This is a genomic window from Secundilactobacillus paracollinoides DSM 15502 = JCM 11969 (assembly GCF_001311135.1).
Taxonomy (GTDB): domain Bacteria; phylum Bacillota; class Bacilli; order Lactobacillales; family Lactobacillaceae; genus Secundilactobacillus; species Secundilactobacillus paracollinoides.
In genome coordinates, this window is record NZ_BBAG01000009.1 from 1 (window position 1) to 57,671 (window position 57,671).

The 57,671-nt window shown below is 46.7% G+C and carries 57 protein-coding genes and 12 pseudogenes (1 of these 69 running past the window's edge); 6 read left to right on the forward strand and 63 right to left on the reverse strand.

Annotated elements, in window-relative coordinates; translation table 11 throughout:
* Window positions 1-1,106, reverse strand: a 1,106-nt coding sequence (locus tag JCM11969_RS05070) for a KxYKxGKxW signal peptide domain-containing protein (RefSeq protein ID WP_156319259.1), incomplete at its 3' end; no start/stop codon positions are given.
* A gap of 952 nt (window positions 1,107-2,058) precedes the next feature.
* Here JCM11969_RS05070 and JCM11969_RS05075 point away from each other — a divergent pair.
* A complete protein-coding gene (locus JCM11969_RS05075) occupies window positions 2,059-3,597 on the forward strand; it encodes an AMP-binding protein (RefSeq protein WP_054709031.1) in 1,539 nt (512 codons plus the stop codon).
* A gap of 125 nt (window positions 3,598-3,722) precedes the next feature.
* On the forward strand, window positions 3,723-4,634 hold the full coding sequence (locus tag JCM11969_RS05080) for a LysR family transcriptional regulator (protein WP_054709034.1): 912 nt from the start codon (window positions 3,723-3,725) through the stop codon (window positions 4,632-4,634).
* Window positions 4,635-5,281: 647 nt separating this feature from the next.
* Here JCM11969_RS05080 and JCM11969_RS05085 read toward each other — a convergent pair.
* From JCM11969_RS05085 to JCM11969_RS19725, 6 genes are all read right to left on the reverse strand, one after another.
* Complete coding sequence (locus JCM11969_RS05085) at window positions 5,282-5,788, reverse strand: ABC transporter ATP-binding protein (protein WP_263850011.1); 507 nt, start codon at window positions 5,786-5,788, stop codon at window positions 5,282-5,284.
* Between the two features lie 8 nt (window positions 5,789-5,796).
* Window positions 5,797-5,931, reverse strand: a complete 135-nt coding sequence (locus JCM11969_RS20320; RefSeq protein WP_369523197.1) for an ATP-binding cassette domain-containing protein — start codon at window positions 5,929-5,931, stop codon at window positions 5,797-5,799.
* 153 nt (window positions 5,932-6,084) lie between these two features.
* Window positions 6,085-7,119 (reverse strand): taurine ABC transporter substrate-binding protein, encoded by a 1,035-nt coding sequence (locus JCM11969_RS05090; protein WP_054709037.1) that lies wholly within the window; start codon window positions 7,117-7,119, stop codon window positions 6,085-6,087.
* Window positions 7,120-7,395: 276 nt separating this feature from the next.
* The gene (locus tag JCM11969_RS05095; RefSeq protein WP_225353148.1) at window positions 7,396-7,923 is read right to left on the reverse strand and encodes an ABC transporter permease; all 528 of its coding nucleotides are present in this window, start codon (window positions 7,921-7,923) and stop codon (window positions 7,396-7,398) included.
* Between the two features lie 221 nt (window positions 7,924-8,144).
* Complete coding sequence (locus JCM11969_RS19720; protein ID WP_054709043.1) at window positions 8,145-8,468, reverse strand: LysR substrate-binding domain-containing protein; 324 nt, start codon at window positions 8,466-8,468, stop codon at window positions 8,145-8,147.
* Window positions 8,465-8,998 carry a LysR family transcriptional regulator gene (locus tag JCM11969_RS19725; RefSeq protein WP_082409186.1) on the reverse strand — a complete coding sequence of 178 codons (534 nt, stop codon included), beginning with the start codon at window positions 8,996-8,998 and terminating at the stop codon, window positions 8,465-8,467. The genes JCM11969_RS19720 and JCM11969_RS19725 overlap by 4 nt, the downstream gene beginning before the upstream one ends.
* Window positions 8,999-9,703: 705 nt before the next feature.
* Between JCM11969_RS19725 and JCM11969_RS05110 the strand changes: the two genes are divergently transcribed.
* The gene (locus JCM11969_RS05110) at window positions 9,704-11,770 is read left to right on the forward strand and encodes an alkaline phosphatase family protein (protein ID WP_054709046.1); all 2,067 of its coding nucleotides are present in this window, start codon (window positions 9,704-9,706) and stop codon (window positions 11,768-11,770) included.
* Window positions 11,771-14,622: 2,852 nt separating this feature from the next.
* Here the strand turns inward: JCM11969_RS05110 and ilvD are convergent.
* A pseudogene (gene ilvD, locus JCM11969_RS05115) lies at window positions 14,623-16,325 on the reverse strand (dihydroxy-acid dehydratase).
* Window positions 16,326-16,523: 198 nt separating this feature from the next.
* Between ilvD and JCM11969_RS05120 the strand changes: the two are divergent.
* Window positions 16,524-16,865, forward strand: coding sequence for a metal-sulfur cluster assembly factor (locus JCM11969_RS05120; protein ID WP_054709047.1), 342 nt, complete (start codon window positions 16,524-16,526; stop codon window positions 16,863-16,865).
* Between the two features lie 59 nt (window positions 16,866-16,924).
* On the opposite strand, the pseudogene JCM11969_RS05125 reads toward JCM11969_RS05120, so the two are convergent.
* From JCM11969_RS05125 to JCM11969_RS05160, 8 genes and pseudogenes are all read right to left on the reverse strand, one after another.
* Window positions 16,925-18,255 (reverse strand): annotated as a pseudogene (locus JCM11969_RS05125) (MATE family efflux transporter).
* An 805-nt stretch (window positions 18,256-19,060) separates the two neighbouring features.
* Entirely contained in the window at window positions 19,061-19,795 is a 735-nt protein-coding gene (locus tag JCM11969_RS05130) for a C40 family peptidase (RefSeq protein WP_054709048.1), read from the reverse strand.
* Between the two features lie 252 nt (window positions 19,796-20,047).
* Window positions 20,048-20,374 carry an LPXTG cell wall anchor domain-containing protein gene (locus JCM11969_RS05135; RefSeq protein ID WP_054709049.1) on the reverse strand — a complete coding sequence of 109 codons (327 nt, stop codon included), beginning with the start codon at window positions 20,372-20,374 and terminating at the stop codon, window positions 20,048-20,050.
* Window positions 20,371-20,940: a hypothetical protein gene (locus tag JCM11969_RS05140; protein ID WP_054709052.1), complete on the reverse strand. Its 570-nt coding sequence runs from the start codon at window positions 20,938-20,940 to the stop codon at window positions 20,371-20,373. The genes JCM11969_RS05135 and JCM11969_RS05140 overlap by 4 nt, the downstream gene beginning before the upstream one ends.
* Window positions 20,934-22,412 carry a hypothetical protein gene (locus JCM11969_RS05145; RefSeq protein ID WP_054709056.1) on the reverse strand — a complete coding sequence of 493 codons (1,479 nt, stop codon included), beginning with the start codon at window positions 22,410-22,412 and terminating at the stop codon, window positions 20,934-20,936. Before JCM11969_RS05145 ends, JCM11969_RS05140 begins: the two co-directional genes overlap by 7 nt.
* A complete protein-coding gene (locus JCM11969_RS05150) occupies window positions 22,412-23,269 on the reverse strand; it encodes a KxYKxGKxW signal peptide domain-containing protein (protein ID WP_054709059.1) in 858 nt (285 codons plus the stop codon). Before JCM11969_RS05150 ends, JCM11969_RS05145 begins: the two co-directional genes overlap by 1 nt.
* Before the next feature lie 663 nt (window positions 23,270-23,932).
* Window positions 23,933-24,112: a TetR family transcriptional regulator C-terminal domain-containing protein gene (locus tag JCM11969_RS05155; RefSeq protein ID WP_054709062.1), complete on the reverse strand. Its 180-nt coding sequence runs from the start codon at window positions 24,110-24,112 to the stop codon at window positions 23,933-23,935.
* 43 nt (window positions 24,113-24,155) lie between these two features.
* A complete protein-coding gene (locus tag JCM11969_RS05160) occupies window positions 24,156-24,542 on the reverse strand; it encodes a TetR/AcrR family transcriptional regulator (protein ID WP_054709065.1) in 387 nt (128 codons plus the stop codon).
* A 108-nt stretch (window positions 24,543-24,650) separates the two neighbouring features.
* On the opposite strand from JCM11969_RS05160, the pseudogene JCM11969_RS05165 reads away from it, so the two are divergent.
* Window positions 24,651-25,582 (forward strand): annotated as a pseudogene (locus JCM11969_RS05165) (amidohydrolase family protein).
* A gap of 100 nt (window positions 25,583-25,682) precedes the next feature.
* Here JCM11969_RS05165 and rpsI read toward each other — a convergent pair.
* The 38 genes and pseudogenes from rpsI to rpsL all read right to left on the reverse strand — a co-directional run bounded on the left by rpsI (window position 25,683) and on the right by rpsL (window position 48,490).
* On the reverse strand, window positions 25,683-26,075 hold the full coding sequence (rpsI, locus tag JCM11969_RS05170) for a 30S ribosomal protein S9 (RefSeq protein WP_054709068.1): 393 nt from the start codon (window positions 26,073-26,075) through the stop codon (window positions 25,683-25,685).
* Window positions 26,076-26,088: 13 nt separating this feature from the next.
* Window positions 26,089-26,532, reverse strand: a complete 444-nt coding sequence (gene rplM / locus JCM11969_RS05175; protein WP_054709071.1) for a 50S ribosomal protein L13 — start codon at window positions 26,530-26,532, stop codon at window positions 26,089-26,091.
* A 139-nt stretch (window positions 26,533-26,671) separates the two neighbouring features.
* A complete protein-coding gene (gene truA / locus JCM11969_RS05180; RefSeq protein WP_054709074.1) occupies window positions 26,672-27,469 on the reverse strand; it encodes a tRNA pseudouridine(38-40) synthase TruA in 798 nt (265 codons plus the stop codon).
* 15 nt (window positions 27,470-27,484) lie between these two features.
* Window positions 27,485-28,287: pseudogene (locus JCM11969_RS05185) on the reverse strand (energy-coupling factor transporter transmembrane component T family protein).
* Window positions 28,280-29,154 (reverse strand): annotated as a pseudogene (locus tag JCM11969_RS05190) (energy-coupling factor ABC transporter ATP-binding protein). Before JCM11969_RS05190 ends, JCM11969_RS05185 begins: the two co-directional pseudogenes overlap by 8 nt.
* Window positions 29,130-29,961 (reverse strand): annotated as a pseudogene (locus JCM11969_RS05195) (energy-coupling factor ABC transporter ATP-binding protein). Before JCM11969_RS05195 ends, JCM11969_RS05190 begins: the two co-directional pseudogenes overlap by 25 nt.
* A gap of 642 nt (window positions 29,962-30,603) precedes the next feature.
* On the reverse strand, window positions 30,604-30,987 hold the full coding sequence (rplQ, locus tag JCM11969_RS05200) for a 50S ribosomal protein L17 (RefSeq protein WP_054709076.1): 384 nt from the start codon (window positions 30,985-30,987) through the stop codon (window positions 30,604-30,606).
* Window positions 30,988-31,011: 24 nt separating this feature from the next.
* Entirely contained in the window at window positions 31,012-31,959 is a 948-nt protein-coding gene (locus tag JCM11969_RS05205; protein WP_054709079.1) for a DNA-directed RNA polymerase subunit alpha, read from the reverse strand.
* A gap of 87 nt (window positions 31,960-32,046) precedes the next feature.
* Window positions 32,047-32,436 carry a 30S ribosomal protein S11 gene (gene rpsK / locus JCM11969_RS05210; protein WP_054709082.1) on the reverse strand — a complete coding sequence of 130 codons (390 nt, stop codon included), beginning with the start codon at window positions 32,434-32,436 and terminating at the stop codon, window positions 32,047-32,049.
* A 30-nt stretch (window positions 32,437-32,466) separates the two neighbouring features.
* Window positions 32,467-32,832, reverse strand: a complete 366-nt coding sequence (gene rpsM / locus JCM11969_RS05215) for a 30S ribosomal protein S13 (RefSeq protein ID WP_054709084.1) — start codon at window positions 32,830-32,832, stop codon at window positions 32,467-32,469.
* A gap of 26 nt (window positions 32,833-32,858) precedes the next feature.
* On the reverse strand, window positions 32,859-32,978 hold the full coding sequence (gene rpmJ, locus JCM11969_RS05220) for a 50S ribosomal protein L36 (protein ID WP_054709090.1): 120 nt from the start codon (window positions 32,976-32,978) through the stop codon (window positions 32,859-32,861).
* 51 nt (window positions 32,979-33,029) lie between these two features.
* Window positions 33,030-33,245: a translation initiation factor IF-1 gene (gene infA, locus JCM11969_RS05225; protein ID WP_010619611.1), complete on the reverse strand. Its 216-nt coding sequence runs from the start codon at window positions 33,243-33,245 to the stop codon at window positions 33,030-33,032.
* Between the two features lie 135 nt (window positions 33,246-33,380).
* Window positions 33,381-34,032 (reverse strand): annotated as a pseudogene (locus JCM11969_RS05230) (adenylate kinase).
* A gap of 82 nt (window positions 34,033-34,114) precedes the next feature.
* The gene (secY, locus tag JCM11969_RS05235; RefSeq protein WP_054709093.1) at window positions 34,115-35,428 is read right to left on the reverse strand and encodes a preprotein translocase subunit SecY; all 1,314 of its coding nucleotides are present in this window, start codon (window positions 35,426-35,428) and stop codon (window positions 34,115-34,117) included.
* Complete coding sequence (rplO, locus tag JCM11969_RS05240; protein ID WP_054709096.1) at window positions 35,428-35,865, reverse strand: 50S ribosomal protein L15; 438 nt, start codon at window positions 35,863-35,865, stop codon at window positions 35,428-35,430. The genes secY and rplO overlap by 1 nt, the downstream gene beginning before the upstream one ends.
* 31 nt (window positions 35,866-35,896) lie before the next feature.
* Window positions 35,897-36,079 (reverse strand): 50S ribosomal protein L30, encoded by a 183-nt coding sequence (gene rpmD / locus JCM11969_RS05245; RefSeq protein ID WP_054709099.1) that lies wholly within the window; start codon window positions 36,077-36,079, stop codon window positions 35,897-35,899.
* A gap of 12 nt (window positions 36,080-36,091) precedes the next feature.
* Complete coding sequence (rpsE, locus tag JCM11969_RS05250) at window positions 36,092-36,595, reverse strand: 30S ribosomal protein S5 (RefSeq protein WP_054709102.1); 504 nt, start codon at window positions 36,593-36,595, stop codon at window positions 36,092-36,094.
* A gap of 21 nt (window positions 36,596-36,616) precedes the next feature.
* Window positions 36,617-36,982 carry a 50S ribosomal protein L18 gene (gene rplR / locus JCM11969_RS05255; protein WP_054709107.1) on the reverse strand — a complete coding sequence of 122 codons (366 nt, stop codon included), beginning with the start codon at window positions 36,980-36,982 and terminating at the stop codon, window positions 36,617-36,619.
* A 33-nt stretch (window positions 36,983-37,015) separates the two neighbouring features.
* Window positions 37,016-37,549 carry a 50S ribosomal protein L6 gene (gene rplF, locus JCM11969_RS05260; protein ID WP_054709110.1) on the reverse strand — a complete coding sequence of 178 codons (534 nt, stop codon included), beginning with the start codon at window positions 37,547-37,549 and terminating at the stop codon, window positions 37,016-37,018.
* 31 nt (window positions 37,550-37,580) lie between these two features.
* Complete coding sequence (gene rpsH / locus JCM11969_RS05265; RefSeq protein ID WP_054709112.1) at window positions 37,581-37,979, reverse strand: 30S ribosomal protein S8; 399 nt, start codon at window positions 37,977-37,979, stop codon at window positions 37,581-37,583.
* A gap of 29 nt (window positions 37,980-38,008) precedes the next feature.
* Window positions 38,009-38,194 carry a type Z 30S ribosomal protein S14 gene (locus tag JCM11969_RS17000; protein WP_082409188.1) on the reverse strand — a complete coding sequence of 62 codons (186 nt, stop codon included), beginning with the start codon at window positions 38,192-38,194 and terminating at the stop codon, window positions 38,009-38,011.
* Window positions 38,195-38,206: 12 nt separating this feature from the next.
* The gene (gene rplE, locus JCM11969_RS05270) at window positions 38,207-38,749 is read right to left on the reverse strand and encodes a 50S ribosomal protein L5 (RefSeq protein WP_054709115.1); all 543 of its coding nucleotides are present in this window, start codon (window positions 38,747-38,749) and stop codon (window positions 38,207-38,209) included.
* A 26-nt stretch (window positions 38,750-38,775) separates the two neighbouring features.
* Window positions 38,776-39,087 carry a 50S ribosomal protein L24 gene (gene rplX, locus JCM11969_RS05275; protein ID WP_054709118.1) on the reverse strand — a complete coding sequence of 104 codons (312 nt, stop codon included), beginning with the start codon at window positions 39,085-39,087 and terminating at the stop codon, window positions 38,776-38,778.
* Window positions 39,088-39,117: 30 nt separating this feature from the next.
* Complete coding sequence (gene rplN, locus JCM11969_RS05280) at window positions 39,118-39,486, reverse strand: 50S ribosomal protein L14 (RefSeq protein ID WP_054709120.1); 369 nt, start codon at window positions 39,484-39,486, stop codon at window positions 39,118-39,120.
* 54 nt (window positions 39,487-39,540) lie between these two features.
* Window positions 39,541-39,807 (reverse strand): 30S ribosomal protein S17, encoded by a 267-nt coding sequence (gene rpsQ / locus JCM11969_RS05285; protein WP_054709124.1) that lies wholly within the window; start codon window positions 39,805-39,807, stop codon window positions 39,541-39,543.
* A 25-nt stretch (window positions 39,808-39,832) separates the two neighbouring features.
* Window positions 39,833-40,030: a 50S ribosomal protein L29 gene (gene rpmC, locus JCM11969_RS05290; protein ID WP_054709127.1), complete on the reverse strand. Its 198-nt coding sequence runs from the start codon at window positions 40,028-40,030 to the stop codon at window positions 39,833-39,835.
* An 88-nt stretch (window positions 40,031-40,118) separates the two neighbouring features.
* Window positions 40,119-40,453 (reverse strand): annotated as a pseudogene (gene rplP, locus JCM11969_RS05295) (50S ribosomal protein L16); the annotation flags it as partial.
* A gap of 2 nt (window positions 40,454-40,455) precedes the next feature.
* Entirely contained in the window at window positions 40,456-41,124 is a 669-nt protein-coding gene (gene rpsC, locus JCM11969_RS05300) for a 30S ribosomal protein S3 (protein ID WP_054709133.1), read from the reverse strand.
* Between the two features lie 12 nt (window positions 41,125-41,136).
* Window positions 41,137-41,484, reverse strand: a complete 348-nt coding sequence (gene rplV / locus JCM11969_RS05305) for a 50S ribosomal protein L22 (protein ID WP_054709136.1) — start codon at window positions 41,482-41,484, stop codon at window positions 41,137-41,139.
* A 16-nt stretch (window positions 41,485-41,500) separates the two neighbouring features.
* Window positions 41,501-41,779 (reverse strand): 30S ribosomal protein S19, encoded by a 279-nt coding sequence (gene rpsS / locus JCM11969_RS05310; protein WP_054709140.1) that lies wholly within the window; start codon window positions 41,777-41,779, stop codon window positions 41,501-41,503.
* A 45-nt stretch (window positions 41,780-41,824) separates the two neighbouring features.
* Window positions 41,825-42,660 (reverse strand): annotated as a pseudogene (gene rplB, locus JCM11969_RS05315) (50S ribosomal protein L2).
* 29 nt (window positions 42,661-42,689) lie between these two features.
* A complete protein-coding gene (rplW, locus tag JCM11969_RS05320; RefSeq protein ID WP_054709143.1) occupies window positions 42,690-42,977 on the reverse strand; it encodes a 50S ribosomal protein L23 in 288 nt (95 codons plus the stop codon).
* Entirely contained in the window at window positions 42,977-43,600 is a 624-nt protein-coding gene (rplD, locus tag JCM11969_RS05325) for a 50S ribosomal protein L4 (protein ID WP_054709146.1), read from the reverse strand. The genes rplW and rplD overlap by 1 nt, the downstream gene beginning before the upstream one ends.
* A 17-nt stretch (window positions 43,601-43,617) precedes the next feature.
* Window positions 43,618-44,252: pseudogene (gene rplC / locus JCM11969_RS05330) on the reverse strand (50S ribosomal protein L3).
* Between the two features lie 45 nt (window positions 44,253-44,297).
* Window positions 44,298-44,606 (reverse strand): 30S ribosomal protein S10, encoded by a 309-nt coding sequence (gene rpsJ, locus JCM11969_RS05335; protein ID WP_054709151.1) that lies wholly within the window; start codon window positions 44,604-44,606, stop codon window positions 44,298-44,300.
* 686 nt (window positions 44,607-45,292) lie between these two features.
* A pseudogene (gene fusA, locus JCM11969_RS05340) lies at window positions 45,293-47,391 on the reverse strand (elongation factor G).
* A 178-nt stretch (window positions 47,392-47,569) separates the two neighbouring features.
* Entirely contained in the window at window positions 47,570-48,040 is a 471-nt protein-coding gene (gene rpsG, locus JCM11969_RS05345) for a 30S ribosomal protein S7 (RefSeq protein ID WP_054709154.1), read from the reverse strand.
* A 36-nt stretch (window positions 48,041-48,076) separates the two neighbouring features.
* Window positions 48,077-48,490, reverse strand: coding sequence for a 30S ribosomal protein S12 (gene rpsL / locus JCM11969_RS05350; protein ID WP_054709157.1), 414 nt, complete (start codon window positions 48,488-48,490; stop codon window positions 48,077-48,079).
* Between the two features lie 256 nt (window positions 48,491-48,746).
* Between rpsL and JCM11969_RS05355 the strand changes: the two genes are divergently transcribed.
* Window positions 48,747-49,421, forward strand: a complete 675-nt coding sequence (locus JCM11969_RS05355) for a prepilin peptidase (protein WP_054709160.1) — start codon at window positions 48,747-48,749, stop codon at window positions 49,419-49,421.
* Between the two features lie 77 nt (window positions 49,422-49,498).
* On the opposite strand, the gene JCM11969_RS05360 is transcribed toward JCM11969_RS05355, so the two are convergent.
* From JCM11969_RS05360 to rpoC, 9 genes and pseudogenes are all read right to left on the reverse strand, one after another.
* Entirely contained in the window at window positions 49,499-49,720 is a 222-nt protein-coding gene (locus JCM11969_RS05360; RefSeq protein ID WP_054709163.1) for a hypothetical protein, read from the reverse strand.
* Between the two features lie 228 nt (window positions 49,721-49,948).
* The gene (locus tag JCM11969_RS17580) at window positions 49,949-50,107 is read right to left on the reverse strand and encodes a hypothetical protein (protein ID WP_162231452.1); all 159 of its coding nucleotides are present in this window, start codon (window positions 50,105-50,107) and stop codon (window positions 49,949-49,951) included.
* Window positions 50,074-53,583 carry a beta strand repeat-containing protein gene (locus tag JCM11969_RS05365; RefSeq protein WP_054709166.1) on the reverse strand — a complete coding sequence of 1,170 codons (3,510 nt, stop codon included), beginning with the start codon at window positions 53,581-53,583 and terminating at the stop codon, window positions 50,074-50,076. The genes JCM11969_RS17580 and JCM11969_RS05365 overlap by 34 nt, the downstream gene beginning before the upstream one ends.
* 39 nt (window positions 53,584-53,622) lie before the next feature.
* Entirely contained in the window at window positions 53,623-54,390 is a 768-nt protein-coding gene (locus tag JCM11969_RS05370) for a MucBP domain-containing protein (protein WP_054709169.1), read from the reverse strand.
* Window positions 54,391-54,591: 201 nt separating this feature from the next.
* Window positions 54,592-55,479: a MucBP domain-containing protein gene (locus tag JCM11969_RS05375; RefSeq protein ID WP_054709172.1), complete on the reverse strand. Its 888-nt coding sequence runs from the start codon at window positions 55,477-55,479 to the stop codon at window positions 54,592-54,594.
* Window positions 55,476-55,817: a hypothetical protein gene (locus JCM11969_RS05380; protein WP_054709175.1), complete on the reverse strand. Its 342-nt coding sequence runs from the start codon at window positions 55,815-55,817 to the stop codon at window positions 55,476-55,478. Before JCM11969_RS05380 ends, JCM11969_RS05375 begins: the two co-directional genes overlap by 4 nt.
* A 43-nt stretch (window positions 55,818-55,860) precedes the next feature.
* Window positions 55,861-56,142 (reverse strand): hypothetical protein, encoded by a 282-nt coding sequence (locus JCM11969_RS05385; protein WP_054709178.1) that lies wholly within the window; start codon window positions 56,140-56,142, stop codon window positions 55,861-55,863.
* A complete protein-coding gene (locus tag JCM11969_RS05390) occupies window positions 56,139-56,999 on the reverse strand; it encodes a KxYKxGKxW signal peptide domain-containing protein (RefSeq protein WP_054709182.1) in 861 nt (286 codons plus the stop codon). Before JCM11969_RS05390 ends, JCM11969_RS05385 begins: the two co-directional genes overlap by 4 nt.
* Window positions 57,000-57,582: 583 nt before the next feature.
* A pseudogene (rpoC, locus tag JCM11969_RS05395) lies at window positions 57,583-57,671 on the reverse strand (DNA-directed RNA polymerase subunit beta'); it runs 3,554 nt beyond the window's last position.

Genomic DNA, 57,671 nt, shown 5'->3' on the forward strand with positions numbered 1-57,671 from the left:
TTAACTAATTGATTATAATAATCTTGCAAATTTGAGATGCTTGCATCCGTAACTGTTTTGCCATTTACGTCTGTATAAGCACCCGTTCCAGCAGCAGTCATCAATGCAAAATCAGCCATCGTAATTGGCGTAGCAACCACCGTGCCTAAATTAGAAGTATCTACACTAGTATCAGCCCCACTATAAGTCCGCCAACCACCTGTAGCAGCTGCCGCAGCGCTCGTCACCTGAATCCCTTTAAGCCCACTGTTAGCTAGTGCGCTCTTAGCAGCTTCAAGTTCAGTACTGGTAAGCCCAGTCGGTAAATCAAACTCAACAGTTCCATCAGCTAACGTTTTAAATAGCGTGCCCTCAGGCAATTGCGACAGTGCATTCGCAACCTGATCACTTACGTCCGCAATACTTGCAGTCGTTGAAGCGTCACCGGTTGTACCAGTTGTCGCATCAGTGGTGTCTGTAGTCGCAGCAAGACTAGTATTTTGAGCCGCAATTAGAGCTTTAGCTGCATCGGACAAACTGCCATCCGCAGCATAAACCGCTTGGGCATCAGTCGTGGTTGCTGAAGAATCAGTCGTCTTCGTAGCGGCCGTCGTATCACTTGTCTCTGCCGTGGTGTCTTCATTATCACTAGTTGCTTTAGAATTCTGGTCACTGTTACTAGAGTCAGTCACAGTGTCACTTGAAGACGCTGCAGTTGATGATGCCGCGTCACTCAAACTGTCTGTTGTTGTCTGGGCATCCGATGTACTGGTACTATCCATTCTCGTTGCATCAGAGCTTGCAGTTGTTTCACTGGTCTCACTCGAAGAACTAGCAGCTGAATCATCATTAGATGAAACAGAACTATCCCCATCGGTGCCAATCACAACGGACGACTGGTCCGCAAGCGATTGACTGGATGAGGTTTCTGAAGTTGTTGTATCCGCCAAAGTTGTTTGATCGGCGTGGGCAGAAATGTCCGCAGTTAAGACAGCTGCACCAAATGTCAGCATTGAAATGCCGGCGTAGAGCCATTTCTTGCCTGCCTTGTACATCTTATAATGCGTTTTTAATTGGCCTTCATCACGCAACAGCCGATTCCGCGATGTGCCACTTTGCTTATTCATTTTTCGTTCCCCCAATATTCACGAGCAGACACCCAACACTGATGTCTTACATGACGAAACCATTCTCCAGACGATCTCGCCTAGGCTACGATGCCTAGCTCGCTAATCCTATTTAAAATACCTACCAATAAAATGATGCAAATACAAAACATTCCCCAATAAGATGAGTTATGTAGTTGATGTCGCTAACCAATTTCCAACGAGGCTAGAGTTGAATTCCTATGTTTCCATTATAAGGCGCTTTCAAACAAGTACAATCAACAAAACTCAAACATTTGTTTCAAATCAAACAGATGGCTCATTTTAAGTTGATAAATACCAATTATCATCAACTAAATAATAATTTAAAATGAGCGTATTGTGTATACTCAGGCGCACTTACGCGACAACTTAAACCTAGTTTGATTCAATATAAACAATCGACCTATAACAATAAAATGATAGCGAAATTCAATTATAAAGTCAAAAATAACTGTCTTTTTATTTAAACACGTGTATTTTTGCTATTATTCATTCTCATTTTTTAATTATATTCTCAAAAATCCTATTTTTGTCGCTTCATTTTTCGTATAATGTTAGTAAATTAATCTAAATACCTAATTTGTCGCACGCCATTCTAACGACTCATGCTCATTTTCTCAGAGACTTGAACTGAACTTGTAATCGTTTTACACGCCTTAAGCCTTTCTTTACCAAATACTGGACACATTTCCCGGTTTTACTTCACAAGCGGGTATTGGCCAGCATCTTGGCTCTTTCTTGTAGGCCAACTTTAAGCTCAGTTTAAGTTAGCTATCCTAACATTCATATCACCTAATGGATTTACGTGCACCGTTTCGACGATAACGACTCATCGTTTTGCCTAGTTTAAACGACGTTGCAGCGTCTTGATCCAACCAGGAAAAATGCCTAGACAATCCAGTATAATTCACATTTATAAGGAGTTCTTGCAATGACAAAATTAACCACCATCCTCACCGACCAGTTAGAAAACAACTTAACCGAAAATCTGTTTAAAGATGAAGCCATGCAACAATGGTTTACCGGCCAAGATATCAAGGACGATGTCGCAACTTTAGAGAAAGTATTTACGGATAACAAACTCGGTCACGGCGACCAAGTGTTAGTCTGCATGCCGAACTCGTCAGTCTTTCCCGCCATTAATCAGGCGGCGTGGAACCTCGGCATCATCATTCATCCGATTTCACCATCAACGCTAATCGCAAAGCTCCAAGACGACCGTGCAAAACGGCATTATCCGGGCATGTTATTAATGCCTGAACTCGCTAAGGCCTGGACTGGCAGCGAATGGAAAACCCAGTTGTTAGATCTGCACACAAGTCCTAACCTGCACTTTATCCTGGATGAAAACCAGTTGGCAAAGCGCGACGCTGCGGACACCACCCCTGTTAAGGACGATGATCTAGGACTGATCATGAACACATCAGGCACCACCGGCGAACCTAAACGCGTTGGTCTGACCCAGCAAATGCTCCTCAATGCCGCACAACACGATGCCGTCAGCAACCACATGAATGAAAACGACGTTGCCATGGTCACGATGCCCATGTTTCACATTAACGCCCAGGTCATCACGACTTTGGCAACCCGTGTGTCTGGCGGGAAAGTTCTAGTCACTGAGAAGTTCTCTGCCAGCCACTTCTGGGAACAGGTCCACGACAATGGCGTCACCTGGGTGTCAGTTGTGCCAACCATCGTTTCCTTCCTATTATTAAACGAGAAAGCCAATGCTGCTTACGAGAAGCTAAAGGACGGCATCCACTTACGTTACGTGCGGTCAAGCTCGTTTGCGTTACCTCAAGAACGCAAGGAATTGTTTGAACAGCGCTTCAACACCCAAATCGTTGAAGGGTACGGGATGACAGAATCTGCCAGTCAGTGTACGATCAATCCATTTGACGCACCAAAGATCGGTTCAGCCGGTAAAGCCTTTGGCACCGACGTTGCGATCCTTGCCGACGATAAGATCACCCACGATGCTAACGTGAAGGGTGAAATCGTTATCAAGGGTGACCACGTCATCACCAGCTACATGGACCCTAAGCGTGACGCCTTTAAGGACGGTTGGTTCCTGACCGGTGACCTTGGCTACTTTGACGAGGACGCCTACCTGTTTGTTAAGGGTCGCAAGAAGGAAATCATTTCCCGCGGGGGTGAAAAAGTTGCCCCAGCTGCGGTTGAAAACACACTAACCGAACTGGACTTTATCGAACAACTGGCCGTTATTGGTATGCCAGATGACCTTTACGGCGAAGAAGTGACTGCCGTGTTAGTCAGCACGACCCCCGGCCTCAACGAAAGTGACCAGCGCCAGGCCATCTTTGATTACTCAAAGGACCACCTCGCAAAATTTGAAGCACCGACCCGCGTTGAATTCGTGCGTGAATTCCCACGAAACATCACCGGGAAAGTGTTACGGCCGCAATTACGCGACCAGCTATTACTTGCTAGTGAAGATACCCAAGCCTAGTGATCAGTCACACAACACCGTTTCTGAAGCCTGTGAATGCCATGATCATTCACAGGCTTTTTCCTGAAATAAGTCATCATGAGATTCGGTGACTTCATTATTTTGTCAGATAAGGAAGGGATCACGTGAACATTCAACAGATGCGTTACGTCCTGGCCGTCGCCGACAACGGCAGTTTTCATTCCGCGGCCAAGGCCCTATTTATTTCGCAACCCACACTGTCTAACAGTATTCAAAAATTGGAAACAGAACTGCATGTCCAACTTTTTAAACGCACGCGTCAGGGCACGTTTTTAACGACCTCGGGTGCCGCCTTCGTCAACCAGGCACGAAAGATTGTGACGGACACAGAAAATTTACAGCATTCATTTACCAATAAACCCGTGGCAACCCGGTACTTCTCAGTTTCAGCCCGGCATTACGATGGCATTGGAACGGCCATGTGTCGCGTTATGGAGCGCTACCCCAACTATCAGTATCTGCGGGCATATGAGAGTACGATTGCTAAGATCATTCAAGACACCGCCCAGGGAAAGAGTGAAATTGGCGTGGTTTTCCTAAACGACGTGAACCAAGCGCATATCATCAACGTGTTAGGTCAAAACAATCTCGTTTATGACACATTGGGAAACTTTCAGTCGCAGATTCTCATTCGTCAGGAGCACCCCCTATCACGCAAGCCAGTCATTGAAAAACGCGATCTGAGCCAGTACCCGCAGATCCGGTTTACGCAGGATGCCACCTACTCAGAATTCACGGATGATCCGTTTGTGCTTCCAGGTTCTGGTCCGATCATCGCCATTAACGACCGCGCAACAATGACCAACATCATTAACCAAACAGATGCCTACACGGTGGGCTCAGCAATTCTAGAAACCCCACAAAAATCAGGATTGATTGCCCGCGCATTGCACGATGTGCCTAAAAATCAAATCGTGGTGTTGCGCCAGGCAACCCATGAATTGAGTGAGGTTGCGCAGTACTTTATTAGCGAGCTGAAGGTTTGTTTGGCGGCTAATTTGGTGGAACTGAATTAGAGAGAGCGGAAGAAAACGGGTTGAGGGCGGAGCATAAGTAACTCTGGCAGAAATGCCTGTTTTTGGCATTTGTGTCAGAGTTACTTATGCAGGAGCCTCAGTTTTCCGGGAGCTCGTTTCGGCACGGTTGCTAGAAAGACCATTGAAATGCCCAAGTCCCGGTCTGTTAAAAACAGAGAGCGGAAGAAAGCGGTTAAGGAGTGGAGCCTAAGGCCACTTTGACAGAAATCCCTGGTTTTGGGATTTGTGTCGAAGTGGCCTTAGGTGCGACTCCTTGCTTTCCGGGAGCTCGTTTCGGCACGGTTGCTAGAAAGGCTCTTGCAAGCACCAGGCCCAAGGTACAACTCCTATTTTCAATAGTTCGTTTCAGCACAGTTGACTAGCAAGAAAGCTGCCGTCACTCCTGCACTCAGCAATGCAATAACCAGCCAGTTCTCTTACATTACAATCCAAAATCCCCACTCGAAATCCATGATAGATTCCGAGTGGGGATTTTAATGTCTTAAACCACTTTCTAGTCAACATTGCGTAAACGCGTTCCGGGAGGCAAGGGGCTACTGTGTAACGAACTCTGGCAAAAAAGTCAGGCCCGGACTTTTCTGCCAGAGTCCGTTACACTCCGCCCCTTAACCGCCTCCCTCCACGCTCTATCTTCTAATCATCCCCAAAATCTCCTTCCGCTTCGCCATAAAGTCACCACTATACCGAATATCATCATCCTTATCCCGCAAAATATCCGAAGTAAACGGCGCCGGGAAATCTGCCACTATGCGTCCTGGATGCTTTGACATCACCACCACCCTGCTGCCTAACAACAGCGCTTCGTCGACATCGTGGGTAATGAAGAAAATCGTGTTATGCGATTTTGCCCAGATCCTGCGAATCAAATTTTGCATCTGATTCTTCGTCAGCGCATCCAGCGCGCCAAAGGGTTCGTCCATTAACAGGATCTCTGGTTTATTGATCAACGCGCTGGCAATCGCCGCCCGTTGTTTCATACCACCAGAGAGTTCAAAGACCTTCTTATCACCCCAGCCGTCAAGCTTTACCTCAGCCAGATAGGTGTCTACCTCCTTGGCAATTGTCTGTCTAGCTACGTGACGCATACTGAGCCCAAACCCGACGTTTTTCTTGACCGAATACCAGTCGTACAGGTTGAATTTTAAAAAACAACACCCCGTTGTGCGTCAATACCGTCAATTTCATGACCATCGAGCGATGCTGTGCCCGCAGTGGGTTTAATAAAGCCAGCCAGAATTTTCAATAGTGTACTCTTCCCACAACCACTAGGCCCCATAACGCAAACGAACTCGCCAGGTGGATATTTAGCGAAACATCCCTAATTGCTGAACCGTTGCCATCCGACCCTCCATAATCTAGTGAAACATTATCAACCGTAATTAAATCTTGCGTTTTTGTTGCCATCGATCAGTCACCTCGTTTTCCTCAATTACTTCAGTGCTTTCTTAATATAACTGGCATCAATAGCGTCAGACAGTGTTGATGATGACGGCACAGATGAAATGTTCTTTTGCTGTTTATTAAAGACTTCAACCGTCTTCAAAATGCTGCCAAGTTTGCCAGAGCTCAGGTAAGATGCCTGTTCTTTGCCCGACAGCCAATCGTTTTCAGTAATTTGACTCTTCGCCTGCGACTCAGAGATTCCTTCCCAACTCGCGACGTCCTTGATGGCCTGCTTTGGATTGTTTTTAACGAGCTGATAGACCTTCAGCATCGCCTGATCATACTTCTTGACCAGGGTCGGATACTTCTTGGCAAATGACGTGTCAACAACGGAAACTTCTGGGATCTCAACACCCTGGTTTTTCAACTGACCATCTGTCGACAGTACGTTTCCAGTCTTTTCTATCGTGTTCAACGCTGGGCTCCAGGTATAGGCTGCATCAATGTCGCCGCGCTTCCAATCCGCCACGATGTTTTGCCCAGACAGATCTTTAAAGGTCACCTGGCTCGTCTTGATGCCCGCTTTTTTAAGCGTTTTAACCAGCGCGTACTGAGAAGTTGTCCCAAATGTGACGCCGATCGTCTTACCCTTCAGTTGTTTAAGTGACGTGATGCTCTTTTTTGACACCAGTGCTTCGATGTTGCCGCTCTCGACGTATGAAATGCCAACTGCTTTGTATGACACACCATTTGAAACCCCAAGCGCAAACGGTGAAACGCCAAACGAGGCGGCATCAAGGTCCTTAGACACAATGGCATTGTTGATACTTGTCCCGGAAGAGTACGTGGTAGTCTTTACCTTGACTCCCAGATGCTTTAAATAGCCTTCCTTGGCTAAGATTGCCGATTCTGGGCCACCCTCCATCAGGCCGATCTTCATTGTTTTCGGATAGGTTTCGCCCGTTTGGGGATCCTTTTTGCCGCTTGATGTGGAACTGCTGGAGGAACTGCCGCATCCTGAAAGGATTAATGCGATCGTGCAGATGGTGAGGATACCGGTGAGGATGTGTGATTTTTTCATTGTTTGGGTTCTCCTGATTTTGGTTTTTGGATTTGGATTAAAAATTGTGCTATTGAATAAGCTGTTTGAGTGAGATTGTGGTTGGAATTTTTGGTTTGGATTCTGGGGGGGTTGTTTTTGTTTGGGGATTGCGACGCGGGGATAAATTACATTGTCTAAACGTGCTCCACAAGGCACGGGGCTAACGTGTAACGGACGCTGGTCTAAAAGTCAGGCCCGGACTTTTAGACCAGCGTCCGTTACACACCGCCCCTAACCCGCCTTGTTCCGCACTCTCTACCAAAACACCACTCTCCGCTCCACAAACAACAATATCGCATCCAACAAAATTCCCGTAATGCCCATAATAATGATGCCAACGAACACCACGTCGCTTCTCAGATACTCACTCGCATCCAGCACCATCCAGCCGATTCCTGAGCCCGCGGCCACCATTTCTGCCGCAACCGATGTCGCATACGCGACACTCATTGCGTTTCGCAGGCCGACGAAGATATCCGGTAACGATGCCGGAAAAATGACGTGGGTGAAGACCTGAAACTTGTTTGCCCCGAGGGTCTGCGCCCTTAAAATATAGTCCTCTCGAACTCGGCTGACGCCCGCTGCACACGAGACGTAGATCGGTGCGAAAGCGCCCAGGAACAGTAAGAGGATCTTTGACAGATTACCTGTGCCCATCCACAAAATAATGATCGTGTAGTATCCCAGTGGCGGCAACGGCCGCAGAAAGGTAATGACCGGTTCAAAAATGGCTTTGACCCGTGGTGAATAGCCACTCAGCAGCCCCAGTGGAATGCCAACCATGACCGCCCAGAAGTAAGCAATAAATAGCCGCTGCAGTGTTGCCCACAGATGCTGCCAGAGCGTGTAGCCCTTGTACCCGTTTTGCAGCAGGTCTAGAAAGGTCGCCCAGACTGTTTTTGGCGAGGGAATGATCAGACTTGAAACATGGCCATTCCAGGTAAACGCGAACCAGAGAATGATTACGATAACCGCCGTTGACAGGCTTAGTAGATAATGATGGTTTAATTTTGTGATAGCGGGACACCTTCCTTTAGATCAGTTGGGTTCAATTTCGCCGACCTGATCACCTTTTCTAAATTTTCGATAACCCCAGTCTCCTGAGAGGACAAGGCCACCTGACGACGGCGCACAACACTGACCGTAAATGTCAGCGGCTGATCCACCACCGTTAAGCGTTGAATGGCTCCCGATTGTAAATAACTATCCTGCTGTGACATATACCGTGGAAAAAAGGCGACATAGTCATCACTGGCGATCAGGTGCTTCATGACGGCCAAACTATCCGTGCGAAATTGGACGTTCGGTCGCGGTCGCTGCGCAATCATGCAGTCACCCCGCCGTTACGCGTTTGAAATTCATCACGGTAGGCAATATACGGTTGGGCAAGCACATCTGCATACGTGATCATCTCACGGCCATACAGCGGCGATCTGCGGCCGACATAGAGGACGTACTGGTCCTGAAACAGCGGCTGATAGGTCACCCCGCGATGTTGGCCATCGTCCGCATCTTGAATGACAATGCCAAACGGCACGCCATCCGCACGCACCTGATCGACGATTGCCCCACTGTTTGCGGTAGTGGTGCTTACCGCGAGTTCTGGCAGTGACTGCCGCAACTGACAGAGCGTGTTCGGAATCACCCAGTCATTGAGACACGGCAGACAGGCAAACGCCACCTGCGCGTGCCCCCGCTGTGCCTCAGCAATTTGTTTAATGGCGTCGACACCCGTAAAAATGGTCTGGGCCTCCTTTAGGATGGCACGACCGGCAGCGGTTGGGGTCACCCCTGTACAATTACGGGTCAGCAGCGGTGTTTGAAGCTCCTTTTCTAGACTGCTGATTGCATGACTGATCGATGACTACGCCATGTAATGTTGTTTGGCAGCTCGAGAAATCGACGCGCATTTAACGGCGTCATTTAATAGATAGAGTTGTTCCAATTTCATATGATCACACTCCGATATCAGGTTTTGGCCAACAAAATAGCGTACCAAGGCTGTAATTAACACCCCTAGTACGCCGAATAACGGTCATATCTTCTTTTAGGACTAAACACCAGTTGCTGGCATAGTGTTGTTACTAAAGACCCTGGTCCTTCGTCCTGTTTCAACCCAATACATGTTGCTTCCCTTAATCACGTTGCTGCGATTCACCGGCCAACCGGCATCGCATGACTTAAAAGATACCGATAATCCCTTGAAATTACAATCGTTTTGCCATACACAATAACTATCATAATTCCTGATGCGTGGCAATTTAGACGCAATAAACCAAGTGACTGACCGCCTAGCGACCCGATTCGATTTCGTTATTGGCCGCTTGGCAAACTTATAAAATCGGCCTATTTTCTTAAGGATTTCACCCTATCGATTTGTCCGAATATCCCTGATTATTAAGCTTTGTTGGCCCTTGACCCAACGTTCATTTCGATACCCCCTATCGATAACCAGGGGGTACCAAACGTCAGCTAACCTCCCTATCATGAAACCAGTTCACAAGCACCAATGACTCACATGATGCTGCCAACGTATTTCATCACAACTGGAGGTTATTCATATATGACAAACGCACGAGCGAAAAAAATGATCGTCCTTGGCATCGATGGCATGGACGCTAAAACGACCCACCGCATGGTTGAAGAAGGTAAATTACCGCATATTAAAAGATTTCTGGAAGCTGGATCATCCCGATCAGGACTGGAAATGCTTGGGGCGCACCCAACGATCACCCCGCCTTGCTGGACCACGTTAGCGACCGGCGCTTACCCTGGTACCCATGGGATCACCGACTACTGGCGCCAATCCCCCGATAGTCTGGACGCGGTCGTTTACAACATGGACTCACGAAACTGCAAGGCCGAACAGATCTGGAACTGTACCATTGAAGATAAACTCAAAACCCTCGTTTGGCACTGGCCTGGTTGTTCCTGGCCCGCAACGTCGACCAATCCGCTCCTGAGCGTGGTCGATGGCACCCAACCCGGTTCCGTGAACATGGGAGTTGCTCAAATGGACTGGGAAAAGATCATCTATGGGTCTGGTGATCTGGACACTCCTAAGTTCATCCCCCACACCGAAAAAGCGGCGGGTGTCGGTTGCAACATCACCAACCTCAAAGAAGTCGTGTCCTCAAAGAAATTAAATGAGGACGCGGACGACGAAGATGAAATGATGGAGATCTGGTGGGGCGACGAATCACGAAAAGGTGGCGAGATCCGCACCTACGTGAAATCACTGGAAGACACCGAGATGATGATCGGCGCAAAGGTGGCTTACGACATTGTGATGACCCCGATCAAACCAGCCGATGACTGGGAAAACGCCCCCGCTGACGCGTTACAGTTTGAACTGATGATCTCCGCTGGTAAGGAAGTGCGTTACGGGCTGATCACAAAGAACGCTGCCGGAAAATATGATACGGTGACCCTCTCTCGCACCAAAAACGCTAACGAAACGTTCGTGACGATTCCTGAGGGTGAAATGGTCTCCGGTATCATCGATGACGCCACCAAAAACGGTGAAACGAAACCGTGTTGCCGGTCGTACAAGATTCTGGAATTAAGCGATGACGGCCAGACCCTACGTCTTTGGATCAGTAACGCGTTAGACACCACGAATGACATGCTTTGGCAGCCAAAGGACCTATATCAAGAGATCGTCAAAAATGTTGGGCCAGTGCCACCCGTGAGTTTGATTGGCGGCGAGGATGCTGAACTTGTCGACCAGATCTTTCTGCCTTCCTGGGACATTTACTGTCAATGGCAAGCTGACTGTATTGAATACCTGATTGAACACGACCACTTCGACGCCGTCTTTAGTCACCTGCACAATGTCGACTGCGCTGGCCACCAATTATGGCACCTCGCTAAAACGCTATATCCATGGAAGGCCACCGATGAGAAAGTTTATCAATCGTTTATTGAACGTGTGTACATTCAAACGGATGCCTATCTCGGCCGCTTTTGTCACTTTCTAGATGAGGGCTACACCATCTTTGTCGTTTCCGATCACGGGTTGCTGGTCGGGCAAAACGTGCCGCCAATTCTCGGGGAATATGGTGGGTTAAACGTCCAGGTCATGGCAGACCTTGGCTATACGACCCTCAAGAAAGACGCTGCGGGTAACGAGATCGACGAAGTGGACTGGACAAAGACGACCGCAGTGCAGATTCGCAGCAATTACATCTACGTCAACGTAAAGGGCCGGGATGCGCACGGTATCGTCGACCCTAAGGACCAGTACGAACTCGAAGATAAAATTATTTCCGACCTCTACAACTACCGTGATCCCGTGACTGGTAAACGGGTCGTGGGCATCGCTATGCGGAATAAAGACGCCGCTATTTTGGGTGTCAGCGGGCCCGAATGCGGCGATATCTTCTTCACCGTCGAGGAAGGTTTCAATCGCCTGCATGGTGACGGGCTGACCACTGCTGAAGGCTACTTTGGTACCTCGACGTTGCCCGTGTTCATTGCTGCCGGTCAGGGCGTGAAGACTGACTTCACTACTGATCGCGTCATCCGGCAAGTGGATGTGACGCCAACCATCGCAACGTTGCTGGGTGTACGGATGCCGGCCCAGGCTGAAGGAGCGCCGATTTATCAGATTCTGGCTGGGGTGGATTAATTTTAGAATGATCGTTCTTTAATTGTTACTGAGGCTTTAATGTCGTTGTTTCCTGATTTAATTTAGGTTATGTTTGGTATTTTTATTGTTTAATAGCGTCGCGTTAAATTCTGAAAATGGATTTTGCGTGGCGCTATTTTATGTAGCTGAAACGTGTTTCACAGGGAGTCTTTCCAATGGATGGTGATAGTCCGTTCCATTCCGCAATTTGGCACTCCGTGTGGTGGCTCGCGATTGAGCTAACTCGATTCCCACTGCGCGGCTCTCGAGTGGATCTCAATCGTCTCGCAGATGACTAAGCGAGGAAAGAACCCTCGCCAAGTCATCTCGACACCACAGCTCCGTGCCAAATTGCTGCATTCCACTGACGTTGAGTTACCTTTTAGCACTGGTTAGACATCACAATGGCGTTAAACCAAGTTTGCGACGAATCCGCTCTCGACTGCTGGTCAGACCATTAACAGCAATGCTTCTTATAATGTGCTAGTCGATAGTAACGCTTAATTAACTGCGTCCCTGCCATACTTATGAGGATTGGTATCTATGTAGCATAGTGCAGCCGTTCAGCATTGCAGGCAGAAACGACACCACCTCAGTGAGGCAGGCCGAACAACGCAGTGAAGTGGCATGATAGCACTATTTGCCTCACCAAATAGTGGAAAGAGCCTTCACAGCACACGGGGCTTCCGTGTAACGGCAGCTAACCAAAAAGTCAGACCTGGGCTTTTCTGACCAGAGTTACTTACCTTCCGCCTTCTAGGCCACCGTGCTGAAACGCGTTTCACAGGGCACGGGGCTAACGTGTAACGGTGGCTGACCGAAAAGTCAAACCCGGACTTTTCTGACCAAAGTTGCTTACCTTCCGCCTTCTAGGCCACTGTGCTGAAACGCGTTTCACAGGGCACGGGGCTAACGTGTAACGGACTCTGACAGAAAAGTCAGGCCCGGACTTTTCTGCCAGAGTCCGTTACACACCGCCCCTAGACCGCCCTGTTCCACGCTCTAAAAATCCCCATCAGCTCCTTTCAGAACCGCTGGGGATCTATTCACTTTAACGCCTGTGACAAAATGCCACGCACTTAGTTTCCGGAACACACTCATGACCAGTCTTTGATCTCTCTTTCGTAGACCTGTCGTTATCAGCGCCATTCCTGATTTCTCATGTCAATCCCCCACCCGACCTCCGGAATGATTGGTAAGAGATTGAAACTTATCCTTCACATGAAGGACACCTCAATGGTCGTTTCTGATAGCCTTGATCACAATGAAACCCATCAAGCCACTCGTTGGTGCCTCACACGATAGCGTCTCTGCACTCTTAGCTTGCCTGTCGCGAGTCGCTCACTGTGGCACTGACGGGAGTTGATCTCGTCTCGCTTGGCTAACAGTCTAAGTACCCTTTGGCAGAATAGGAAAGTGCCTTAGTGCTGTTTGACATGCTGCTTCGATTCTACTCGATAACAGGTCACAGGGATAGTGGTGCAAATGAGGGGGGAAGACCACTACCAGCCCATGGTAAAACCGATACTTGCATATCCTTGTTTAGCGCGTGTTTGGTTCATTGCGTCAAACAAAACAGCTGTCCTTAGGCATTCTGTTAGTCAAACAGTGAGCAATCAACTCTTTTCCGCTACGATGCCCAGCATTCAGCCTCACCGTATCAGGCTCGCTACATCGTGCTTGGCATTTCAACCCTAAAACCCGCGACCAGCGCGAGTTTTAAAATCGCAGCCGCCAAGAAGGCTGTCACGAGGGCCAACCACCTGACTGCCTGTTCGGCACAGATAGCTGACTCCTGTCCGATTTAGAAATTAGTCGTTGATTGATCCAACGGCTGCACCTTTGTTAAGCGTTTATGGTCACCATCACCTGCGAGAAGTAATCTGCAGCGCAAAATGAAATGTGACATTTGGCGACCATTTGCTTGAAATCAGTGGATGGCTGAGACTGTGACAAATCAGCCAATTTATCTGACTAGCTCGGATTACCACAACGTTTCAAAGGTGCCCGTGAGTGAGGCTCTAAATCGGTGGTGTTCCCAGTGCAACGATTCTTGTGCAACTTAGCCTAAGTTAGAATGGGGTTAGGAGCCGGCTAAATTGGTGGGAATCGTTGTCTGATAACACCCCCATACTGACACTTGGACAATGGTCTCAATACAGGTAGTAATGGTGTTCTAACTGCAGCGCGAAGTTAAGTTTAAATAACCGACTATCCATTTGGTGGTATCAGGGCCAAATGTCAGGGTCAACCATCTTGGCTGACTAGTTAATCATAAAAAATGAACCAGACGTGACGATTTAGTTGTGTCGATTGCCAGCAATAAACGTGGGGCCGGCAAATCCCCCAAAGTGCAGCCAATTTAGTGGTCTACAGCACTGAATGATCGTTATAAATAAATCGGCCAAATTGTGGTTTGACTCGCCTTTACCAGACCAGTAATTACCGTTAGTGTATTTTCCACGTCATTCAGAAAAACGGATTGTTATGATTGCAACGCAATATAGTTAAACATAAAAGTTTTTTTCTTATTGTTTGAACTACAACTATATAGTATCACAGACTTCGCTAAGGTCAACCTTATTTAGGTTAAAGATAGCACAAGCTATGCTAATTAATTCAAATATCCCTGAGTTGCCGGCCTTTGACCGCTAACTATTTTTTATTATTTACTTTGCTACTCCGGGTAGCGATCTCACGCATATACAGACATACGTAGCGCAATCTTGATACTGGGATGCAAAACGCTCCTGAGAGATCATGTGATCTCTCAGGAGCGTTTTACTGCCTTATTTTCTAAATGGCACGGTGCTGCTTTTCTTGTATTGCAACTCAAGTAGATTCAGGAGGTGTTACTCGTTCTTCTTCCAAAAATCTGTGACCGCACCTTTGGCAGAACTCGGCACAAGGTGCGCATACTTACCAAGAACCCCACGCGTATAAAGCGGTGGAATCGTGGTAGCCGCTTTACGTTTAGCCAGTTCTTCATCGGAAACTTTCATGGTGAGTTCGCGAGTATCGATATCGATGACCACAGTATCGCCATCATGTAGGTAAGCAATGTTACCCGCATCCTGCGCTTCAGGGGCAATGTGGCCGACCACTAAGCCGTGACTACCGCCTGAGAAACGGCCATCGGTCAACAACGCAACGGATTCGCCCTGCCCTTTACCAACAAGAATACCTGACAAAGACAACATTTCCGGCATTCCAGGACCGCCCTTTGGTCCGACGAACCGAACGACCAGGACATCGCCGTCCACGACCTTATTTGCTAAGACGGCTTCGATGGCATCTTCCTCATTGTTAAACACTTTAGCGGGACCCTCATGATGCCGCTTTTTAACCCCAGACACCTTCACAACAGCACCCTCACTGGCCAGATTCCCTTTCAGGATGATCAGTGGCCCGTCTGGCCGTTTCGGATGATCCAACGGCATGATGACTTTCTGACCAGGTTTCAATGATGGCACCGTTGCCAAATTCTCGGCCATCGTTTTACCCGTAACCGTCAAACAGTCGCCGTGAATATACCCATTTTCGTATAAGTATTTCAAAACAGCTGAGACACCGCCAGCGTTGTACAGATCTTCGAACACGTACTGTCCGCTTGGTTTTAAATCGGCAATGTGCGGCACTTTTTTCTGGAAGGTATTAAAGTCTTCCAGGGTCAGATCAACGTTGGCAGCGTGGGCAATTGCCAGCAAGTGTAGCGTTGAGTTCGTCGAGCCTCCCAGGGCCATTACGAGTGTCAGGGCATTTTCAAACGCGTCACGCGTTAAAATGTCACTTGGACGGATGTTTTTTTCAAGCAGATTAAGCACCGCCTGCCCTGCATCAGCAACATCCTGTTTCTTGGCAGCCGTATTTGCCGGATGGTTGGCCGATCCTGGTAAACTCATGCCAAGTGCTTCGATTGCTGACGCCATTGTATTCGCGGTATACATCCCACCGCAGCCGCCAGGTCCGGGACAAGCGTTACACTCAATTGCCCGGACTTCTTCGGCACTCATGTCGCCGTTATTCCACTGGCCAACAGCTTCGAAAACGGAAATCAAATCAATATCTTTCCCGTCTAACTTACCGGGCGAAATCGTGCCACCGTAAACGAAAATAGCTGGAATATCAGCGTTTGCCATGCCGATCAGTGACCCCGGCATATTCTTGTCACAGCCACCGATCGTAATCAAGGCATCACAATTATGTCCGCCGACCGCTGTTTCCACCGAGTCCGCAATAATGTCACGCGATGGTAACGAATAGTTCATCCAGGGGTTCCCATGGCGATCCCATCGGAAACAGTAATGGTCCCGAAGCTCACCGGCCAGCCGCCCGCATCTTGCACACTTGCCTTAGCAACGTTGCCAAAGTCGTGCAGATGCATGTTACAGGGCGTATTCTCGGCCCAGGCACTGATAATCCCCACTAACGGTTTCTTAAAATCAGCGTCCGTCATCCCAGTTGCCCGCATCATTGCACGATTGGGTGACCGGACCATGCCATCATAGACGTGGCTTTTAATGCGTAGATCCTTTTTTGGTTGTTCTTCAGCCATAAAAAGACTCCCTTCAAGATATGTAGTCGAAATTATTTTAATTAATTTATAATCAGATTTTAACACGTTATATCAGTAAATAGATATTCTTATTTCAAATATGACAAAAATATATACTTGAAATTCATGTTTAGGTATGTCAGAATACAAAGAAGCTTAATTGCTTAATCTACTGGTATTACTGAAAGGAGTTCGTTTATGCGCGATGATATTAAATTAAATGACCGGGCTGCAGCACTCGGTGACCGCCTTGCCGAGCAACTGCAAACCGTTATTGATCCAGATATTGAATTAGACGTTTATAATCTTGGTCTCATTTACGAGGTCAGCTTAGACGAAACGGGTCATGCCGATGTGGTCACGACAATTACGGAAATTATTTGTGACTGTATCGAAACGTTACCACGTGATCTTTCAAATGCGTTAACACAACTGGATGAGATCAATTCGGTCAGTGTCAAAATTGTGAACGATCCCGTTTGGGAACCCACTCGCATTAGTCGTGTGGGCCGCGTCACACTCGGCATTAGTGTGCATTAGCCACCATACATAAAAACAGCATCCGCATCATCGAAATAATCGGTGATGCGGATGCTGTTTTATGATGCTCTATTTTTATCGTGCATGGCCTTGTAAAACAGCACCACACCAATTAAAAAGGTTAAGCAATCGCTGACAGCTTGACTCCAGACAACGCCATCAAACCCAAGCGCTCGGCTCAGCACCACGATCACCACCGCAAAGATGATGCCTTGACGGGCGATAGCCATGATCAGTGCGCTGATTGGTTTCGTAAACGATTGAAAAACGGTTGTAAAGACTAAGATTGCACCCATCAACGGCGTCGTCGCCAATAATGCGCGTAACATGAGCGTTCCCATCCGGACAATTGCCGGTTGGCGCATAAATAGCCCAACCAGATGGGGAGCCAAGATCATCAGGATGATGCCAAGGACCAGTGAGTAGCCAATCAGCACTTCGTAGTCAAATCGCAGGATCTCGTTTAATCGTTTTCGGTCCCCTGAACCGTAGTTGTACCCGATCAGCGGCTGCGCACCGAACGCAAATCCAACCATGACCAGCATCACAACCATGTAGACCTTGTTGGCGATACCCATCGCTGCGACGGCATCCGCCCGTACCGCGCCAAATAGTTATTGAGCAGCATAGTCCCAAAGCTGGCCATAAAATTAGTCAAACTCGCTGGAATGCCAATGCTGATAGTCGCAAGCAGTGTCTGCCGGGTTGCGTGCGCCTGCGACCAAGCAAGCGTCAGCACCTTCGCCCGTTTTTGCATGAAGTACACCAGGAGACTCGTGTTGAGCACGTACCCAATGACGTTAGCCAGCCCCACTCCCGTCGCACCCCAGTGGCACACAAAGAGGAAGATCGGGTCCAAAATGATCGTGAGCACCGTACCCAGAATCGTGGCGATCATCGACTGTTTGGCCAAGCCTTCTGTCCGGATGATGTTGCCGGGCACTAGCGAGACCACAATAAACACGGCCCCACCAATCAACATGTTGTAAAAGCCCGCTGCATACTGATAGGTTGCTGGTGTTGTGCCTAACAAATGCAGAATCGGTCGTTTAAATCCCAGCATTAGCGCCGTTAGTACTAAACTCACCACGATTGATGCATAGAAACAATAACTTGCCAGACTGGCAGCCGCCTTTTTATCTTGGCGACCCAACATCTGGGAAATGACCGCACTGCCGCCGAGACCGAAAATATCGCCAACGGCTAATAAAAATGAAAACAACGGTGCCCCAAGTGAAATGCCCGCCACTAGATTGGCATTCCTCGTCTTCGCGACAAAGAACGTATCCGCAAGGTTGTACACCATGCTAGCCAACATCCCCATCACAACTGGCAACGCGAGCTGCATATATACCTTACGAACGGGTGCTTTTTCAAATAACTGATCCAAAATAAGTCCTCCTGAACTGGTGTGACCGTGACTGGCACACTAAACTATCCGGTGTCCGGTCGCTCGCCCAAGTGGACTTGCCGTAACCCAATAGGTCTATTTTCTGATAGATCGTTGGTGATGTAAAGAGCGTCTTTCAATACCAGGTGATAAATACCAGGTGATATTCCGTTGCATTCCGCAATTTGGCACGGTGCTGAAGTGGCTCGCGATGAAGCTAATTCGATTTCTGCTGCGCAGCTCTCGAATGGATCTTCATCGTCTCGCACATCAGTAACCGACCAAAGAACGGTCGCTAACTGATGTCGACACCACAGCTCCGTGCCAAATTGCTCCATTCCACTGACGTTGATCACCCTTTTTATCACGAGTTAAGCATCACAATAGCGTTAAAAATAGTTCGCAGAGAATCCGCCCTCGACTGCTAGTAAGACCATTAACAGCAACGCTTCTCATGGGGTGTTGGTCACCAGTAACGATTGATATAGAGGTTTGGTTATACAACTTATGACGACTTACAAGCTGTGATGACCACTGAAAGAATCACAGCGTAGTGGCACCTTTCAGCATTACAGGCTGTGATGTCGGTGTTTGTTACTGGCTGCCCTTTGACCGGCTACGAACATCGGAGACCTAGGTGATCCTTGAATTTCTAGTTTACATTGTGGAAACGTGTTCGCAGGCTTGGACTCCCAACTGTGTAAGGCGACTTTGGAGTGCTACTTTGAATCACTTAACAATGGAAAGACCATACAGAAAACAGAGAGTTGGCTTACACTCTGCTTCTACCGTTTTCGGCCACTCTCTACTGAACTAACGTCTCCGGCCACGCATACCCGACCACATGCCACCAAGATACGTGGATGGCTTCACTGATCACGCCGTAATTCTGCGCGTCTAGCATCATGCCGTCGCCAATGTAAATGCCGACGTGGGTAATGCTGGACGTACTGCCGCCGAAGAACGCAAGGTCGCCCTTCTCCAATTTAGAACTAGAAACGTGCGTGTAGGTGTCGTACTGTGACTGCGCCGTTCTGGGTAACGTTTTGTCCGCTGCTTTGGCGTAGACATATTTTGTTAGTCCAGAACAGTCAAAGGATGATGGTCCGTTACCGCCATAACTGTACGGTTTGCCAAGTTCATCTTTCGCGTACCCATAGAGTGTGGCGTACGTGGCACCAGCCTTTAAGTACTTATGCCAGATCCAGCCGCTTACGGAACCTGACTTGTTGGTCACATAATAATAGAGATATGTAGCGCCATTGGCCTTCTTTTCGTAAAGTTTCTTGGTTGCCTCCCACGTGGTACTTGGATAATTTTTGAGATAGTGCGTTTTTTTGCTAAATGAAACGGTGCTGCTTGAAATCTTAAGGGTGTACATGGCGCCTGCTGAACTCGCACGGACGTATGTTTTAGGTGTCATACTGGCTTCCTTAACGTAGGTATCGGCACTCGCACGCGTTAGATGCCCCATAATACCCAGACTTAACCCAATGATGATCAGCAACCCCAATTTCAGACTTCGATGATGATTCTTCACAATAACGACCTCCTCAGCTGTTTGTACTTTCTAGCTTACGCTCACAATGCGTCGGTTCGTTTGCTGAAAAATAACATCAGTTTTAAGTCGTTGTGTCATTCTTCTAACATGCAATCATCGTGTTAACTTATCGTCATAGTTAGGCGAAATGTGTAAGTTACTTGTCGAATTGATGTCAAATAATTCACAAAAAGCGTCAGCGCTTCGTTCAATAAGGATAAGCGCTGACGCTTTTTTATTTTAAATTGTTTCTTATGAGTGGCGGCGTTTAAAGATTCCCGCCACTGCTGTCATCAACCCAAGCAATGACAGCCCCAACAGCGACCAAATCGTCGTTGACTGTTCATTAGTTTGCGGTAAGGTCTGTTTCGTTTGTGACTGCGTTGCGCCTTCCTGTTTTTCGGTAGGCGATGTGGTCGTCGCTGACGAAAGGTTAGTCGCCGCTCCTGCTTCGGTAGCTGTAACAGTCGTGTCACCAGCAGCATTCGCTTTGCTTGTTTCTAGCTGGTCTGACTGGGTTTTATCAGCACCCGTTTGTGCAGCGACCGGATTCGCAATCGTAACTGTAGGGCTTGTCACATTTCCAGTCTCCTGGGTCGTGCCTGATGCTGACGGTTCACCCGAATCGCCTGATCAGGCCTCGTCACCGTCGTACCCGAATCCCCACCAGTTGGCAATGTGGTGCTGGGACTCGTATCAGGAACCTGTGTCTTTTCCTGAGGGTCAGATTCTGGAAGATAAGCCGCGTGGTATGTGATCGTTTTCGTCGACCCAGCGATGCTGGCCGTTGGGTCAGTGCTGCTTGTGAAGGCTGCCAGGGTGCCAGCAATGGTGCCCGTTAGATCAGGAACGTAGCTTGTTGTCGCGTCCGCATGAATGATTGGCGCCGAAACTGCTTCGATGACCGTTTTGTCGGGTGTGGCTATCCAAGTATCCGTTACCAGATCGTGTTGGAGCGTCCAGGTGACTGTTTGGACAACATCAGCTGGTAACTTATTCTGGTCAACCCCCGCGCCAGCTACAAACGCTGTGATGTACTCTTCTACAGCCGTCGTCGTAGCGATGGCGTGTGCAAGGTGGATCGTAACGGTGCCATCCGTCGCCGCTAATGTATAGGTTCCAGCGGCATTTGCCTGATTCAGCAATAATTCGCAGGGACGGTTGCCGTCCAGGTCACAGTGTCGCCCTGAGCGCCGAGCAGTGCATTCTCCGTCGTCGACACAGGTTTCCCTGTCGTGTCATCGTAGTAGCTCACATCCGCTGAACCAACTGCCTCCGGTGCTTCTGCCGCTGTACTCGACGACGTCAATGGCGCTAACTGAGCTGGCAGTGTGACATCAAAGTCACCCGTAATGGTCAACAAATCAGTCAACACACCTTGAAGATCATCCGTGATCTCACCAGACTTCACAACCAGTTGCGTGACCGTATTTGCCAGAGCGGTTGCGGCGTCAAACACGACTGCATGTTGCGCAACGAAATCAGACGAGTAGGTCACGTTGCCATCGACATCTGTCGTACTGTTGGGGTCAGCCGTGGCCACAACGTTCTTCATTAACGGCGAGACCGTCGTGCCAAACCAGTCAATCGTTGAATACAACCCGTTCCAAATACCACTGATCGTATCGCTGGTCGGTAGTCCGGCAGCGGTATTTCCCGTTGAATACGCCATGGCCAGAAAATCATCTGAGGCTGGCATTGCCTGTAACGCAGCAAGGCCAGTCGCTGCATTTTGAGTTGCCGTATCAATGGCATCCTGTAATTCACCAGCTAGTTCTGTCGGTGCCACCCACAGCGACGTTGTGTCCCAAAGGGCGTCATTGGCATTATCCGCAGCATCAAACGTGGTCTTGAGCTGTTCTGCCATTGCAATAAGGGCGTTCGTTTGGTCCGTGTAAATTTGGATGGCGACCTGCTTAAGCGTCGTGTCGAACGTGTCGTTGAATGCCGTTTCATCAAAGGTATTACCAGTTTGATCATAAATTGTCTGCAACGTGTTTTCCAATTGCGCCTTGGTACCATCGATTGCACTTAATAATTCGCTGGCATAGGTGGAGCTAAACGCACTAGCGGTCTGTGAGCCATTCGGGTTTAAGGCGTTGGAGCCGGTATTGGCCTCGCCAGATTCAACACGGCCCACACTGCCATCATCCGTTTCGTAAGGCAACGCCGTATCGGCAACCTGTTTGAGGTAGTTAAACAGTACAACAACTTCAGCATATGAGCCCTGAAGGCTAGTGGTGTCCCCTGCCTGCACATTGGTAATATCCGTGTTTAAATCACTCACAACGGTCGGTATCACATCGTCCTCGTAAGTGATCTTCCCATCACCGTTCGCATCCGTGTATGTCTTGCCAAACAAAGTTGCTTCAACTGTCCCATCACTTGTGGTATCTGGCGTGACCAAGATCTTTTCGGTAGCGCCATCAGCCAGTGATTGAGCGTCTGAAGCCATTGTTGATACGCCGCTGGCCGTACTCTGCAAGGCTGTGGCATAAGCGGTATTGGTGGCGTCCGTCACAAGTGCTGATGCTTGGTCAGCAGCCGTGTCGTTATAGTCTTGAATTTCAGTGCCGGCGTTTTGAATGTTCTCAGGTAAAGCATTGTACAAGTTCACTAGCGTTTCGTAGGCGTCATCGTATGTTTGATTAGCGTCGTGACGGCCGTATTGATGGCGGCCAACTGAGTCGTTAGTGCTTGATATTGGCTTGCTAAACTATCGTAGCTTGCTGTCAGCTGTGTTTTTAAAGCTGTTTTGTCGGTGGTTGTATCCTGTTCAGCCTGGGCCAGTTGTGTTTGGTACTGAGACAATGCAGTATCATAGGCAGCCTTTGCCGTTTGGTAATCAGAAATTTGTGACTGAATTGCAGCCGATTGCGATTGATAATCCGTAACTGCCGTTGCATAATCGCCGTTTTCATCATCAAGATAGGCTTGTTTTGCGGTCGTCGCATCATCAGCGTCTGGCGTTACTGCCTGACTAACAGCCACGGCGGCGACCCGAGTTTTAACCTGGGCAGTTGTGGTTGGCTGTGTCGCATTTACGCTAGTCGTTGTGGTCGTATCAACCGATTGGCCTGTTGTCGGTTCAGTAGTTTTAGCTGAGCCATCGTTTTCCGTATTTGTAGAGACATTAGCGGGCGTTTGTACTGACTGGCTCGTTTGTGATTCAGTTGGCTCGGACGTCGAATTGGCTTCGGCAGTATCTTGCGTTGCTTGTTGTTCGGAAGTAGTACCCGATTGCCCCGAAGATTCAGGTATCGATGACGCGGCTGTCGTGTTGCTATCGGTAACTGCCGTCGTCGTTGTCCCACCGGTTGTAACGGTATCCGCATGAACTGAAGGCGCACTAAATGCCAGTGTGCCAGACATCACCAGGATGCCCATCCCCGTAAATAGCCACTGTCGTTTAACTTTATACATCTTAAAATGAGAAACTTTGCGTTCACCATATTTAATTATTGATTCCCCCATTAGAAATGTGCCTGAATTAAACTCACTCCACCATCAGTTTACACTATTTCTAAAAATTAAGGAATCCTAAAGATGCCATTAATATTGAAGAATATTACTATTAAACGAAAAGGTGGGCTTAGATAGACAGTCCAGCAACCACTACATACCAGTTCTGATTTATACATCAGTTCAGTCACATTATTCCCGCAAACAACAATCTGTTCTCTTATTAGATAATGGACACGATTAGAAATTTATGTATTGGTCTATTTTTGCGACAATTTGTTTCATTTTCTTAATTAAAGACTTTAATAACAGGCTTTACAGACAAAATGCGACACATTGTCGGGGGCATTTTTATGACAAACATGTTACAGTGGACATTGTGGTGGTTGCCTACAACCACCATTAATTTCCAAGTACTATCACTCCCCCAGAACACTGATAGTACGCCTATTCGTTCCCTGCTCGCTAAACAGATACTGTGATTGTTTGGCGGGCTTTTTTGTGTGGTGCTTAAAAATGTAAAACGCAACAATTCATTTAAAAAATAGACCATTTTGGATTCTTATCTTTAATCATTTAAGTAGACTGAGTTATATAAAAGTAACAATCAGTTACCTACAAGCATGATTAGACATTGGAAGATCTATTTTTCTTCACCTTCCATCAGCAAAAACGTTACTCATCACTTGCCTTAAACAGATTGTAGGGCTCAACGTACCGGCTTTCAGTAATGATTTTAGCCACTTCCTGATACGGTTCTGGATTAATTTTTAGCAGCCAGTGTCGAATGATCGTTAAAATGCTGCTCATAAAGATCGGCATCACGTAATCAACAGGGATATCGTCTAAGTACAATGTATTTTCAAGCGTTTCCGGTAGGCTGAGAATAACGACGACGTCATTTCAGTCTCAAACATTTTCCAAAAATGAGGATCGCCATTAGGCCCTGAAAGCCTCTAAACAGTGGATAATAGTCGTTAATGGTGGCCATTAATTTTTCAAAAATCGGATAGGCAATTTCTGGGTTAGGTGCCAGCGCTGTCGCTTTGATTGCTGTCTGTAAATTATCAGCATGAGCACGGCCGAGGTGCATAAAGAGCGTACGTTCTAACTGGTCAACAAAATGAGGAATATCAGCATAATACATGTAAAAAGTGCCACGGCTGACACCAGCCTGTTTCGTTAACGCGACCACGCTAATTTCTGAAACTTGCTTAGTTTTCAACATCTCCGCAAATGTTTCGTACAGTCTTTGTTGCATCGGTGTCCCAGTTAATAATTTCATTTTTCACCACTACACACTTTCATACAATCTGTTCATATGATTCTAACATTTTTCGCCCTACAATTTCAGTGTTATCAACTAACAACTCATCTTGAAAGGCGAATTCATATGACACTAGAAAAAATTGATTTTCATACCCATTATTTACCAGAAAGCTATCAAGCAGCACTTAAACAACACATTGCCGGCGATCCAGATGGTTGGCCGACGCCAAGTTGGTCGCCACAAACAACGCTTGCGTTTATGGCCCAAAATGAGATTGGGTTTTCAGTCCTCTCCCTCTCTTCGCCTCACATTAACTTTGGCGATAAAACTGAAACAGTCAGATTAGCAGAAGATGCAAATACGCTGGGTGATCATTTATCACAAGACTATCCCGACCAATTCGGCTACCTCGCAACGCTTCCATTACCATATGAAACAGAATCTGTCACGATGATTAAAAAGGTCTTTGAGCAGCAGCATGCTCTGGGGGTGACTGTCCCCACTAATAGTCGCGGTGTCTACTTTGGCTCACCAATTCTTGACCGTGTTTACCAAGAACTGGACGACCGAAGCGCACTTGTTGCGCTACATCCAAACGAACCAGCAGAGAAGCCCAAAAATGTTGACATTGATCTGCCAACACCTTTGTTAGGGTTCTTTATGGATACGACAATGACGTTCTTAAATCTGCTCAAATATCGCTTTTTCACTCGCTTTCCAAATATTAAACTGATTATTCCTCACGCGGGCGCATTCTTAGGAATATTAGATGACCGGGTGGCGGCTTTTGTCAAAAAACAATACGAGACGGATATTTACGAGGTAATGAAACATGTCTACTTTGACACAGCTGGTCAAGTGCTACCGCGGCAGCTCCCTGCCTTGTTAACACTGCGGATGAGCACCATGTCCTATACGGCAGCGATATTCCATACACGCCTCTGGAGTGGTCCGCTCAACAAGCCAATGATTTAAGCAACACACCGTTACTTTCAGAACAGCAACGCCAACTGATTTTTCATGATAACGCCGCGCAGCTACTTCACCGCGATTAATCGAGAACGGTCATCTCAAATTGGGATGACCGTTTTCATGTACAAAAAACACCCTCTCCAACAGGAAAGGATGTCGTAAAACGCTGAGATACAATATATCTTAACGCTTTGAGAATTGACCAGCCTTACGAGCTTTCTTAAGACCTGGCTTCTTCCGTTCTTTCATACGTGCGTCACGAGTTAAGAGACCGGCACGCTTGAGGGGACCACGAAAATCTGGGTCGACTTCGAGCAATGCACGGGCGATACCATGACGAACGGCGCCAGCTTGACCAGAGAAGCCGCCACCATTAACGTTTGCTAAAACATCGTAGTTACCCAGAGTTTCAGTAACGTTAAATGGTTGAACAACCACTTCACGCAAGTTTGCGAATGGGATGTAATCTTCAATTGATTTACCGTTCATTTCGATCTTACCAGTACCTGGTACTAAACGAACACGAGCAGTAGAGTTTTTACGACGGCCTGTGCCGCGATATTGTACTTGAGCCAATTCAATTTCCTCCTTAAATTAGGTTAGTGATGTCTAAAACTTCAGGCTTTTGAGCAGCATTATCATGTTGGTCGCCAGCGTAAACGTGAAGCTTCAAGCCGATCTTGTGACCTAATGAAGTATGAGGAAGCATTCCCTTAACAGAAGTTTCAATCAATTTTTCTGGGTCATTTGCACGAAAATCGCCAGCAGTGCGTTGCTTTAAACCGCCCGCGTGGTTCGTGTGATGGTAATAGATCTTCCGTGAAGCCTTCTTACCCGTTAAAGCAACTTGAGATGCGTTGATAACGATCACGTTATCACCAGTATCTACATTAGGGGTGAACGTTGGCTTATTTTTACCACGTAAGATGTTAGCGACAGCTGATGACAGACGACCCAATGGGACATCGGTTGCATCAACCACGTACCACTTGCGATCCACGTCACCTGGTTTAGCCATATATGTTGTACGCACGTTAAATTCCTCCATTTTTCTGTGTTTGTTTGAACACCAATAACAAGTTTCCGGGGCTTATCGTGGGGCAAACAATACCAACTAACATAATACAAATTTTTACCCCAAAAGTCAACGCCCAAACGGGGAAAACTTTTCATTAACGCTGATGTTTTGGTAATTTTGTTGGGTGTTCGGGGTCATCCCCCTCATAGTAAACGTGTTTCAGATAAAGCCCGCTGGCCGGAACAGTGCGACGCGCATTGCGCCGATCACCAAGCTTGTAAAGCCGCTGAATGTCATCAACCGGCCGCGTTTGGGCGCCGATTTCAACTAGGACCCCAACCATAATTCGAACCTGATTGTAGAGAAAACCGTTCCCATAGAATTCAAAGACTAACTCATTGTTCGCCTCATCACGGTGACAGGTCGCTTCATAAATCGTCCGAAAATTTGTCCGAGCACTGGAGCCCGAGGCCACAAAACTGGTAAAGTCGTGTTCGCCGATCAGGTCCTGTTCTGCCTGACGAATCAAGGCAACGTCCACAGGGAATTTCCAGTGGCCGGTGTAGTTGCGTTTAAACGGGTTCCGGAATTCACCGAGATCCATCCGGTACATGTAGCGCTTGCCAGACACATCGTAACGGGCGTGAAAGGCGTCGCTCACCTGTTCGACCTTAAGGACTTCCATATCGACTGGCAGCATGGAGTTGAGGCCCCGCCGCATGCTTTCAGTCGGCAGAGCAAAGGGAAAATCAAAGTGCGCAACCTGACCCAACGCATGGACGCCAGCATCAGTCCGGCCAGACCCGTAAACGACAATGGCTGGATCGGGTTGTTTAGCCATTTTATTGACCACTTTAGTGAGCGCCGATTCCACGGTACGCATGTGCGGTTGCCGCTGAAAGCCAGCAAAATTCGTGCCATCATAGGCAAATGTCACTTTGTATCTCAAAATAGGTTTCCTTTCGTGTTACAAATGCAGTTCCCGTAAACTGATGACGACCACGGAAAACGCAACGTAAATAATTAAACTCAGTGTATCTTGGCGATGCATTTCAGCTCACGATACTTCGTACGGTTCTCACCATCCTGGTACCCGCGCGCCTCCATCGCTGTTGAAATATCAACAGCGCGGTTGAATGCATTAACAAAGAGTGGGATGAGGATCGGAACGATCGTTTTGACCTGTTGGCGCAATCCGCCCGTCCCAAAGTCAACGCCCCGAGCACGCTGAGCGTTCATAATCTTTTCAGCTTCATCCATCAGCGTTGGGACAAACCGCAGTGCGAGTGACAGCATCAGTGCCAGCGTGGCTACTGGGAAGTGAACCTTCCGTAACGGACTCAGAAGGGATTCGATACCGTCAGCAATCTCCAACGGTTGGGTTGAAAACGTCAACAGTGTGGACACCATGATAATCAGGACAAATCGCATGAGGATCAGCAACGCGTTGATCAGGCCATCGTGGGTCACTGATAACCAGCCCCACTGCCAATAAATGTGGCCCCCTGCGCCAAAGAAAATTTGGATGACAACGGTGAACATCAACAGCCAAAGCAGCGGCCTCAGTCCTCGTAGAAACACCCCAAGTGAAATGCCGGTCGCAAAGATCGACGCCAACAATAAAACAACGAGCACGGCATAGGTCCAGACGCTGTTCGCAAAGAAGACAACGCCGATATAGATGAACGTTAAGATCAGCTTTGCTCGCGGGTCTAACCGGTGCACCCAAGAATCGCCAGGAATATAGCGGCCAAACATAAACTTATCCATTGTCAGCCACCCCCTTCTTATTGATCTGGGGCACTAGCTGATCAGCCAATTCGTCCGCAGTCAGCGGAATGGGATCAAAAACAAACCCCTGTTGCATCAGTTTGTTAGCATAAGCGGTTGCCGAGGGTAATTCCAACTGGTGAGCAGTTAACCAGTCCACGTCACTAAAAACGTCACGAGGCGTGCCCTGTTTGACCATGTGACCATGAGCCATCACGATCACGTGATCAGCGTAGTCAGCAACGTCATTCATTTGGTGGGTGATCAACACAATTGTCAGGTGACGTTCCACCTGTAATTGGCGAACCAGACCCATAATCTCGTTTCGACCACGAGGATCTAGTCCAGCCGTGGGTTCGTCAAGCACTAAAACGTCAGGTTCAAGCGCTAAAACCCCAGCAATGGCCGCACGTCGCATTTGACCACCGGATAGGTCAAATGGTGAGCGCTCGAGCAGTGAATCGTCGAGACCAACCATTTTTGCCGTTTCATGGGCAAGTCTCGTGGCTTCTTCCACGCTGATACCAAAATTTTGCGGGCCAAAAGCAATGTCCTTCAAAACCGTTTCCTCAAAAAGTTGATTTTCTGGGAATTGGAACACAAGGCCAACCTTTTTGCGTAACGGCTTTAAATGTTTATTTTTCGTTTCTGATGTAATTGTCCGGTCACCGATGACTACCTGGCCCTCAGTCGGCTTCAAAAGTGCATTCAAATGCTGGATGAGGTCGATTTACCACTGCCAGTCTGACCGATAACGGCAGTAAACTCACCCGCGGGAATGTTGAGGTTAATGTCGTACAGTGCCTGAACCGCAAATGGCGTTCCAGCTTGGTACCAGTAATTTACTTTTTCAAACGCGATTTCCATAACCAGTCAGCCAAGCTCCCTTCGTCCATGTATGTCTGCGGCGTATCTACGCCACGTGTCGCAAGTGCGCGTTTGACCTTTTCAGCAAATGGCACATCAAGTCCCATCTGAATGAGTTGCGCACCGTGGCTGAAAATCTTTTCCGGATCAGCTTCTTCAACGAAATGACCGTCGTCGATCATCAAAATGTGATCCGCACTCGCGGCTTCGTCAATATCGTGAGTGATCGATAAAACCGTCAAATCATACTTTGTCTTGAGGCTTTAATCGTTGCTAATATTTCGCGGCGTCCCTTAGGATCCAACATACTGGTGCTTCGTCTAAAATTAAAATCTTGGACACAATGGCAATGATACCCGCCAATGCAACTCGCTGTTTTTGACCACCAGAAAGTTTTGCAGGTTCCCGGTCAACGTAATCCAACATGTCAACTTGCGTCAGTGCACTGGTCACACGTTCGCGCATGGTCGCCCGGTCCATCTGCCGGTTCTCCATCCCAAAGGCAACGTCGTCGGCAACCGTCGCGCCAACGAACTGGTTGTCTGGATTTTGAAACACCATGCCAACCTTCTCGCGGATATCCCAGACAGTCTCCTCAGTGAGTTCCAGGCCGTCAATCGTGATGGTGCCCTCGTCCGCAGCCATTAACCCGATCAGCAGTTTGGCAAGTGTACTTTTACCACTCCCATTATGGCCGACAATGGCCACCCAGTCGCCCTGTTCGATGTCAAAGCTTACATCATCAACGGCTTTACGATCACTATTCGAATATTCATATGATAAATTTGAAACTGAAATAATGGCCATTTATGCATTCCTCATTTTTTAAATTCACCCGTCATTATACCAAATTGTGACCCGCTGTTGCCGGATTACACCTGTTTTTTTAACAAAAGGGCAAAACAGTGTAAGAAAGCGCTGACCCATGACCTTCAGGATTTAAAGCCTCCCGGAAAAGGCATCACCATCTGATGGTCACAAGCGCCGCAACGAAACTGTCATGTTGCTCTAATTAACGCACATTTTTACATCAAATTCACATCAAGCCGAAAAGCTGATATTAATGACTTGTCGCACCCCTGCATCAATCATTCAAATCTAACTGCATGGGTGCATCCCCTCTAATTAGGGGTGTCCTCACGCTGTTTGACTTTGAAGAACGAGATCCGTGTCTCAGGTCCGGTCTATGCCTATCAGCGCGCTAACGGTCGATTCTAACGCTATGTAAAAAGCTGGTAGTGATCAGCCGACCACTACCAGCTTTTAATCGCGCATGCTGGGGAAACCAGCGCACAAAAAAATCACCCCAACAAAAGGTGCACGGCTATGCCGCATTCAAGCTAGACTTGAAACATGTCATCATCATAACGCTTTATACCTTAAGTCAGGTGTGATTCTATTGCGACCTCGCAATAGATGCTCGGCCACGATTACTGATAAAAATTGAAACTAGTCGACCAATTGTAAAATAACCATTTGAGCGCCATCCCCACGACGAGGCATGGTCTTCAAAATACGAGTGTAACCACCGTTACGGTCAGCATACTTAGGTGCAACTTCGCTGAATAGTTTTTGCAATGCGGTAGAGATTTGGACGTTGTCCCCATCTTCCTTAACATCAGCAACTACATCACGAAGAAAGGCAGCGGCTTGACGACGGGCGTGCAAGTCTCCACGTTTACCTAAGGTGATCATCTTGTCGGTAGTTGAACGTACTTCTTTGGCCCGTGCTTCAGTAGTCTTGATTTGGCCATGAACCAATAATTCAGTGGTTAAATCGCGAAGCAAAGCACGACGTTGTGAACTAGTTCGTTGCAATTTACGGTAACTCATTAGTAGATACCCTCCTTTTTATAATTAGTCTTCTTTACGAAGTGAAATTCCAAGATCAGAAAGCTTTGATTTGACTTCTTCCAATGACTTCCGGCCCAAGTTACGAACTTTCATCATGTCAGCTTCAGTCTTGTTGGTCAATTCTTGAACAGTGTTGATACCAGCACGTTTCAAGCAATTGTAAGAACGAACGGAAAGGTCCAATTCTTCAATTGTCATTTCCAACATCTTTTCTTTGTGAGTCTCTTCCTTTTCAACCATGATTTCAGCGTTCTTAGCTTCGTCCGTTAAATCAACAAACATTGCTAAATGTTCAGTCAAAATCTTGGCTGCCAAACTGATTGACTCACTTGGCGTAATTGAATTATCAGTCCAAACATCCAAAGTTAGCTTATCATAATCGTCTCTTTGGCCAACCCGCGTGTTTTCAACTTGATAGTTAACACGTTCGATTGGGGTATAAATAGAGTCAATAGGCAAAACGCCAATTGGCATGTCTTCCTTGGCTTTGTTTCGGTCTGCTGAAACGTAGCCACGACCTTTATTCGCTGTCATGCGCATGTGGAAGGTAGCTCCCTCAGCAACAGTAGCAATGTAAAGATCAGGATTCAAAACTGTCACATCACTATCAGCAGTGATGTCACCAGCCGTAACTTGAGCTGGACCCTTAACGTCGATTTCCATTGATTCGATCTCGTCGTCAGGACCTTCAAGCTTTAATGAAATCTTCTTAGTGTTCAAAATGATCTGAGTAACGTCTTCCACAACACCCTCGATAGTTGAGAATTCATGTAAAACGCCATCGATCTGAATACTAGTGACAGCAGCACCAGGTAACGAAGACAGTAAAATTCGTCGTAATGAATTACCCAACGTTGTTCCATAACCCCGTTCGAGCGGTTCGACGACAAACTTACCATAATCGTCGCTTTCTTCAATTTTGTGAATGTTAGGCTTTTCGAATTCGATCATTCTTATCTTTTACCCCTTTCAAAACGCGTTGTGCCATGATAATAAGTCCCATCATTCAGTCTCGTGTGTCCACTCAACCGAGATGAACTATACACGACGGCGCTTCGGAGGACGTGAACCATTATGAGGAACTGGTGTAACATCTCGGATAGCTGAAACTTCAAGACCAGTAGCTTGTAAAGCACGGATTGCGGCTTCACGACCTGAACCTGGGCCCTTAACAGCGACTTCAACAGTCTTCATACCATGTTCCATTGAGGCCTTAGCAGCAGCTTCGGCAGCCATTTGTGCAGCAAATGGTGTGCTCTTACGACTACCCTTAAAACCAAGAGAACCAGCTGATGACCAAGAAATTGCGTTTCCTTGCATATCAGTAATCATGACTAAAGTGTTGTTAAATGTTGAGTGAATGTGAGCAACACCAGACTCGATATTCTTCTTTACGCGGCGTTTGCGCGAAGTTTTTCTAGTTGCCATAAAACGTCATTACCTCCTTTTATAAAATAATTACTTCTTCTTACCGGCAATCGATACGGCTTTACCCTTACGAGTACGTGCGTTGTTCTTCGTGTGTTGGCCACGAACAGGCAAACCACGACGGTGACGCATACCACGATATGAACCGATTTCTTGAAGGTTCTTGATGTTCATCGTTACTTCACGACGAAGGTCACCTTCAACTTTGTAGTTATCAACTGCTGCACGGATCTTATCTTCGTCGTCAGGTGTTAAGTCGCAGACGCGGACGTCTGGAGAAACACCGGTTTCAGCGATGATCTTTTGGGCAGTAGTGTTACCAATTCCGAAAATATAAGTTAAGCCAATGACAATACGCTTGTCACGTGGCAAGTCAACTCCGGCAATACGAGCCATTTAGTTGCACCTCCAATTATTATAAATTATTTACCTTGACGTTGCTTGTGCTTAGGGTTGGCTGAGCAAATAACCATAACCCGACCCTTACGCTTGATCACTTTACAGTGGTCACACATCTTTTTAACAGATGGTCTTACTTTCATTGCTATAAACCTCCTAAAAAATGACTGGGTACAGAACAAAACACATACCGGTTACTTGAACCGATACGTAATCCGCCCCTTAGTCAAATCGTACGGTGACATTTCAACTGTCACACGGTCCCCAGGTAAAATCCGAATGTAATGCATCCGAATCTTACCAGAAACGTGTGCCAAGATTTCATGACCGTTTTCTAGTTCAACGCGAAACATGGCGTTAGGCAATGTTTCGGTAACTTTTCCTTCAACTTCGATGACATCTTTTGCCACGAAACTACCTCCCTGAACAGATATTCGACTACGGACATCGTGACCGGATCTCACCCCAAATAAACTTAGGCCAACCTGAGTTAGTTTACCATACAGCACGGTTTGAAGCAAGTAAATCCAATCTAAGAGGGTTGGTTATGCCAATTTCGTTAAAATAGCTTGAATGTCTTTGTAAACAGCATCAATATCGCGATCACCATCAACCGTATGGACTAACCCTTTTTGTTCATAGAAGGTCACGAGTGGTGTGTTCATTTTGACGTTTACTTCAAGCCGGTTTTTAACCGTTTCAGGCTTGTCATCTTCACGCTGGAAGAAGTCGTGACCGCCGCAAACATCACAGGTTCCGGGAACCTTCGTCGGGTTGTAGATCTTGTGATAAGTTGCGCCACAGTTTTGACAGATATAACGGCCAGAAAGTCGTTCGATTAGGACATCGGGTTCAACATGAATATTGATCACGGCGTCAACTGCCCGATCAAGTTCAGCTCCAAACGTATCTAAAGCCTGTGCCTGATCGATGGTACGTGGATAACCATCCAACATATACCTTTTGCAACGTCGTCTTGTGCTAAACGGTCGCGAACGATCCCGTTCGTTACAGAATCTGGCACTAAGTCACCCTTATCGATGTACTTCTTAGCTTCCAGCCCCATCTCGTTTCATTTTTCATAGCGTCACGGAAAATGTCACCAGTTGAGATATGTGGAATCGGAAATTCTTCGACGATCTTTTGTGCTTGCGTTCCCTTACCAGCGCCGGGCAAGCCCATTAAAATTAAATCCATTGACATGTCATTACCTCCTTGCGACTACCAGCTATAAAAGACATAATGGTGTGCTGAGCAAGTCACCACACCATTACCTGTCTCATTCAGCTGGACGTGGATCTTGGATGAAGCCAATGTAATGGCGTTTCATCATCAATCCTTCAATCTGTTGAATCGTTTGAATGGCGACCCCAACTACGATCAGTAGACTAGTCCCACCAAGGCCAATCGATTCATCCAGATTCCAAACGTTTTGGGCAACTAACGGAATCAAAGCAACGAATCCTAAGAATAATGCACCCACTGTACTCAAACGCATGAGTAAGTTAGAAACGTAAACCTGGGTTTCATGTCCAGGCCAAACTCCTGGAATGTAACTACCCTGTTTTTGTAGGTTCTCAGACAACTTTTCAGGATTAACCTGAACGAAAGCGTAGAAGAACGTGAACAAAATGATTAAAATCGTGTAAAGGGTGATTCCACCAGTCGTCTGCATACTGAAAATGTTCGATAACACTTGGTACCAAGTATCTTCAGAATGGTTATTAGAGAACGCCATCAAAATGGTTTGTGGCGTTGCAATAAATGAACTAGCGAAAATAACTGGGATAACGCCGGCAACGTTGACCTTCAATGGTAGATAACTACTATCTGGGTCACCGGATACCCGACGCGTATATTGAATCGGAATCTTTCGATCAGCTTGGTTAACCCACGTCACGAAGACGACAATGACTAACACAAGAATCAAAATGGCGAGTGAGAATAACCCACTCTTCCACCAACTTGACTTAGCAACATCCACGAAGTAAGTCGTGTACATTTGATAAATACCAGTTGGAATACGAGCAATGATCCCAGCGAAGATGATCATTGAGACCCCGTTACCTAACCCGTGGTCTGTAATCATATCACCCATCCAAGTGGTAAGCATGGTACCACCAGTTAAAATAATCCCAATCATAGCGTAGGTCTTAGTACCCGGGTTGTTCACTAAGTTTAAACTACTTAATGTGTTGAACCCTGCGGTGATCCCAACAGATTGGACAAACGCCAAAATGATGGTCAAGTACCGCGTATGCTGGTTTAATTTCCGCCGGCCGACTTCCCCTTGCTTACTCCATTCTACATATCTAGGCACAATGTCCATTTGTAGAAGTTGGATCACGATTTGAGCAGTAATGTATGGCGAAACCCCCATCGCAAAGATGGAGTAGTTTGTTAATCCGCCACCGCTAAACATGTTTAAAATGCTAACTAATCCAGAAGACGCAACGCTTTGTAAGGCTTTTGCATTAACCCCAGGCACCGTAATGTAGGAGCCGATACGAAAGACTACCAAAACAAACAGTGTAAAGAAAATCTTATTCCGAATATCTTTAACTTTGAACGCGTTTTTCAGGGTAGAAAGCATTAAATCACCTCTGTTTTACCGTCTGCTGCTTCGATAGCTGCTGTTGCGCTAGCAGAAAACTTGTTAGCTTTAACAGTAAGCTTCTTTGAAATTTCGCCGTTACCAAGAATCTTGATACCGTCTTTTTCATTCTTAACGATGCCAGCTTCAACCAATGCTGCTGGGTTAACCTCAGCACCATCTTCGAAACGGTCGTTTAAGGTTGACAGGTTAACAAGGGCGTATTCCTTGCGGTTAATGTTAGTAAACCCACGTTTTGGAATCCGACGATACAGTGGCATTTGGCCACCTTCGAAACCAAGACGTGTCTTGCTACGAGCCTTTTGACCCTTTTGTCCACGACCAGATGTTTTACCGTTACCAGCAGAACGGCCGCGACCTTTACGACTACGGGTTACACGTGACCCTTCAGATGGTTGTAATTCATTCAACTTCATGAAAGAAGGCACCTCCTTATTCTAAAATTTATTATTTAACTTCTTCAACTTTGATCAGGTGGGCGATTTGGAAAAGCGCACCACGAGTAGCGTCGTTGTCAGGATGAACAACAGAGCTATTTACGCGACCCAAACCCAAAGCCTTAACGATTTTACGTTGCTTAGGCAAACGGTGGGCAGCACTGTGAATCAAAGTAATCTTTAAATCAGCCATGTTGAGATCCTCCTATTCAGCTAAGTGTTGAACTGAAACACCACGTAAATCTGCAACTGTTTCGGCACGCTTCAAAGCCTTTAAGCCTTCGAAAGTAGCACGAATTGAGTTGATTGGTGTGTCAGAACCAAGACGCTTACTAGTGACATCGTCGATACCAGCCAATTCCATGACGGCACGAACGGCACCACCGGCAGCAACCCCAGAACCTTCAGTAGCAGGCTTCAGCATAATCTTGCCGCCGCCAAACGTACCGAGAACTTCGTGAGGAATGGTCGTACCAACGATAGGAACTTCAATCAAGTTCTTACGTGCGGCTTCAACGGCCTTACGGATAGCTTCTGGGACTTCTTGTGCTTTACCAGTACCAAAGCCAACGTGACCGTTATGATCACCGACTACAACAAGCGCTGCAAAACGAAGACGACGGCCACCCTTTACAACTTTGGTGATCCGGTTGATCGCTACAACGTTGTCTTCAAGATCCAGCTTTTCAGGATCGATAAACTTTGCCATTAGTGGTTATTCCTCCTTCTCTTAAAAGTTTAAGCCGTTTTCACGAGCTGCTTCAGCCAAAGCTTGTACCCGTCCGTGGTATAAGTAACCGCCACGATCAAAAACAACATTCACAATCTTCTTTTCTGAAGCACGCTTAGCAACTAATTCGCCGACTGCCTTAGCTTGGTCGGTTTTGTTACCTGCAGCTACTTCACTATCTAATGACGAGGCACTGACCAGCGTCACACCCGCTACGTCATCAATAATTTGAGCGTAGATGTTTGTGTTGGAACGAAATACATTTAAGCGTGGGCACTCAGCAGTACCAGAGATTTTATTACGGACACGTAAATGACGCTTTTGGCGTGTCTTGTTCTTATCTGGTTTCGAAATCAAAATAGTCACCTCTTTAATTATTGTTAATGCGCTTAGGCGGCATTACTTACCGGTTTTACCTTCTTTAAGGCTGATGTGTTCATTTTCGTAACGAATACCTTTACCCTTGTAAGGTTCAGGTGAACGAACGGCACGGACTTCAGCAGCAAAGTCACCAACTTCTTGCTTGCTGATACCAGAAATGTTGATGGTGTTGTTGTCAGGAACTTCGACCTTCAATTCTGAAGGAACATCCATTTCAACAGGGTTGGAATAACCAACACTCAAGATCAACTTACCCTTTAATTGGGCACGATAACCAACACCGACAAGCTTCAAGGTCTTGCTAAAGCCTTTAGTAACGCCTTCAACCATGTTGTTGAAGTTAGCTCGAGTAGTACCGTGTAAAGCACGGGTCTTGTTGTTGTTATCTGGACGATCAAAGTTGACTTCGCCATCCTTAACATCCATCGTGATGATTGGTGAGAAGGTCCGAGTAATAGTCCCCTTTGGGCCCTTTACTGTAACGTCATCGCCATCGCGTTTAACATCAACGCCATCAGGGATAGTAACTGTCTTATAACCAATACGACTCATTTAAAGTGCACCTCCTAACTTAATATCGTTATTACCAAACGTAGGCGAGAACTTCGCCACCGATTTTCTTTTCCCGAGCTTCTTTATCGGTAACAACACCTTCAGAAGTTGAGATAATAGCAATACCTAAGCCATTAAGTACCTTAGGAACAGCATCGGCTTTAACGTAACTACGCAAACCTGGCTTTGAAATCCGCTTTAATCCTGAAATGACGCGTTGTTTGTCACGGCCATACTTCAGGAATACACGAATAATGCCTTGCTTGTTGTCTTCAATATATTCAACGTCGCGAATGAAACCTTCACGCTTCAAAATTTCAGCGATGTCGCGCTTCATCTTTGATGCAGGTACTTCTAATGATTCGTGATATACCATGTTGGCATTACGAATCCGAGTTAAGAAGTCTGCAATAGGGTCAGTCATGGACATTAACGTTTATCCTCCTTTGTAGTGATATATTACCAGCTAGCTTTCTTCATGCCAGGAATTTGGCCTTTGTGGGCAAGTTCCCGTAAGCAAAGACGGCATAAGTGGAATTTCCGATAAACTGAATGTGGACGTCCACAACGTTCGCAACGGGTGTAATTTTGCGTCGAGTACTTAGCTGGGCGTTGACTCTTAACAACTAATGATTTTTTAGCCACAATAGTACCTCCTTACTTAGTAAATGGCATGCCAAGTTGTGTTAACAACTCGCGTGATTCTTCATCTGATTCAGCAGTGGTAACAATAACAATATCCAAACCACGAACACGGTTAACGTTATCAAAGTCGATTTCTGGGAAGATCAATTGTTCACGAACACCAAGGGTATAGTTACCACGGCCATCAAAGGCACGAGAACTGATACCATGGAAGTCACGAACACGTGGTAATGAAACATTGATCAACTTGTCCAAGAATTCATACATCCGGTCGCCACGTAAGGTGACCTTAGCGCCGATTGCGTTACCTTCACGTAAACGGAAAGCGGCGATTGACTTCTTAGCCTTGGTAATCAATGGTTTTTGACCAGCAATCAAGCCTAATTCTTCAACTGCTTCATCCAAGTTCTTAGCGTTTGAAACGGCGTCACCGACACCCATGTTCAAAACGATCTTGTCAAGCTTTGGTGCTTGCATGATTGAAGAGTAGTTAAACTTTTCGATCATTGATGGCACAATTTCTTTAGTGTACTTTTCTTTTAAACGATCTGCCATTAGTAAATTTTGCCTCCTTCCGTAGACTATTTGTCGATGGTTTCGCCGCTCTTTTTAGCGAAACGAACCTTCTTGCCATCTTCTTCGCGGAAACCAACACGGGTAGGTTGGTTCGTAGAAGGATCGATCAGCATTACGTTAGATACTTGAATAGGTGCTTCAGTATCAATAATGCCGCCTTGGGGGTTGGTCTGGGAAGCCTTTTGGTGCTTCTTGATCATGTTGACGCCTTCGACGACAACACGGTTCTTAGCACTAAGCGTCTTCTTGACAGTACCTTCCTTGCCCTTATCCTTACCACTGATCACACGAACTTTATCACCAGTTTTAATGAACATCCTGTTTGGCACCTCCTTATTTTCGAACGATTAGAGCACTTCTGGTGCAAGAGAAACAATCTTCATATAATCATTGTCACGCAATTCACGCGCAACAGGTCCGAAAATACGAGTACCTTGTGGACTCTTGTCGTCACGGATCAAGACCGCAGCATTTTCATCAAACTTGATGTATGAACCATCGGCCCGACGAACACGAGAAGTAGTACGAACAACAACTGCTTTAACAACGTCACCCTTTTTGACAACGCCACCTGGTGTTGCTTGTTTAACCGTAGCAACGATAACGTCACCAATTCCAGCGTAACGACGATTTGAGCCACCCAGGACTTTAATAGTTAAAATTTCACGGGCACCAGAGTTATCAGCGACTTTTAAACGAGATTCTTGTTGGATCACCGTTAGTGTCCTCCTTTCACTGTAAGTAAAACAGAATACGATAAAATGTCGAAACTAGATAATAACTGCCTTTTCTACCACACTGAGTAGGCGGAAACGAACAGTCTTTGATAATGGACGAGTTTCCATAATTTCAACAATGTCGCCTTGCTTGGCTTCGTTGTTTTCATCATGTGCCTTGTACTTCTTAGTGTACTTGATCCGCTTACCGTAAACGGGATGAGTCTTAGTAGTATCAACCGCTACAGTAATTGTCTTGTCCATCTTATCAGAAACGACGCGACCACGATACGTTTTACGAGCATTACGTGCTTCAGCCATGTATTTTACCTCCTTTATCGTATTCTTACTTGTTTTCTAATTCTTGTTCACGAAGAACTGTCTTGATTCGCGCAATATCCTTGCGAACCTGCTTCAAACGAGCAGTGTTCTCCAGTTGACCAGTAGCCAATTGGAAACGAAGGTTGAACAATTCGTCCTTGTAGCCTTTTTCTTTTTCGAGCATTTCAGCAGTGGTTAATGCTTTGATTTCGTTAGCCTTCATTTGATTCGCCACCTACTTCCTCGCGTGCGATGATCTTCGTCCGAACGGGCAGCTTAGTTGAGGCCAACCGCAATGCTTCACGGGCAACTTCTTCAGAAACGCCACCAACTTCGAACATAACCTTTTCGCGCTTAACTGGTGCAACCCAACCTGCAGGTGCCCCTTTACCATTACCCATACGTACCCCAACACCTTTTTCAGTGTAAGACTTGTGAGGAAGATCTTAATCCAAACTTTCCCGCCACGCTTCATGTAACGTGTCATGGCAATACGAGCTGCTTCAATTTGTCGGTTGCTGATCCAACTTGAATCCAATGCTTGGAGACCGTAGTCACCAAAAGCAACAAACTTACCGCCTTTAGCGGCACCACGTAACTTACCACGGTGCTCACGACGGTGCTTTACCCGCTTAGGTACTAGCATGATTATTTCCCTCCTTTGTTAGTGTTTTGGTTAGTGCTAGGCTTGTCTGGCAAAATTTCACCACGATAGATCCAAGTCTTAACACCTAATGAACCATAGGTTGTGTGTGCTTCAACCCAGGCGTAATCAATGTCTGCACGCAATGTGTGCAAAGGCACTGTTCCATCTGAGTAAGCTTCAACACGACTCATATCAGCACCGTTCAAACGACCGGCAACCTGGGTCTTGATACCCTTGGCACCAGAACGCATTGTCCGTTGCATTGATTGACGCATAGCACGACGGAACGCAACACGGCCTTCAAGTTGACGGGCAATGTTTTCGCCGACTAATTTTGCGTCTAAGTCAGGCTTCTTGATTTCGATGATGTTGATGTGTACTCGCTTGCCAGTCAGGTTGTTTAATTCCTTACGCAAGTTTTCAACTTCAGAACCACCCTTACCAATGACCATACCAGGCTTTGCAGTGTGAATTGAAATGTTAACGCGATTTGCGGCACGTTCAATTTCTACTGTAGATACTGAGGCATCGGCAAGGCGTTTTTCGATATATTTCCGGATTTTAAGGTCTTCACCTAAGTAGGCAGCGAAATCTTTTTCTGCATACCACTTGGCTTCCCAGTCGCGAATGATTCCGACACGTAACCCGGTAGGATTAATCTTTTGACCCACGCTTTATCCCTCCTATTTTTCAGATACGACTACTGTAATGTGACTTGTCCGCTTGTTAATTGGAGAAGCAGAACCTTTAGCACGAGGACGGAACCGCTTAAGGGTTGGTCCTTCGTTGACGAAGGCTTCGCTAACAACCAAATCACTACGATCTAAATCGAAGTTGTTTTCAGCGTTTGCAACAGCAGACATCAATACTTTTTCAACGATTGGTGAAGCACCACGAGGGGTGAACTTCAGGATAGCAATCGCTTCGGCCACGCTTTTGCCTCTGATCAGATCAATGACAAGGCGGACCTTACGTGCGGCAATACGAACTGTTTTCGCAGTTGCCTTTGCTGATGTAACTTGTTCAGCCATTTGTTAATCCTCCTTATTATTTCCCTGTCTTCTTATCGTCGCCTGCATGGCCACGGAAAGTACGAGTTGGGACAAATTCACCTAACTTGTGACCAACCATGTCTTCTTGAATGAACACAGGAACGTTCTTACGACCGTCATAAACGGCAATCGTGTATCCGATGAAGCTTGGGAAAATTGTTGAACGACGAGACCATGTCTTGATGACAGTCTTCTTATCTTGATCTTTTTGAGCATCGATCTTCTTCAAAAGATGTGCATCTGCGAATGGTCCCTTTTTTAAACTACGACCCATTAGATTACCCTCCTTACGAGTGAGATTACTTAGGCGCTAAGTTGTTTACTTTCTGCCCTTACGACGAACAATAAACTTGTTTGAACGAGCTTTGGTAGAACGCGTCTTCTTACCAGCAGTCTTCTTACCCCATGGTGATAATGGTGATGGACGACCGATAGGAGCTTTACCTTCACCACCACCATGAGGGTGATCGTTAGGGTTCATAACAGACCCACGAGATTGTGGACGCTTGCCGACCCAACGGTTACGACCAGCTTTACCAACGTTGATCAGTTCGTGTTCTTCGTTACCAACAGTACCAATAGTGGCACGGTTAACAGACAAGATCATCCGAACTTCACCAGAAGTCAAACGTACTAAAGCGTACTTGCCTTCCTTACCCAACAATTGAGCTGAAGCACCGGCTGAACGAACCAATTGGCCGCCCTTGCCTGGCTTTAATTCGATGTTGTGGATGGTAGTCCCAACTGGAATGTTTTGAAGTGGTAAGGCGTTACCTACCTTGATATCAGCATCTGGCCAGATTGAACTTTGTCGCCAACCTTTAAGCCCTTTGGTGCGATGATGTAGGTCTTGATACCATCCTCATATACTAACAACGCAATGTTAGAAGTACGGTTTGGATCGTATTCAATAGCTTTAACCGTTGCAGACTTATCGTCCTTGTTACGCTTAAAGTCGATCACGCGATACTTTGTCTTGTTACCACCGCCGCGATGACGAACAGTCTTGTGACCGTAGTTGTTACGGCCCGCGGTATGGCTCTTTGATTCTAGTAATGACTTTTCAGGAGTTGACTTAGTGATCACGCCACTGTAGTCAAGACTAGTCATATTACGCCGACCATTACTGGTTGGTTTATATACTTTAATCGCCACGTGAATTTCCTCCTATATTTAGTAGATTGTTATTCTTCGCCGAATAACTTAATTTCTTCTGAATCTGCAGACAGGGTAACAATTGCCTTACGACGCTTCTTAGTGTAGCCTTCGTAACGACCCTGACGCTTTAACTTACCCTTAACGTTCATGATGTTAACTTTAACAACCTTAACGTCAAAGATTTCTTCGATCGCGTTTTTAACCTGAGTCTTTGTGGCACGAACATCCACATCAAACGTGTAGCGCTTGTCATCTAACAAGGCAGTTGATGCTTCAGTAATGACTGGGCGTAAAATGATATCGCGTGCTTCCATTATGCGAGCACCTCCTCGATCTGAGAAAGAGCGGACTTAGTAATAACCAGCTTATCGCTGTTGATCACATCAAGGACGTTGATCCCCTTTGCATCAATAACAGTAACGTTATCTAAGTTACGAGCGGCTAAAGCAGCCTTTTCGTTACCTTCCTCAAGTACCACTAATGTTTTCGTTGAAACGTTCAAACTAGCCAATGCGTTAGCAAAGTCTTTTGTCTTAGGGGCGTCAAAGCTTAAAGCATCAACAGCAACTAAGTTGTTATCAAGAACCTTTTGTGAAAGAACCGACTTCAATGCCAAGCGGGTAACCTTCTTAGGTAAGTGATAGCTGTATGAACGTGGTGTTGGGCCGAATACGGTACCACCGCCAACCCATTGTGGTGAACGGATAGAACCTTGACGAGCACGGCCAGTACCCTTTTGACGCCATGGCTTCTTACCACCGCCACGAACTGCACTACGGTTTTTAACCGCATGAGTACCTTGGCGAAGTGAAGCGCGTTGCATCAAAACAGTATCAAACACAACGTTGTCGTTTGGTTCGATAGCAAAGATAGCGTCGTTTAAAGTAACGTCACCATTTTGGCTACCGTCTTGTTTATATAATGTAACACTAGTCATTTACGTTTCCTCCTTTCTTATTTCTTTGGTGCGCGAACGGCACTCTTGATTTCAACGAATGACTTGTTGGCGCCAGGAACATTCCCTTTGATCAACAATACGTTGTTTTCTGTGTCAGCCTTGACGATTTGTAAGTTCAGGATGGTAATCGTCTTGTTACCCATGCGTCCTGGCAATTTCTTACCTGGGAAGACACGGTTAATGATGGCACCTAATGAACCTGGACGACGGTGATAACGAGACCCATGGGTTTCAGGTCCACGTGATTGGCCATCCTTGTGGACGTTACCTTGGTAACCATGACCCTTTGTCGTACCGGTAACATCAACATAGTCACCTGATTCAAAGATATCTGCTTTGATTTCATCTGATACCTTGTAATCTCCTAGCTCAACATCTTTGATTTCACGAATGAAGCGCTTAGGAGTCGTATTTGCTTTTGCTGCATGACCTTTAGCTGGTTTGTTGCTCAAACGTCGCGCTTGTCATCATAACCCAATTGAACTGCGTCGTAGCCATCGTTTTCAACGGTCTTAACTTGTAAGACAACGTTAGGCGTGGTTTCAACAACAGTAACTGGAATTAATTCACCATTTTCAGTGAAGACTTGCGTCATACCGACTTTTTTACCTAAGATTCCTTTTCTGGTCATGAGTACACCTCCGATATAATGTATTAATTTTGCTGTGATTTATGATTATAATTTTATTTCGATGTCCACACCTGAAGGCAAGTCGAGCTTCATTAATGAGTCAACTGTCTTTGGCGTTGGGTTCACGATATCGATCAACCGTTTGTGAGTCCGCATTTCGAATTGTTCACGAGACTTCTTGAACTTATGTGGTGAACGAAGCACCGTGTAAATCGTACGTTCCGTTGGTAACGGAATAGGACCTGAAATTTCAGCACCTGTACGCTTTGCGGTTTCGACGATCTTCTCTGCTGATTGATCTAAGATACGGTGTTCGTAAGCCTTCAAACGGATACGAATTTTTTGTTTTGCCATTGGATTCCCTCCTTCGTCTATTTTGAAAATAAGACTAACTCCGTAGAAATTACCGCCACACCCCGTGGCAAAGCGGCCGGGTGTGTCGCAACCTTCCACATCATTGCTCTTCGGTGTTGAACCCACAATAGGGCCGCAAAAGCCCCTTGGAATTCAGCACAATGTCTATAATACTAAATAAATGCCGTCGTGACAAGGGTTTCTTCAAAATTCATCAAAGAAACTTCTGCCATGACCGTTGCTTTTTTCAAAACTTACCGATGCATTGTGCCACTATTTTGATACTTAACATTCACAGACCAGTCTATGATACATGAAAACCAATGAGATTGCACCCCTTTTCAAGAAATATTTTTTGGCCGCCTTGTTTTTGGTGACTCGTCACTGCTCACGCTGCACTTCCACATCATCGCATGTAGGTTTGGCCTAACCCTATTTCACACGCCGTTTAAGTTCATCCCTATTTAATAGAAGAAACCCGTGCAGAAATCTAGTGATCAATCGTTATTCTCCGCTGGTGCCACTACGATAGTGGGCTCCCTTAATGATGTTCTGTTTGGCTAAAGCGATATGGTGACATAGACTGTTGCTTGCTTACCGCTCCGCGTTCGATTAAGAAACTGGTGCCTTCCAGACAACAAAAAAAGACACCGCCCCCTTGGACGATGCCTTTCAAATCCTTAAGCTTATTCAGCAGCTGGAGTGCCGCCGTTCTTCTTAATGATTTCTTCTTGGATTGACTTAGGAACAGCCTCGTAGTGATCAAAGGTCATGGTGAAAGTCCCACGGCCTTGTGATGCAGAACGAAGAGTCGTTGCATAGCCAAACATTTCTGACAATGGTACGAATGAGTGGATCAATTGTGCATTCCCACGTGCTTCCATACCATCCACACGACCACGACGTGCAGTAACTTGGCCCATGATGTCACCCATGTATTCTTCAGGGACAACAATTTCAACCTTCATGATTGGTTCCAAGATAACTGGTGCTGCGGTCTTAGCAGCGTTACGTAAAGCGATTGAGGCAGCAACCTTAAAGGCAGCTTCACTAGAATCGACTTCATGGTAACTACCATCGTATAACTTAGCCTTCAAGTCGATCAATGGGTAGCCGGCAAGAACACCGTTTTCCAATGATTCTTTCAAACCTTGTTCTACTGAAGGGATGTATTCACGAGGAACAACACCACCAACAATGGCATCTTCGAATTCAAAGCCCTTACCTTCTTCGTTAGGGGTGAATTCGATCCAAACATCACCATATTGACCTTTACCACCAGATTGACGAACAAACTTACCTTGAGCAGAAGTTTGCTTGGTGAAGGCTTCACGGTAGGCAACTTGTGGGGCACCAACAGTGGCTTCAACGTGGAATTCACGCTTCATCCGGTCGATGATGATGTCCAAATGCAATTCACCCATCCCGGCGATCAAAGTTTCACCAGTTTCAGGGTTAGTTTCAGCCTTGAAAGTAGGATCTTCTTCAGAAAGCTTTTGTAATGCAGTGTTCATCTTATCTTGGTCAGCCTTAGTCTTAGGTTCAACGGCAACCTGAATAACTGGGTCAGGGAATTCCATTGATTCCAAGTGTAATGGGTGATCAACATCGGTCAAAGAGTCACCAGTAGTGGTGTTCTTCAACCCAATAGCGGCAGCAATGTCACCAGAGAAGACTTCTGGGATCTCTTGACGGTGATTTGAATGCATTTGCAGCAAACGACCAACACGTTCACGCTTGCCCTTAGTAGCGTTCAAGACGTATGAACCGGATTCCAAGGTTCCTTGGTATACCCGGATAAATGTCAAACGACCAACGAATGGGTCGGTGGCAATCTTGAAGGCCAAAGCGGCAAAGTTAGCGTCGTCGTTAGCACGCAGTTCGATCTTTTCGCCAGTATCAGGATCAGTTGCGTTGTATGGCTTAACATCAAGTGGTGATGGTAAGTAGTCAACGGTGGCATCCATCAACATCTGAACACCTTGTTCTTGAAGGCAGAACCGGCAAGAACTGGGAATAATTCAAGGTTCAAAGTCGCTTTACGGATAGCAGCCTTTAATTCGTCGACAGGAATCTCTTCGCCTTCAAGGTACTTTTCCATAATGTCATCATCAACGTCAGCGATCTCTTCGATCATGGCGTCACGACGCTTTTGTGCTTCTTCCTTGTATTCTTCAGGCACATCAACAGTGTCCCATTCAGCACCTAATTTATCTTCGTCGTAGATATCGGCTTTCATTTCAAGCAAGTCGATAACCCCTTGGAAGTTGTCTTCGGCACCAATTGGCATTTGAATAGCCAAGGCGTTAGCTTGGAGACGATCCTTGATAGTCTGAACAGAGTAATCAAAGTCGGCACCGATCTTGTCCATCTTGTTAACGAACACGATACGGGGAACATCGTAGTCAGAAGCTTGACGCCAAACAGTTTCGGTTTGAGGTTCAACCCCTGCTTGGGCATCTAAGACCGCAATGGCACCATCCAACACACGAAGGGAACGTTCAACTTCAACAGTGAAGTCCACGTGTCCTGGGGTATCAATGATGTTGATCCGGTGCTTCTTCCATTCCGCAGTAGTAGCGGCAGAAGTGATCGTGATCCCACGTTCTTGTTCTTGTTCCATCCAGTCCATTTGTGAAGCACCATCATGGGTTTCACCAATTTTGTGAATTTTACCAGTGTAATACAGAATCCGCTCAGTAGTCGTTGTTTTACCGGCATCGATATGTGCCATGATCCCGATATTCCGCGTCTTTTCAAGTGGAAAAGCTCGTGTATTAGCCATGTTTAATCTGTAACTCCTCTCAGTTTAATAACTGTATTCTAATTTCGACAAAAAATGGGATGGCATAAAAATAAGGTCTATTTTAGCCATCCCATACTTTCACTATCAACTCTTTTGGGTTAATGACCCTCGCAGGTTACGCAACCGTCAAGCAGCTGACAGAGAACTTGTTTGCTTATTACCAGCGGTAGTGAGCAAAAGCACGGTTGGCATCGGCCATTTTATGCGTATCTTCACGCTTTTTAACTGATGCACCGGTATTGTTAGCAGCATCCATGATTTCGCGAGCTAACCGTTCAGTCATCGTGTGTTCGCCACGAGAACGTGAATAGTTAACGATCCAGCGAAGACCTAAAGTAGTCCGACGATCTGGACGAACTTCGATTGGCACTTGGTAGTTAGAACCACCAACACGGCGAGCCTTAACTTCCAATACTGGCATAACGTTCTTCATTGCTTCATCAAATACTTCAACAGGATCGTTCCCTGTTTCTTCCTTGATCACATCAAAGGCACCATAAAGAATTTGTGATGCAGTGCCTCGCTTACCATCTAACATCAAGTGGTTGATCAGACGCGTAACCATCTTTGAGTTGTAGATTGGATCAGGAAGGACTTCACGCTTTTGTACGTTTCCTTTTCTTGGCATTACTTAATATCCTCCTTGCGCAACTTAATTATCGTTTTACTTCTTAGGCTTCTTGGTACCGTACTTTGAACGACCTTGACGACGGTCTTCAACACCGGCAGTATCGAGGGCACCACGGATAATGTGATAACGAACCCCAGGTAAATCCTTTACACGGCCCCCACGGATAAGAACAACACTATGTTCTTGCAGGTTATGGCCAATACCAGGAATGTAAGCCGTAACTTCAATTAAGTTAGACAAACGAACACGCGCGTACTTACGCAAAGCAGAGTTAGGCTTCTTTGGCGTCATGGTACCAACACGAGTTGCAACACCACGTTTTTGAGGTGCAGGGTTGTTGACTTGCTTCTTCTTGTAACTGTTATACCCATAGTTCAAAGCTGGGGCATTTGATTTAGAACTTCTAGATTTACGACCTTTACGAACCAATTGGTTGATTGTAGGCATCTAAGAGTCCTCCCTTCCTTAGTCTTCTTCTTAATTTAAGTCCACACATCCAGGCGGTTCATTTTTGGGTAAAAAGAAAAGCCTGATGCTGACATATTTTCGTGCTATGTTTTCCGTCAGCATGTCTGCCTAAGCAGAAACCGGTCTACAAAAAGCACCTTTAAAAGAATACCACGCATGAAAGGGCAATGTCAACGGGTAACCGACAAACAATTCGGGACTTTTCCACGTAGTTATCCACAGGAGGATATAAACTATGTTGAACTTTTTCGTGTTATTCACAATTGGAAGCGTCATCGGGTCGTTTTGCCAAGTCGTCGCTGTACGCGGCCTGCGTGCTGCCACGCTCACCACGACCCCGTCTCACTGTGATTATTGTGGCCAACGGCTCAGGTGGTTTGAGCTGATTCCCATTTGTTCATACCTGTGGTTACTAGGCAAGTGTCGAAATTGTCGACACAATGTCCCGCTAACCACCCTGTTGAGTGAGATGGCTGGCGGGAGTCTGGCGATGTTCTACACGCAACTGACACCGAATTTACCGTTACTTTTGATCGGGTTTCTTCTATTAATAATGAGTCTGTGCGACTGGCAAGCCTTAGAAGTACCTAGTTACCTACTCATAATTGCAGCAGGACTTGTTGTGATTGCGGTGCTAACCACCTCCCAATTAGAAATCTGGCAGCTAATTATTCTGATACTTTGGAGTAGTTATCAAAGGTGGCCGGTCTTTCACCGTTGGTTAGGTGCAGCCGACATTGATATTATTGTACTCTATAGCCTTTTAGCCGGTCCGATCATCACCGCGCAAGCAATTCTTATCAGTAGTGGTCTCGCCATTATCTGCTTTACATTTTGGGCGCAGCGACAGCTCCCCTTTGTTCCCTTTTTAGCCGTCAGCTATTACTGGTTGCTATGGTGTTTACTGTAGCGACCTAAAGGGACGCTCACAGTCTTGTGAGCGTCCCTTCCAGCAATCCTTTAATTTTCACGCTTGCGTTTTTTGATTCAAAATAGACCAAACAATGCGGAAACGAGACCTAGGATGCCAACGACTTGAGCATCATTGTCAGCTTCACTTGTCTGAGGCAGCGTCTTCTGATGATCAACAGGTTGCCCATTCGCATTAGTTGTCTTATTGACGTTTGCCACACTCAGCTGTGTATCGCTTAAATCAGCCTGAGTCGTTTTATCTAAATCATCACCCGCACCATTGCCCTGAACACTCACCGGCGACTGTGCCCCGCCGCCAGTCGTATCAGAACCAGCTGCTGTGGCAATGCCATTAGCACCGTGGACAAGGCCTTTGGCAGTTTTGGCACCATTTTGAGTCTGGGCAATATCATTGCCGTTAGTACTGGTAACTGGTGGGGTTGTCAGTGCATTATCCGATGTTGACGCCGTGGCGTTAGACGGTACTGTGTTGTCATAGTAATCGGCCTGGTCAACAGAGACAGGTTATGGTAACCCTGTACGAATTGCCGGATTACCGGCCGTTTCTTGACCCGGTGCCGGTGTAACAGCAACCATAATAGGTTGGGTTGGCTCATTTGGCAACTGCACACTGGCTGTCTCACCAGGCGTCAGCACATACCCCGTTGGGATATTGTTTTCCATCGTCCGGGTCGTGATTTCGCCCGGTTCACCAATGATCGTGGTCGTGCCAACCACGTTACCTGCCCATCCGTATAGTCGATCGTATAGCGTTCAGCATTTGGCACATCAGTAGTGGGCACGTCAGTTTTCTCTTCAGGGTTGGTTGTCGTCTCCTCGCCCTTTGGTTCTGTGACGGCTACAATAACTGGTTGTGATGGATCATCAGGCAAGTCAGCAATGCCAGTATTGCCAGGCGTCAAAACGTATCCTGTTGGGATATTGGCACTGACACCGCGAGTAGTCGCTTCCCCGGGTTCACCGACAATTGTGGTCGTACCAACCACATTACCTGCACCGTCCGTGTAGTTGATCGTGTAGCTTTCAGCATTTGGCACATCCGTGTCTGGTAAATCAGTTTTCACTTCTGGATCTGTCGTCGTATCCTCGCCTTTTGGTTCACTCACACTCAAGATTATCGGCTGACTCGGATCAGTTGGCAAGGTCACCACACCGGTCTCTCCGGGGGTCAACGTGTACCCCGTTGGAATGGCCACAGTTACCTTGCTGCTCGTCACTTCACCAGGCTCACCGATGATCGTTGCCGTTCCGACAACGTCCCCGGCGCCATCCGTATAGTCAACCGTATAACGTTCAGCGTTTGGTACATCAGTAGTAGGGACATCCGTTTTCTCTTCTGGGTTGGTTGTCGTCTCCTCACCCTTTGATTCTGTGACAGTTACAACGATCGGTTGCGACGGATCATTCGGCAATTCAGCAGTGCCGGTACTGCCAGGCGTCAAAACGTAGCCTTCTGGAATATTCGCGCTGACACCGCGCGTCATCGTTTCCCCCGGTTCACCAACAAGCGTTGTTGTGCCAACGACATTGCCCGCACCATCGGTGTAGTTGACCGTATATAGTGTTGCGTTCGGCACGTCCGTTGACGGCACATCAGCCTTCACAAACACATGCGGATCATCCGTGGTATCCTGACCCTTTGGTGTTGTCACGGCTATCGTGAGCGGCTGAGAGGGATTATCCGTTAATGTGACGCCATTAGGTTCACCGGGTGTCAGAACATAACCAGTCGGCACAGTTGTTGCAATCGTGCTGATTGTTTCCCCCGGATCACCAACAATGGTCGTCGTGCCAATCACGTTACCCGCGCCATCAGTGTAGTTGACCGTGTAACTTTCAGCCGTTGGCACGTTTGTCGTTGGAACCGACGTTTTTTCTGCTGGATTGCCAGTGGTATCCTGCCCCTTTGGTTCCGTGACTGCTACCGTGAGCGGGGTTGCTGGGGTAGTCGTCAAAGTGAGGCTATCCGTCCCACCAGGTGCCAGCACATAGCCAGTTGGAATTGTACCATCATTGGTTAAGGTCTCACCTGGTTGGCCAACGATTGTCGCCGTCCCAACCACGGTGCCAGCACCATCAGTATAGTTGATGGTATAACGCTCTGCGGTTGGCACGTCAGTTGAAGGGACGCTAGCCTTTTCAAATGTCTGCGGATTCTCGGCTGTATCCTCGCCCTTTGGTGTTGTCACTGCAACGGTATACGTTTCACCTGGCGTCGCTGAAATGGTTAACGCACCGTTTGCGCCCGGTGTCCAAACGTACCCGTCAGGTGGGGTCAGTTGGACAGTTTGACCAGGGATCCCATTTTCAGTCACCGTTTTAGCAATCTGACCATCTGGGGTCGTGTAGTTAACCGTATAGCTCACCGTCGTGGCAGGCTTAGTCAGTTCAATCGTAAAGACATCATTGCCATTCGCGGTGAACTGACCATTTGCAGCACTGTTAGTCAGACCGTTAGCTGGGGTGTAGCCCTCTGAAATGATTGCCTGTTCAGCAGCTGCATACTGGCTAGCATCCACGTTACCATCAGTAACGCCAGAAACAGAAACAGTCCCTAATTTCTCGTTATCAGTCGAAATAAAGATGACAGTTCCAGTTTGTTGATCCGGCGTATAACTCACCGTAACGTTACCGCCAGCTGTGGGCACCTTCGTAGCGGTAGCCGTATAGCCAGGAATATCTGGTGTTGAAACCGACTGGCCTGGAATTCCCGTAATGGTAGTGCTAGTTGTACTACCAGGCACCGGCGTTGTCGTATTGCCCAACACTGGCGTTACCGTATACGAGACAGTCATGGTCATTTTTTTCAAAACGATTGTAAACTCATCATTGCCGTTCACGCTAAACTTGCCGTTCGCTGCCGTATTGGTCAGGCCAGTTGCTGGCGTATACCCTTCCGCAATGAGCGCCTGTTCCGTTGCTTCATATTGTGCACTGTCAACATGACCATCCGTAACACCTTTAACATCAGCGGCGTCAATCACCAAGCCGTCAGGTCCAACAAAGTTAACCTTGCCATTCTGTGAATCAGCTTCATAAATAACGTTGAGATTACCGCCCGTTGTTGGTACGTTTATTTTCTGTGGTGTGTACCCCGGAATCGTTGGCAGCGTTGCTTTTTGTCCGGGTAAACCTGGCGTGGTGGTCCCAGTCGTACTTCCAGGAACCGGCGTTGTGCCGTCACTCAACACTGGTGTAACGGTGTAAGTCACACTAGTAGCGGGTTTCGTCAGTACAATTGTGAAGAGGTTGTTACTCAGGCCAAACTTGCCGTCAGCTGCAGTATTGGTTAACCCAGTTGCTGGCGTGTACCCCTGATTGATAATCGTCTGTTCTGTCGATAGGTAATCTGCGGGATCAATCTGGCCATTTGTAACGCCTGTCACTTTAACACTACCCAAATCGTTGCCATCCGTATCAACAAAGTCAACATAGCCGATCTGTTCATCCGGCGTGTAAATCACATTCACGTTACCATTAGCCTTTGGCACAAGCGTTGTTCCAGTTACGGTATATCCTGGCACCGTTGGGAACGTTGTCACTGTTTGTCCCGGCAGACCTGGTGTGGCAGTGCTTGTCGTACTTCCAGGAACCGGTGTTGTGCCATCGCTCAATACTGGTGTGACGGTATAGGAGACACTTGTTGCCGGCTTAGTCAATTCAATCGTAAACACATTATCGCCAGTCGCACTAAACGTTGCATTCGCTGCAGTATTTTCTAGTCCGTTTGCTGGCGTGTAGCCTGAATTAATAAACGCTTGTTCACTTGCCACGTACTGATCGGCTGAAATATGACCATCTGTGACACCCAAAACGGTAGTGTGACCCAGATTGGTACCGTCAGTGTCGACAAAATTGAGCGTCCCCGTTTGTTCATTTGGCGTATATGTCACCTTGACATTACCACCATCGTCAGGAATGGTGCCTGTTCCTGCTGTATACCCAGGAATGTCTGGGACTTTAACCGTCTGGCCCGGCAGTCCAGGTTGTGGTTCAGTCACTGACGCGTTTGGAATCTGATTACCGTCGCCGTCAATTGGGGTGACCGTGTAATCAACGCTAGCAGCTGGTTTTGTTAATTGAATCGTAAAGACATTGTTGCTAGCTGTAAACGTCCCATTGGCTGCCGTGTTGATCAAACCAGTTGCCGGTGTGTAGCCTTCGTTGATCAGTGTTTGTTAAACTGATGCGTACTGACTTGGGTCAATATGTGCATCCGTAAGACCACTAATACTTGCAGTTGCGTCGACAATTTGGAGTCCGTTTTCATCGATAAAGTTGACTGTTCCCTGTTGTAAAACTGGTGTGTAGATTACATGAATATTTCCGCCATCATCCGGGATAGTGACCTTGTCAGCTGTATAGCCAGGAACATCTGGGATTTTAGCGTCCTGTCCTGGCAATCCAGGTTGAATCTCAGTTACTGACGTATTGGGGATTGGATTCCCATGACTATCTACAGGGGTTACAGTGTAGTCGACACTAGTAGCAGGTTTTGTTAGTTCAATTGTAAATGCATTATTACCAGTCGCACTAAACTTAGTGTTCGCAGCACTGTCAAGAAGTCCATTTGCTGGCGTGTACCCTTCGTCAATGAGTGCTTGTTCGGCTGCAATATACTGGTCAGCGGATACATTACCATCCGTTACGCCATCGACCTGAATAGGTGTTGAAAGCACTTTTCCTGTCGTGTCAATAAACGTCAAAGTCCCTTTTTGATCATCAGCTTCATAAATGACATTCACGTTGCCGTCAGTATCTGGAATAGCAGTTGTTGTCTCCTTTAAGGTATATCCTGGTACATCAGGTGTCTGGACATTCTGACCAGGAATACCTGGCTGACTAGTCGTGGTCGTGGTGTGCGGAATAGGATTACCAGCCTCATCGATTGGCGTTACCGTATAGTCCACACTCGTCGCTGGTTTTGTCAGTTCAATCGTAAACACACTATCGCCGGTCGCAGCAAACGTTCCGTTAGCCGCAGTGTTGGTTAATCCCGAAGCTGGCGTGTAGCCGCAGTAATCAAAGCCTGTTCAGTGGCCGCATATTGACTAGCATCAATATGGCCGTCAGTTACGCCATCGACAGAAACTCTATCAATCACAAAACCCGTCTCATCAACAAAATTGACCGTCCCATTTTGTGAATTAGGTGTGTAGACAACGTTGACCGCCCCATCCGTCGCTGGAATATCTGGATCTGTTTTTGCTGTGTACCCTGGAATATCTGGCAACAACCTGGTCACCAGCAACCCCGGTTTCGGGGACACCGGTTAACGTCTTGATGGCGTTCCCAGCAGAATCAACTGGTGTCACAACGTAATCGGTGTTCTTTGCCACCGTAATTTTGAAAATATTTTGACTGCTATCCGCGCCAAACACCCCATATGAGGCAGTATTTAAGCTACCATCTACCAGTGAGTAGCCATTGTTTAACAAGTCCTGTGCGGTATTAACGACATCATCCGTCAATACAACGTTGTCGCCAGTGTTGCCGCTAACTTGGACCTGTTTTACAACGGTACCCGATCCATCAACGAACTCAACGGAACCGGTTTGAGGCGTGCCGCTATATTTCAAAGTCACCACATTTACTGATGGGTCTGTGGATTCAACCGTATAAGTGGTCGGATTATCTGAGTCTGCCGTGTAACCAGCAATGGTTGGACTAGCAATAGTTGATGTTTCATCGTAGGTGCCTAAAAATGTCGTAGCTGGTGCAATCACCTTACCGTTTTGATTGACGTAATTAACAGTAACTGTTTCTGTATTAGCTGTATAGGTATAAGAAACATTGGCCGTTTGCGGAAGGTACGGATTAGCAACATTGTACTGACCAGCATGACTAATATACTTATTATATGAACTATTGGTTGAATCATCAGTTGGATCATAAAAGATGCTTAGATTCCCACCATCACTGAGCGTATAGGTTTGTCTTTCAGCGGATACCCAAGTAGATGGAACTTGGGCCAGATTAGCACCATACTGAATTGACATCTTAGCCGAACCGTCTGAATTGAAGGTTAACGTCACAAGATCTTCCACCGTGCCCCTTTGGCGACGGTCACACCGCCAAGAGTAGTTGTCCTAACGGTTGTGTAATAAATCCCCAATGCGACACTAGATCCCGGCGTAAATGGTGACATATAGCCACTTTCATTAGAAGACCCATCAGCCGTGTATCCAGTAGGTTCAACAACTGGTGTCCCTGTGGTATACGCCTGGCCTGATAATCCAGATTGGGAATATGACGGATCAACCTCTGTTCCATCTTCTTTTACAAAACTGGTCACCTGCGTCAAAACTTCTGGTTTAAAGACAACCACACCATCTGTACTTGCAAGCGCACCGTCTTTAGTGTAACCATTCAATTCACCTAACACATTCGTTAGAATATAAAAATCGTTAGAGGAATTAATTGAAAAGGGTATCCTGATTATCGGTAATCGATAACCCTGACGCGCCATCCGCGGTAATCGGCACACTTGTGGCACTATCGGTCAACGCCGTCGTTGAAACGACATTACCATCCGCATCCATCACGGTGACGTTGGTTTGTGATGCAGTGGCACGGTCAGTCGACAATGCAACATAACTCGTATAGTTACCCACAGTTCCATAGGCAATTTCCGTATACAGATAGTCATCCGAATTTGGAATGGTCTTAACGCCGTCAGGGTATGTTGGATCAGTCACAGAAAAGCCTGATATTCGACGCCGTTTTGAGTAGTGATCACGCCAGTGTTTGCAGCGTCGTCGGTGCCATCAGCATCATTGGTATCCGTATCTTCAGCAGCGGTTAACTGTGCGGTGACTACTTGGGCAACGCCCGTTGTTGTATAGGTGTCACTCGCAATCTGCTTGGCAGCAGAAACGGCAGTATCATCCGCCACACCTAGGTCTGTCTCGTTAACTGTTTGACTCTGATCAGGATTTAATGTCGTCGCAGTCGATTCTGGAGTAACTTCAGCATTCGAGGCATCGTTATCGGTCGTTCCAGTCGGACTAGTCGACCTGTCTGTAACAGTTTTAGCGCCAGTCGTCGCATCCGCAGCAGTCGACTCATCTGCTGTCTTTTCGTCAGTGGTCACTGACGCCGTTATTGCAGACGAAGAGTCGGCAGTCGCTGTTTTCGCGGTGTCTGTCGTTTTTTTTGACGCATCTTTAGTTGTTGTGCCTGTTTCAGTGGTCTCAGCAGCACTGGTCTGGGTCTCACTAGCAGCTTCACCCGTTGAACTTTCAGTACTGGTAGTATCAGTCTGGCTACTGTCTGTGGCCGAAGGTGACGCAGAAGAGGCACTATCTGTACTACTATCGCTATCTGTGGCCGATGACGATTGATCAGAAGCCGCACTACTCTCAGTATTTGTTGTCGGTGTTGTATCATCAGCACTAACCCGTACTTGTCCTGTAACGCTCACCAAACCAAAAGCCAGCGTCATCATGCCTGCAGCAAGCCACAGTCGACCGGCCTTGTATAATTTAACGCGATACTTCTCCTCCGAAGTATCTTGCAACATCTTTTGATGTGCCTTTTCCATTGTCTTTTTCATGGCTATTCCCCCAGAATACAAGCCTAATGAACGGATCATGAAAATGACCCAGGAGTTCCCCACTACCTATGTGTGACTTTTTAATTTTCGATCAATGAGTAATTCCCCGATTAGACATTTGTTAAAACACTTTTCCAATTTACAAATTTATAGTATCACTTATCACTAGGATCTTCAAAAGCCCGGTGAAAATTTGATATTATGTTACAACTGTCTATTGTATTCCTTTACACGTCAAACTACTAGAAAAATGATTGTTTATTTTTTATTATCATTTAATGTAATTATTAACCTATATATTGATTTCTTATTTACCAAAATGTGTGTACTATTTTCACAAAACTACCAAAAATAAGTACACAAAAACGCCCACAACTGACGATTTCAAGCAGTAGTAAGCGTTTATAGTCAAACCATAAATCTTATTTATTGTGAATACAACAATTAAGTCACTTACGCAACACGTTAAGAGTGTGCGCTACCTCAAGCAACATTTAATGCGATTAAAAAACGCCTCATCACCAACCCAGCAAGTGGTTTGGTGATAAGACGTTTCTTTAATCGCTTAACTGCACGATTATTATTACTTAGCGTCTTCTTCCTTCATGCGCTTCTCCAATTCGTTAATGGAGTAAACACCGTCAGTTGAAGTTGCGCCAACTTCTTTAGGCT

Bases quoted from the DNA above. Each gene is read 5' to 3' on its own strand.
- JCM11969_RS05075 (WP_054709031.1), top strand. From the start codon at position 2,059: ATGACAAAATTAACCACCATCCTCACCGACCAGTTAGAAAACAACTTA.
- JCM11969_RS20320 (WP_369523197.1), bottom strand. From the start codon at position 5,931: ATGGGGCCTAGTGGTTGTGGGAAGAGTACACTATTGAAAATTCTGGCT.
- JCM11969_RS05090 (WP_054709037.1), bottom strand. From the start codon at position 7,119: ATGAAAAAATCACACATCCTCACCGGTATCCTCACCATCTGCACGATC.
- JCM11969_RS05095 (WP_225353148.1), bottom strand. From the start codon at position 7,923: ATGGTTGGCATTCCACTGGGGCTGCTGAGTGGCTATTCACCACGGGTC.
- JCM11969_RS19720 (WP_054709043.1), bottom strand. From the start codon at position 8,468: ATGATTGCGCAGCGACCGCGACCGAACGTCCAATTTCGCACGGATAGT.
- JCM11969_RS05110 (WP_054709046.1), top strand. From the start codon at position 9,704: ATGACAAACGCACGAGCGAAAAAAATGATCGTCCTTGGCATCGATGGC.
- JCM11969_RS05120 (WP_054709047.1), top strand. From the start codon at position 16,524: ATGCGCGATGATATTAAATTAAATGACCGGGCTGCAGCACTCGGTGAC.
- JCM11969_RS05150 (WP_054709059.1), bottom strand. From the start codon at position 23,269: ATGGGGGAATCAATAATTAAATATGGTGAACGCAAAGTTTCTCATTTT.
- JCM11969_RS05160 (WP_054709065.1), bottom strand. From the start codon at position 24,542: ATGAAATTATTAACTGGGACACCGATGCAACAAAGACTGTACGAAACA.
- rplQ (WP_054709076.1), bottom strand. From the start codon at position 30,987: ATGAGTTACCGTAAATTGCAACGAACTAGTTCACAACGTCGTGCTTTG.
- JCM11969_RS05205 (WP_054709079.1), bottom strand. From the start codon at position 31,959: ATGATCGAATTCGAAAAGCCTAACATTCACAAAATTGAAGAAAGCGAC.
- rpsK (WP_054709082.1), bottom strand. From the start codon at position 32,436: ATGGCAACTAGAAAAACTTCGCGCAAACGCCGCGTAAAGAAGAATATC.
- rpsM (WP_054709084.1), bottom strand. From the start codon at position 32,832: ATGGCTCGTATTGCCGGAGTTGACTTGCCACGTGACAAGCGTATTGTC.
- rpmJ (WP_054709090.1), bottom strand. From the start codon at position 32,978: ATGAAAGTAAGACCATCTGTTAAAAAGATGTGTGACCACTGTAAAGTG.
- secY (WP_054709093.1), bottom strand. From the start codon at position 35,428: ATGCTTTCTACCCTGAAAAACGCGTTCAAAGTTAAAGATATTCGGAAT.
- rplO (WP_054709096.1), bottom strand. From the start codon at position 35,865: ATGAAGTTGAATGAATTACAACCATCTGAAGGGTCACGTGTAACCCGT.
- rpmD (WP_054709099.1), bottom strand. From the start codon at position 36,079: ATGGCTGATTTAAAGATTACTTTGATTCACAGTGCTGCCCACCGTTTG.
- rpsE (WP_054709102.1), bottom strand. From the start codon at position 36,595: ATGGCAAAGTTTATCGATCCTGAAAAGCTGGATCTTGAAGACAACGTT.
- rplF (WP_054709110.1), bottom strand. From the start codon at position 37,549: ATGAGTCGTATTGGTTATAAGACAGTTACTATCCCTGATGGCGTTGAT.
- rpsH (WP_054709112.1), bottom strand. From the start codon at position 37,979: ATGTCCATGACTGACCCTATTGCAGACTTCTTAACTCGGATTCGTAAT.
- rplE (WP_054709115.1), bottom strand. From the start codon at position 38,749: ATGGCAGATCGTTTAAAAGAAAAGTACACTAAAGAAATTGTGCCATCA.
- rplX (WP_054709118.1), bottom strand. From the start codon at position 39,087: ATGTTCATTAAAACTGGTGATAAAGTTCGTGTGATCAGTGGTAAGGAT.
- rpsQ (WP_054709124.1), bottom strand. From the start codon at position 39,807: ATGGCTGAAGCACGTAATGCTCGTAAAACGTATCGTGGTCGCGTCGTT.
- rpmC (WP_054709127.1), bottom strand. From the start codon at position 40,030: ATGAAGGCTAACGAAATCAAAGCATTAACCACTGCTGAAATGCTCGAA.
- rplV (WP_054709136.1), bottom strand. From the start codon at position 41,484: ATGGCTGAACAAGTTACATCAGCAAAGGCAACTGCGAAAACAGTTCGT.
- rpsS (WP_054709140.1), bottom strand. From the start codon at position 41,779: ATGGGTCGTAGTTTAAAAAAGGGACCATTCGCAGATGCACATCTTTTG.
- rplW (WP_054709143.1), bottom strand. From the start codon at position 42,977: ATGGAAGCACGCGATATCATTTTACGCCCAGTCATTACTGAAGCATCA.
- rplD (WP_054709146.1), bottom strand. From the start codon at position 43,600: ATGACTAGTGTTACATTATATAAACAAGACGGTAGCCAAAATGGTGAC.
- rpsJ (WP_054709151.1), bottom strand. From the start codon at position 44,606: ATGGCAAAACAAAAAATTCGTATCCGTTTGAAGGCTTACGAACACCGT.
- rpsG (WP_054709154.1), bottom strand. From the start codon at position 48,040: ATGCCAAGAAAAGGAAACGTACAAAAGCGTGAAGTCCTTCCTGATCCA.
- rpsL (WP_054709157.1), bottom strand. From the start codon at position 48,490: ATGCCTACAATCAACCAATTGGTTCGTAAAGGTCGTAAATCTAGAAGT.
- JCM11969_RS05355 (WP_054709160.1), top strand. From the start codon at position 48,747: ATGTTGAACTTTTTCGTGTTATTCACAATTGGAAGCGTCATCGGGTCG.
- JCM11969_RS17580 (WP_162231452.1), bottom strand. From the start codon at position 50,107: ATGGAAAACAATATCCCAACGGGGTATGTGCTGACGCCTGGTGAGACA.
- JCM11969_RS05390 (WP_054709182.1), bottom strand. From the start codon at position 56,999: ATGAAAAAGACAATGGAAAAGGCACATCAAAAGATGTTGCAAGATACT.